Consider the following 43559-nt stretch of genomic DNA (forward strand, 5'->3'; position numbering starts at 1 on the left):
GTTCCGTGGTCCAGGAGGCCACTGCCTCCTGGCGGGAGGGTGCAGGGAGGGCAGAGCCCTCCCTGCAGACAGCCCGCGCCACCCCGGCCCGAAGGCCGCCCCTGTCATCCTCAGTCGCGGTCGGCGGCGGCGCCGAGTTCGGCGAGTTCGGCGGCGAGTTCGGCTTCCAGGCTCTCTTCCTCGGCCTGGTCGGCGGCGCGGAGGTCTTCGCCGCGGGCCTGCTTCTCGGCTTCCTCGACGGAGCGGGCGACGTTCACGCCGACCTCGATCACCACTTCCGGATGCAGGGCGACGCGCACCTGGGTCAGGCCCAGCTGCTTGATCGGCTGCTCGAGCAGGATCTGGTTGCGCTCCAGCGTCAGGCCGGAGGCCTTGCAGGCGTCGGCGATGTCGCGGCCGGAGACGGAGCCGTAGAGGCCGCCGCTTTCGCCGGCGGAGCGGATGATGACGACCTGCAGGCCGTGCACGCGTTCCGCCACGCGCTCGGCTTCGCCGCGGCGCTTCAGGTTCTGGGCTTCGAGCTGGGCGCGCTCACGCTCGAAACGCGCGAGGTTGTCCTTGTTGGCGCGGATCGCCTTGCCCTGGGGGAGCAGGAAGTTGCGCGCATAGCCGGGGCGGACCTTCACCAGCTCGCCCATCTGGCCGAGCTTTTCGACCCGCTGCATCAGGATGACTTCGATCATGGCTGCACCGTTCAGATCAGAGGTTCAGACTCGGGGGGGCGCAGCGCGCCGGGCCCGGGTTCCATTGAGAATGTCGTAGAAACCGTAGCCCGCGACGCCGAGCGCCACCGGTACGGACAGGATCAGCAGTGCGGCATAGGCGCCGCCCAGCACGAAGGCGCGGCCGCGGAGGGCCGCCGAGGCGCGATGCAGGGCCGCGAGGCCATGCAGGAAGACGGGCACCAGCAGCACCAGCAGCAGCGAGAGGGTGACGGCATCGCCGCCTTCCTCCGCCGCCAGCCAGAGGCCGCCGGCGAGTGCCGGCAGCAGCGGGTACCAGCCCGGCAGCCGCGCCTCCCGCCAGGCGGGGGTGGCGGCGATGACGCCGGCCCGCTTCAGCAGGGCGGCGGCGGCGGCGGCGTTCACCAGCAGCGCGAGCGCCACCCAGAAGCCGATCGCCGCGGCCTTGATCCGTACCAGCTCCTCGACCAGCCCCTGGTTGGCCGGCAGGCCCATGCGTTGCAGGCCAACCTCGGCCGCCTCGCGCATCGCGCCTTCCAGCCCGCCGGGCGCATCACCCAGCAGGAAGGCGGCCAGCAGCACCCCGGCGGCCGGGATCAGGCCCAGCAGCGCGAAGGGCAGGCCGAGCACGGCGGGCCGGCCGGCGGCCAGCACCAGGGCCGCGGCCGGCACCCCGAAGAGTGCCAGGTAGAGGCCGAGGCCCAGGCTGCTGCCCAGCAGCAGCAGCACCAGGCTGGCCACCGCCAGCGCCGCCAGGATCGTGAAGCCGCCGAAGCCGATGCCCGCCATGAACAATGGCAGGCTGGCCAGCCACAGGGCGAAGGCGCCGCCGGGCAGGCCGCGGAAGGCCCATAGGCCGAGCACCGCCGAGGCCAGGCCGGCAGCGGCGGCCGCGAGCAGGCGCGGATCGGCGGCGATGCCGCGACCCTTCCCCTGCTCCTCGTCCATGCTGCCCGCCATCATCCTGTCCTCGGCCGTGCCGCGTGATCAGTCGTTGATCACGTAGGGCAGCAGCGCCAGGAAGCGGGCGCGCTTGATGGCATTGGCCAGCTCGCGCTGCTTCTTGGCGGAGACCGCCGTGATGCGGCTCGGCACGATCTTGCCGCGCTCGCTGAGGAAGCGGGACAGCAGGCGCACGTCCTTGTAGTCGATCTTCGGCGCGTTCGGGCCGGAGAAGGGGCAGGACTTGCGGCGGCGGTAGAAGGGCCGGCGGGCGCCCACGGCCGGGCGGCGCTGGGCGGGGTTCAGGGCGATGTCTTCGTTGCGATCGGACATGATGGATTACTCCTCGCCGCCCATGCCGGGGCCCATATCGAGTTCATCGCGCGGACGGGCGCGGAATTCCTCACGGTCGTCACGCTCGCGGCCACCGGTGCGGCCGGAGCCGAAGCGGCCGGCCGGGCGCGGGCCGCGGAAGCCGCGGTCGCGCTCGCGGTCGTCGGAGCGGCGGGCCAGGATGGCGGAGGGGGCGTCGTCGATTGCGTCGATCCGCAGCGTCAGGCTGCGCAGCACGTCCTCGTTCAGGCCGAGCTGGCGCTCCACCTCGAGCAGGGCGGCCGGGGTCGATTCCAGGCCCAGCAGCATGTAGTGGGCCTTGCGGTTCTTCTTGATGCGGTAGGCGAGGCCGCGCAGGCCCCAGTATTCCCGCTTCTTGATCTCGCCGCCGTTCATCTCGGTGAGGGTCGCCTGCACCTGGTCGGCGATCGCCTCGACCTGGGCCTGCGTGACGTCATTGCGTGCGATCAGCACGCATTCATACAAGGGCATCCGATTCCCTCCGGCTGTCTCAGCCCCACGGCCCCGGGCACCATGCCTTGGACGCGCATAAACGGGCATAGCCGGGACCGATGCCTCGGGTCCCGGCAGGGGAGCGGGGCGTAAAGCATGGTGGGGGCGGCGCGGCAAGCAATTTCGACTCGGGCTTGACGCCGCGACCCACACCGCCCTAGGCCGCGCGACCGCCCCACGACGCATCGCACGGACCGAAAAAATGGCGCTCGCCTTCACCTTCCCCGGCCAGGGCAGCCAGGCCCCCGGCATGGGCCGCGACCTCGCCGCCGCTTTCCCCGCGGCGCGCGAGGTCTTCCAGGAAGTGGACGAGACCCTGAAGCAGAAGCTGTCCAAGCTGATGTTCGAGGGTCCGGCGGAGGAGCTGACGCTGACCGCCAATGCCCAGCCGGCGCTGATGGCCATGTCCATCGCCGTGCTGCGGGTGCTGGAGAAGGAGGGCGGCTTCGTGCTGCGCGACCGCGTGGCGCTGGTGGCCGGCCATTCGCTGGGCGAATATGCCGCGCTGGCCGCCGCCGGCACCTTCGACCTCTCCACCACCGCCCGCCTGCTGCGGCTGCGCGGCGAGGCGATGCAGAAGGCGGTGCCGGCCGGCGAGGGCGCCATGGCCGCGCTGCTGGGCGCCGAACTCGAACAGGCCCAGGCGATCTGCGCCGCCGCCGCCGAGGACCCCGCCACCGGCGCCCGCCAGGTGGTGGAGGTGGCGAATGACAATGGCGGTGGCCAGATCGTCATCTCCGGCCATGCCGCGGCGGTCGAGCGCGCCATCGAGGGCTCCAAGGCCGCCGGGGTGAAGCGGGCCATGAAGCTGCCGGTCTCCGCCCCCTTCCACTGCGCCCTGATGGCCCCCGCCGCCGATGCCATGGCCGAGGCCCTGGCCGCGGCCGAGATGCGCACGCCGCTGGTCCCGCTGGTCGCCAATGTCTCCGCCGCCAAGGCCACCGACCCGGCCGAGATCCGCGACCTGCTGGTGCGCCAGGTCACCGGCACCGTGCGCTGGCGCGAATGCATCCTGGCGATGGGCGCCATGGGCTGCGAGCAGTTCGTCGAGATCGGCTCGGGCAAGGTGCTCACCGGGCTGATGAAGCGCCTGGCGCCGGAGGCCAAGGCCAGCGCCATCGGCACCCCCGCCGAGATCGAAACCTTCTTGAAGTCGCTGTGACGCACTGGTTCGACCTCACCTCCCAGCCGAGCGCGGAGGAGGAAAAGGCGGCGCGGGACGCGCTGTGGGATGCCAATGCCGCCGCGGGGCATCCGCGCGACCGCACGGGCCTCACCCTGCTGCTGCGCGATGCCGCCGGTACCGTGGTGGGCGGGCTGGTCGGCGCCACCGGCTGGTCCTGGTGCTATATCGAGAACCTGGCGGTGCCGCCGGCGCTGCGCGGCGCCGGCTGGGGCCGCCGGCTGATGGCGGCGGCGGAGGCCGAGGCGCGGCGGCGCGGCTGCATCGGCATCCGGCTCGACACCTACAGCTTCCAGGCCCGCGGCTTCTACGAGAAGCTCGGTTTTTCCGTCATCGGCCAGATCGAGGACTGCCCGCCGGGCGCCACGCGCTTCAGCATGACCAAGCGGCTGGACCGGCCGGAGCCCGCCGCCACCCCCTGGCCGGATGCCGCCGCGCCGCGCGCCACCATCCGGCCCGGCGAGGCGAACCTGGTGCCGGTGCTGCTGGCCGGGCTCAGCGCCCATTCGGTGGCTGAGGCCGGCCCGCATGGCCATGCGCCCTTCAGCCTGGCAGTGCATGCGCCGGGCGCGGCGCAGCCGGCGGGCGGGCTCTCCGGCTACAGCTTCTTCAACTGGATGTTCATCCAGTACTTCTTCCTGCCGGAGTCGCTGCGCGGCCAGGGCCTCGGCCGGGCGCTGATGCGGCAGGCGGAGGCCGAGGCGCAGGCACGCGGCTGCACCGGCATCTGGCTCGATACCTTCAGCTTCCAGGCCCTGCCCTTCTACGAAAGCCTGGGCTACCGGCAGTTCGGCCGGCTCGACGACTTCCCGCCCGGCCATAGCCGGCACTACCTGATGAAACGCCTGCCGATGCAACGACCCAACGACGGAGACGCCTGATGTTCGACCTCACCGGCAAGGTGGCGCTGGTCACCGGCGCCACCGGCGGCATCGGCGCCGCCATCGCCACCGCGCTGCACGCGCAAGGCGCCAAGGTGGCGATCACCGGGCGGCGGGAGGCGGAGCTGGCCGCCCTGGCCGGGACGCTGGGGGAGCGCGTGCTGGTGGCCCCCGCCGACCTGGCCGACCCCGCCGCCCCGGCGGCGCTGGTGGAGAAGGTGGAGGCCGAGCTCGGCCCGCTGGACATCCTGGTGAACAATGCCGGCTTCACCCGGGACATGCTGGCCCTGCGCATGGGCGATGCCGATTGGAACGCGGTGCTGGAAGTGGACCTGACCGCCCCCTTCCGCCTGGCCCGCGCGGCGCTGCGCGGCATGATGAAGCGCCGTTCGGGGCGCATCATCTCCATCGCCAGCATCGTGGGCGTCACCGGCAATGCGGGCCAGGCGAATTACGCGGCGGCCAAGGCCGGGCTGATCGGCATGAGCAAGTCCCTCGCCCAGGAAGTGGCGACCCGCGGCGTCACGGTGAACGTGGTCGCACCCGGCTTCGTGAAGACGGCGATGACGGATGCCCTGCCGGAAGCCGCCCGCACCGCCCTGCTGACCAAGATCCCGACCCAGCGCATGGGCGCGCCGGAGGATGTGGCGGCCGCCGTCGCCTATCTCGCCAGCCCCGAGGCCGCCTGGGTCACCGGCCAGACCATCCACGTGAATGGCGGCATGGCGATGATCTGACGCCATGGCCGCATGGCGATGATCTGAGGCGACGCCTCAGGCCGCGATGCGCTCCGGCGCGCAGGCCGCGCCGCGGCCCAGCGCCGGCAGCATGAGACCCCGCCGCCAGCGCCAGCGCGGCGAGCAGCCCGGCGGCGCCAGCTCAAATCCGGCGCGGCCATGCATCACGTGATGGGCGCCGATGGCGGTGATCCGCGGCAGGCCTGCGCGCAGGATCCCGCGGATCGTCGGGCTCACCTTCGGCCGCCAGCGATGCGCAACGCCTCCGCCCGGGTCAGCCCGATGTCGCGCAGCAGATGCGCGTCGTAGCTCAGCAGATCCTCGCGCCAGGGCTGGTGCAGCGCCCGCAGCAGGGCCAGCAGCCAGGACACCGGCGAAGCAAGCAGGGGGCGCCGGCCGGTCCTGCGAGCGGGGCTGGGGGCGGCGCGGGCAGCGAGGCTGGCGGACATCGGGGCTTTCCTTCGGGCGGCGGCCAGGATGGCTCGCGGCGGTGCCGCCTTATGGCCGAAGGGCGGTTTCGCCCCCGCTTCACCCCTGCTTCGCAAGTGCAACATCGGTATCGCGGGGCGTGGCGCCACTGACACAGACGGGCCTCGCTGCAGGAAACCCGCACTTCCCGCCCCCCGACCGCTTGCGCCGCGCCGCCGCCTAGGCCAAGTGACGCTTCCATGTTAAGCCGCGCCGCCCCCGCCCCCGGGAGGGGATTCGGGCCGATCCGCGGCACGGCAGCGACCAGCAGGAGACATCGCGGGATGAGCGACACCGCCGACAAGGTGAAGAAGATCGTTGTGGAGCACCTCGGCGTCGAGGAGTCCAAGGTGACCACCGAGGCGTCGTTCATCGACGATCTGGGCGCGGACAGCCTCGACACCGTCGAGCTGGTCATGGCCTTCGAGGAGGCCTTCGGGGTCGAGATCCCCGACGACGCCGCCGAGAAGATCACGACCGTGAAGGACGCGATCGACTATATCGAGAAGCAGAAGTCCGCCTGATTTCAAGCGGTTGATGGCTAGGTAAGGGAAGCAGCGGTGTTCGGTCATCTCGTTGCGCCGCGGCGCGTCGTCGTCACGGGCATGGGTATCGCCTGCCCGCTCGGCCTGGGTGTGGAAAATGTCTGGAAGCGCATGCTGGCCGGCGAGAGCGGGCTGGCGGCGATCCAGAACTTCGACACCAGCGCCCTGCCGGCCAAGATCGCCGGCCAGGTGCCGGTCGGCACCAGGGCCGAGGGCAAGCTCGACATCAGCGAGTGGATCCCGGTCAAGGACCAGAAGAAGATGGACCGCTTCATCCAGCTCGCGCTGGTGGCGGCCACCGAGGCGGTCGAGGATAGCGGCTGGACCCCGGGCGAGGACCAGCAGGAAGCGCGTTGCCGCACCGGCGTGATGATCGGCTCCGGCATCGGCGGCCTGCCGACCATCTTCGAGGCCTCGACCCTGATCCAGCAGGGCAAGACGCGGCGGATCTCGCCCTTCTTCATCCCCTCCGCGCTGATCAACCTGGCCTCCGGCCATGTCTCCATCAAATACGGCTTCAAGGGCCCGAACCACGCCGTGGTCACGGCCTGCGCGACCGGCGTGCATGCGCTGGGCGATGCCGCGCGCCTCATCGCGCTGAACGATGCCGATGTCATGGTCGCCGGCGGCGCCGAGGCCGCGGTGGCGGAAATCGGCATGGCCGGCTTCTGCGCCTCCCGCGCCCTGTCCACCGCCTTCAACGACCAGCCCACCAAGGGCAGCCGCCCCTGGGACCGCGACCGCGACGGCTTCGTCATGGGCGAGGGCGCCGGGGTGGTGGTGCTGGAGGAGCTGGAGCACGCCAAGCGGCGGGGCGCCAAGATCTATGCCGAGGTGATCGGCTACGGCATGTCCGGCGACGCCTATCACATCACCTCCCCCACCGAGGATGGCGACGGCGCCTTCCGCGCCATGCGCGCGGCGCTGACCAGCGCGCGGATCGCGCCTGGCGATATCCAATACGTCAATGCGCATGGCACCTCGACCCCCATGGGCGACGATATCGAGCTGCAGGCGGTGGAGCGGCTCTGGGGGGATGAGGCCAAGGGCCTCGCCATGTCCTCCACCAAATCGGCCATCGGGCATCTGCTGGGCGCCGCCGGGGCGGTGGAGGGCATCTTCTCCATCCTCGCGATCCGCGACGGCGTCGCCCCGCCGACGCTGAACCTGGAGAATCCCTCGCGCGAGAGCCCGATCGACCGGGTGGCGCTGGAAGCCCAGCCGCGCCAGATCGACACGGTGCTGTCCAACAGCTTCGGCTTCGGCGGCACCAATGCCAGCATCATTTTCCGCAAGGCGGCCTGACGTTTCAGCCAGCCGCCTTGCCAGGGGCGGCCGCCGGCGCCAGTCATAGGCCATGCGCCGACTGATCGTCCTGCTCGTCCTCCTGCTGTTCCTGGCCGCCGGCGCCGGGGGGGCCTTCTGGTATGCGCGAGGGCAATGGACCGCGCCCGGCCCGCTGGCCGAGCCGGTGCAGATGGTGGTGCCCCGCGGCGGCAGCGCCGCCATCGCCGATGCGCTGGCCGAGCGCGGCGTCATCCGCCAGCCCATGGCCTTCCTGGCCGCCACCTGGCTGACCCGCACCGAAGGCCCGCTGCGCGCCGCCGAATTCCAGTTCCCCGCCCGCGCCAGCCTGCGCGAGGTGCTGGCCATCCTGCGCGACGGCCGGCCGGTGCAGCGCCGCCTGACGATCCCGGAGGGGCTGACCGCGCAGCAGATCGGCCGGCTGCTGGAGCAGGCGGAAGGCCTGACCGGCGATACCCCCAGCTTCGCCGAGGGCGAGCTGCTGCCCGAGACCTATGCCTATCAATGGGGCGACAACCGCGCCGCCGTGGTGCGCCGCGCCAAGCAGGCCATGGACCAGGCCCTGTCGGAAATCTGGGCCGCCCGCGCCCCGAACCTCCCGATCGACACGGCGCGGGAGGCGCTGATCCTCGCCAGCATCGTGGAGCGCGAGACCGGCCAGCGGGAGGAGCGGGGCCTGGTCGCCGGCGTCTTCATCAACCGCCTGCGCCGCGGCATGCCGCTGCAATCGGACCCCACCGTGGCCTATGCCGCCGCCGATGGCGGGGTGCTGGACAGGGCGCTGACACGCGCCGACCTGGACCGCGACCACCCCTTCAACACCTATCGCATCCGCGGCCTGCCCCCCGCCCCCATCGCTAGCCCGGGGCGGGAGGCGCTGCGCGCCGTGGCGCGGCCGGAGGCGACCGAGTTCCTGTATTTCGTCGCCGATGGCACCGGCGGCCACGCCTTCGCCCGCACGCTGGATGAGCACAACCGAAACGTGGCGCGCTGGCGGGAGATCGAGAGGTCCCGCGCGCCGCAGCGATGACCGCGGCGCCCCTGCTCAGCGGCCCCGCCCTGTGGTGGCGGCTGCTGGTGATCGGCGGCCTCTGGGGATCCTCCTTCCCGCTGCTGCGGCTGATCGCGGCCGAGATGTCCCCCTTCGCCCTGGCCGCCGTGCGCGGCGGCTTCGCGGCGCTGGCCGTGCTGGCCTTCCTGGCGGTGAGCGGGCAGTTGAAGGGGCCGATCCGGCGCTATGCGCTGCCGGCGCTGGTGCTCGGCACCTGCAATGGCTGGGCGCCGAACCTGCTGACCGCCTTCGCGCTGGGCCATATCCAGGCGGCGCCGGCCGCGCTGATCCATGCCGGCACGCCACTGCTGGTGGCGCTGATCGCGACCGTGGTGCTGCGGGAGGAGCGGCCGGGGCTGCGCGGCCTGGCCGGACTGCTGCTGGGCTTCGGCGGCATCGCGGTGATCCTGGGGCCGGATGCGCTGGCCGGCGGCGCGAGTTTTGCGGGCGGGCTGCTGATCCTGCTGTCGGGCGTCTTCTACGCAACCGGCACCGTCTATGCCCGCAAGGCGCGGATCGGCGGGGCGCCGCAGATCGTGCTGGGCCAGCAGGTGGTGGCGGCGCTGGTGGCGGGGGGGCTGTCCCTGCCCCTGGGCGGGGCGGAGGCCTATGCCCAGCCGGGCTGGGTCTATGGCGTGCTGGCGCTGCTCGGCATCGCCAGCTCGGCGCTGCCGCTGACCATGTTCCTGCGGCTGCTGGCGCGCGCGCGCGTCACCGATGCCTCCATGGTCGGCTATATCCAGCCGCCCTTCGCGGCGGCGGTCGGGGCGCTGCTGCTGGGGGAGGTGCCATCGCCGCTGGTGCTGGTCGGCGGCGCCATCGTGCTGGCCGGGGTCTGGCTGGCGACCTCGCGGAAATAGGCGATGCAACCGGGACGGGATTGGCGCGATAAGGCCGCTGTTCCGCCGGAGAGACGATCTTGGAAACCGAAATTCTGATTGCCCTGGTCGCGTTGATCGGGATGGAGATCGTCCTCGGCATCGACAACCTGGTCTTCATCGCCATCCTGTCGAACCGCTTGCCCGAATCGCAGCGGCAATCGGCGCGGCGCATCGGCCTGGGCCTGGCCGTCATCATGCGCCTCGGCATGCTGGCCGGCGTCGGCTGGCTGATGTCCCTGACCACGCCCTGGATCGACCTCCGCATCGTCACCTTCTCCGGCAAGGACCTGATCCTGCTGGCCGGCGGCCTGTTCCTGATCGGCAAGGCCACCATCGAGATCCACCATCGGGTCGACCCGGACTCGCAGGCCGAGACCCATGCCAAGGACCGCGTGCCGGCCAGCTACTGGTCGGTCGTCGCGCAGATCCTGGCGCTGGACCTGGTGTTCAGCGTGGACTCGATCCTGGCCGCGGTGGGGCTGACCCAGGTGATGTGGGTGATCGTGGTGGCGATCCTCGTCTCCGTCACCGTCATGCTCTTCTCGATGGATGCGCTGTCCCGCTTCATGGAGAAGAACCCGACGGTGGTGATGCTGGCGCTGGCCTTCCTGGTGATGATCGGGATGGTGCTGGTGGCGGAGGCCTTCCACGTCCATGTGCCGAAGGGTTTTGTCTATGTCGCCATGGCCTTCTCGGTGGGCGTCGAGCTGCTGAACCTGCTGGCCCGGCGGGCGGCGCAGCGGAAGCGGGCGGCGGCGGAGCCGGGCGCCTGAAGCACTACCCGATAACACTGAATCAGTATTATCGGATTTCGTGCTTTAGAAACAATGACTTCCAGAGCACGAGATCGGTCCAACTGGACGGATCGTGCTCTAGGGATCGGCGGGCTTGGCCGGCAGCTGCGACATCAGCCGGTTGCGCCAGGCCGGCGGCAGGGCGCCGGCGATCCGCGACAGGGCATAGAGCCGGCGCGGATAGGCCACCCGCACCCGGCCGGCGGCGATGCCCGAAAGCGTGCGTTCCGCCGCCTGCTCCGGCGTCATCAGCCAGGGCATGGGAAAGGGATTCCGGGCCGTCATCGGGGTTCGGACATAGCCGGGGCAGATGGCATGCAGGCGGATGCCCAGCCCTCGCTGGCTGGCATCGGTCGCTTCCGCCCAGCGCTGCACCGCCGCCTTGCTGGCGCAATAGGCGGGGGCACCCGGGGCGGCGACGAAGGCGGCGAGGCTTGCCACCACCGCCACCCGCCCGCGCAGCCCATCCATCCCGGGCGCCTGCCCGGCCATCTTCTGCAGGGCCGGCAGGGCCGTGTTGAGCACGCCGCCGAGATTGGTGGCGAAGATGCGGGCTGCCTGTTCCGGCGGCTCCACCGCATCGCCCGTGCCGCCCGAGACGCCCGCATTGGCGATCACCAGGTCGAGCCGCCCGGCCTCGCCGATCCACCCCGCCATGGCCGCCGCATCCGTCACGTCCAGCATCGCCGGATGCACGGTGGCGCCCCGGGCCCTGCAGGCTTCCGCCACCGCGTCCAGCCGCCCGGCATCGCGGCCGGACAGGTAGAGGGTGACGCCGGGTGCGGCCGAAAGCTCCGCCAAAGCGCGGCCGAGGCCGGAGGAGGCGCCGGTGATCAGCACGCCCTGCCAGGAATCGCGCGCCATGCCTTGCCCTCCCAAGCGGTCGGGTGGACAAGGCGCGCATGAGCACCCTTGCCTCCATGACCGGTTTCGCCCGCGACAGCGGGACGCTGCCGGACGGTTCCTCCTTCGTCTGGGAGTTGCGCAGCGTCAACGGCCGCGGGCTGGATGTCCGCCTCCGCCTGCCGCCGGGCCTCGACGTGCTGGAAGCTCCGCTGCGGGAGGCGGTGGCCAGGCGCCTGAAGCGCGGCAACCTTTCCGCGAATCTGACCCTGAAGCGGGAGGACCACGCCCCGCGGCTGACGCCCGACCCGGTGGCGCTGGAGGCGGCGATCCAGCTGGTGCTGGAGGTCTCGGCCCGCCTGCCCGGCGCCCCCGTGCCGACGGCCGAGGCCGTGCTGTCCCTGCCCGGCGTGCTGCGCGCCGAGGTCTCGGAACCGGATGAGGCCGCCGAGGAGGCCAAGCGCAAGGCACTCGCCGCCAGCTTCGCCGTGGCACTGGACGGCCTGGTCGCCTCCCGCGCCCGCGAAGGCGCGCAACTCGCAAAAATCCTCGAAACGCTGCTGGGGGAGATCGCGGCGCTGCGGGATGCCGCGGCGGTGGAGGCCGCCGGCCAGCCCGCCGCGCAGCGCGCCCGGCTGCTGGAAAACCTGGCGAACCTCCTGGGCGAGGGCGATGTCCGCGCCCGGGTGCCGGAGGAGCGGCTGGCACAGGAAGTCGCCATGCTCGCCCAGCGTTCCGATGTGCGGGAGGAGCTGGACCGGCTTTCGGCCCATATCACCGAGGCCCGCACGCTGCTGGCCTCCGGCAAGGCCATCGGTCGCAAGCTCGAATTCCTGACGCAGGAATTCGTGCGGGAGGCCAATACGCTGTGCAGCAAGTCCGCCAGCGTGGCGCTGACGCGCGTGGGGCTGGAGCTGAAGGCGGCGATCGAGCGGCTGCGCGAGCAGGCGGCCAACGTCGAATGATGACCACGACCACCCATGCGCCGCGACGCGGCGTCTGCCTGGTGCTGGCCTCGGCGCCTGGCGTCGGCAAGACCAGCGTCTCCCGCGCCCTGCTGGAGATGGAGCCGGAGCTTTCGCTGTCCGTCTCCGCCACCACCCGCGCGCCACGGCCCGGCGAGCTGGAAGGCGTGCACTACTTCTTCCGCACGCAAAGCCAGTTCGACGCGATGGTCGAAGCCGGCGAATTCCTGGAATACGCCAAATTCATTGGCCGGTCCTACGGCACCCCGCGGGCGGCGGTGGAGGCGAGCCTGGCCGCCGGGCGGGACGTGCTCTTCGACATCGAATGGCAGGGCCACCGCCAGCTGCGCGAACGCCTGCCTGGCGATGTGGTGGGCATCTGCCTGCTGCCGCCCAGCATGGCGGAGCTGGAGCGCCGCCTGCGCGGCCGCGCCCAGGACAGCGAGGCCGAGATCGCCCGCCGCCTGGTCGCCGCGAAGGACGAGATCGCGCATTGGTCCGACTTCGACCACGTGCTGGTGAACCGCGACTTCGACCGCACGGTGGCGGAGGTGCGCGCCATCCTGCACGCTGCCCGCAATACCCGCGCGCGCCAGCCCTGGCTGCCGGAGTTCATCGACACGCTTCTGCAGGGGTAGCGACATGGGCAGCCTGGCCGGCGTGGTGGAAGTGGTGCTGCCGGTCTTCGCCATGATCCTGCTGGGCTTCGCCGCGGCGAAGCGCAAGCTGGTGAGCGAAGAGGGTTTTCGGGCGATGACGCTCTTCGTCTTCGGCCTGGCCGCCCCCGCGCTGCTGTTTGCCGGCGGCACGCGGCCGCATGAGGGTGGCGGCGGCGCCGCGCTGGCGCTGCTCTCGGGTTCCGTCCTCATGTTCTGGCTGGCGGTGGCGGGTGGGCGCCGCCTGTTCCGGCTGAACCTCGGCGAGGCCTCGCTCTTCGCCCTGTCCTGCATCTTCGGCAACTCCGTGATGATGGGCGTGCCGATCATCGTCGCCGCCTATGGCCCGGCCGGCGTGCCGCCCATGCTCGGCATCCTGGCCTTCACCACCATGATCCTGCTGGGCCAGGCGACGGTGCTGACCGAGGTGGGCCTGCACGCCAATGCCCCCTGGCGCCGCGTGCTCGGCGCCAGCCTGAAGGGGATTCTGCGCAACCCGGTGGTGCTGGCGGTGATCGCGGCCTTCCTCTGGACGCTCTTCGGCCTGCATCTGCCCGATGTGGCGCGGCGGACGCTGGAGATGATGGGCGCGGCGGCGCCGCCGCTGGCGCTGTTCTGCCTCGGCGGCGGCCTGGCCGGCATTGCGGGCGCCGCGATGTGGCAGGAGACGGCGGCGATCGTCGTGGTGAAGCTGCTGGCGCTGCCGGCGCTGGTCTGGGGCCTGGCGCTGTGGCTGGACCTGCCGCCGATCGAGAAGGCCGTCGCCGTCACCATGGCGGCGCTGCCCACCGGCGCCAATGCCTTCATCCTGGCGCGCCGCTACGCCACCGGCACGGACCGTTCGGGTGCCGCGGTGGTGGTGACCACGGCGCTCTCCGTGCTGACGCTCTCGGCCTTGATCGGCCATTTCCGGGGGATCCTGCCATGACGCTCATCATCGAACCCGGCTGGGTCTGGGACGCGGATAACGGGCTTCGCACGGGGCACAGCGTCATCGTCCAGGACGGCGTGGTGGCGGATGTGGTCGCCGGGTCGCCGACGCTGGAGGCGGAGCGCATCGTCGCACCCGACGCTTTGCTGCTGCCGGGCTTCATCAACCTGCACAACCACGCGCTGTCGGCGCCGCTGTTCCGCGGCCTGGCGGATGAGCTCGCGCCGGGCGATCTGCCCGGCCACATCGTCTATTCCCTGCTGATGCCGCTGGGCGACGTGGCCGCCGCCGTGATGACGGAGGAAGAAATCGGTGACGCGGCGGAGATGGCGCTGCTCGAAGGCCTGCGCAGCGGCACCACCGGCCTGCTGGACGTGTACCGCGTGGCGCAATGGCCCTTCATCGAGCGTGCGAAGCGGCTGGGGCTGCGCAGCTGGTCCTGCCCCTACCTGTTCTCCGCGCCCGTCGGCATGACGCCGGACGGCAAGCCGACCTACAGCCCGACCAGCGACACGGGCTTCGACGCCATTGTGAAAATGTTCGACCGTTTCGACGAAGGCCCGCGCGGCGTCACCCGCGTGGGCTTCGGCCCGCATGGCCCGGACAGCTGCACGCCGGAACTGCTGCGCGCCATCGACGCGGCGGCGCGCGAACGCCAGACCATCGTCTCCATCCACGCCGCCCAGAACCTGATCGAGATCGAGAAGGTCACCGCCGCCCATGGCAAGGGCTCCATCGAACACCTTCGGGACATGGGCCTGCTGCGGCCCGGCGTGGTGCTGGCGCATGGGATGTTCGCGACGGATGAGGAGATGGCGATGATCGCGGAAGCGGGTGCCGCGCTGGCCTCCTGCCCCCTCGCCTTCGCCCGCTCCGGCCGCTTCGTGCCGCTGGCGCGGATGGAGGCCGCGAAGCTGCGGCTCGGCATCGGCACGGATGGCGTGACGCTCGACATGCTGCACGAACTCCGCACCGCATCCGTCTTCGCCAAGGTGCAGTCCGGCACGCCGCATGGTCTCTCGGCGCCGCGCATCCTGCGCGCTGCGACGCGCGACGCGGCGATGGCGCTGGGGCGCGAGGATCTCGGCCTGGTGGCGAAGGGCGCGCGGGCGGACCTGATCATGTTCGACCTCGCCTCCTCCCGCTACCAGCCGGTCTGGGATCCGCTGAAATCGCTGATCACCAATGGCAGCGCGTCGGACCTCACCCTCGCCATGGTCGAGGGGCGCGTGCTGCTGCGCGATGCCAAAGTCCTCACGGCGGATGCCGCCGCCGTCACCCGTCGCGGCCGCGCGGCCATCGAGCGGGTGTGGCGGGAGGCTGCGCGGCGCGGTGCGATTCCGGCATCGATCGCGGCGCGGGCGGCGATCGCATTGCACTGAGCAGCTTTGTCTCCCTAGGGTAATGGCTGCCCTGGGAGACTCTGCGCATGCCCCGCCTGACCCGCCGCGCCACTCTTCTGGCCGCGCTCGCCACGCCGTCCCTGGCGCGCGCCCAAACGCGGCGGCCGCTGCGGGTGATTGTCCCCTTCCCGCCCGGCGGCGGCGTGGACAGTCTCGGCCGGCTGCTGGCGGAGCGCCTGGTGCCGCTGCTCGACGGCCAGCAGGTGGTGGTCGAGAATCGCAGCGGCGGCGGCGGGCTGATCGGGGCCGATGCGGTGGCCAAGGGGCCGGCGGATGGCAGCATCATCGGCGTGATCGGCGCCGCCACCCTCTGCGCCGCGCCCTTCATCCAGCCCAGCATGCCCTTCGACGTGACGAAGGATTTTCGCGCCATCAGCCTGGTCTCGGACAGCGCCGTGGTGCTGGCGGTGGGCGCCGATGTGGCACAGCGGCATGGCTGGACCGACATGGCGGCGCTGCTGGCCTGGGCGCGCGCCAATCCCGGCGGCGTGCGCGTCGCCAATGCCGGCATCGGCACCGTCACCCACCTGGCGCTGTCCGCCATCAACACCGCCGCCGGGGTGGAGCTGACCAGCGTGCCCTATCGCGGCGGCGCGCAGCAGGCGATGGATGTGATCGCCGGCACGGTCGAGGCGACCGCGGACCTGCCCGCGGCGCTGCTGCCGCATCTCGCCTCCGGCCGCATGAAGGCGATGGGGGTGAGTTCCGGCACCCGCCTGGCCTTCCTGCCCGATGTGCCGGCGCTGGCCGAGACGCCGGCGCTCGCCTCCCTCGACATCAGGTCCTGGAACACCATCCTGGCCCCGGCCGCGACGCCGGAGGCCGAGGTGCAGCGGCTGTTCGCCGCGATCCGCCGCGTCGGCCAGGACCCCAGCTTCGCCGCCGCGCTGCGCCCCTTCGGCTATGATGCCGTGGTCAGCGAAAGCCCTGCGGCGATGGCGGCGCAGATCGCCCGCGAGACCCCGGTCTGGCGGCGCCTGGTGGAAATCTCCGGCGCCGCCCGGCAGTAACCCGGATCAGTCCACGCTGGCGCCGACCGCCTGGATCACCACGCGCCACTTCGCACTCTCCTCCGCCATGAACCGGGCGAAGTCGGCGCGGCCCATGGCGCGGGGAATCGCGCCGCTGGCGGACAGGCGCTGCGCCAGCGCCGGGTCCTGCACGATCTCCTGCAGTTCCGTATCCAGCTTCGCCAGGATCGGCTCCGGCACCCCCGCCGGGGTGCAGAGGCCGAACCAGCCGGTGGAGGTGATATCCACCCCCTGCTCCTGCATCGTCGGCAGGTCCGGGAAGGCATCCACCCGCCCCGCGCCGCTGACCGCCACCGGCCGCATCCGCCCCGCCTGCGCCATCTGCGTCACCGCCGAGATCGACTGGAACAGCATGTCCAGCCGCCCCTCGATCAGGTCCGAATTCATCTGCCCGCCATTCGTATAGGGCAGGTGCTGCAGCGGCACGCCGGTGATGATCTGGAACTGCGACCCCGCCAGGTGCTGCGACGACCCCGCCCCGACCGAGCCGAAATTGATCGGCCGGTTCTGCGCCTTCGCCCAGGTGATGAATTCCTGCAGCGTCCGCGCCGGGACGGCCGGCGGGATCACCACGATATTCGGCACCAGCGCGATCAGCCCGACGGCCGCAAAATCCTTCTCGGGATCGAAGGGCATGTTGCGATACAGCCACTTGTTCGCGGCATTGGCGGCGATGCTCGCCAGCCCCACCGTATAGCCATCCGGCGCCGCGCGGGCGACCTGGGTCATGCCGATATTGGTGCCGGCGCCCGGGCGGTTGTCCACCACGATGGGCTGGCCGAGCTTCGCCTGCAGCCGGTCCGCGATCAGCCGCGAGATCACATCCCCCGCGCCGCCGGCAGGCCCGGGATTGACCCAGCGGATCGGCCGGTTCGGCCAATCGCCGAGGCCCTGGGCGCGCAGGCCGACCAGGGGCGCGGCGCAAGCCCCGAGGCCGAGCAGCGCCGTACGGCGTGAAATGGGGGTCGCAGACATGTTCTTCTCCGGAAAGCGCTCCGGCGGGATGAGACGTTGCGGCAAAGCTTCGCGCAAGGGGAAGCTTGGCGAAAAATCGGGCAAGTTCCACGCCTGTGGCGGGCGGGGGTCTGGCGCCTGCCGCGCGCTGTGGCAGGCTGCACCAGCGCGGGCAGACCGGATGGCCCTCATCCGATCCGCGCGCAGGATATGGAGAGACTGATGGGTGACGTGCTCGGCTGGCGCTGCAAGTTCGGCGTGATGGGTCCCTCGACCAATACCGTCGTGCAGCCGGATTTCGACATGATGCGACCGGCCGGCGTGACCAACCACTACAGCCGCATCTTCACCCCCAATGCCGATGCCGTCTCCAACGAGACGTTTCGGGCCGGCGCCGAGCTTATCGGCAGGAACACGCTCGACGCGGTGCGCTCCGTCATGACCTGCCTGCCGGACCACCTGGTGATGGGCATGTCCGCCGTCACCTTCTTCGACGGCGCCCGCGGCGCGGACCGCTTCGTGAAGGAGGTGGAGGAGGTCTCCGGCCTGAAGATCAGCGTCGGCAGCCATGCCTGCACCGCTGCGCTGAACGCCCATGGCGGCATCAAGCGCATCGCCGTCATGTCCCCCTATTGGCCCGCCATGAATATCGAGGTGGCGCGCTATTTCGGCGACATGGGCTTCAGCGTGGTGCGGGATACCGCCTTCCGCTGCTCCTCCTGGACCGATATCGCGGCGCAGACGCCGGAACGCTGCGTGCGCGGCATCCGGGAGATCGATGGCGACGATGTGGACGCGATCGTCCAGGTCGGCACCAATCTGTCCATGGTGAAGCTGGCGGCCATGGCGGAGCTCTGGCTCGGCAAGCCGGTCATCGCCATCAACGCCGCCACCTACTGGCATGCGCTGCGGGCGCGCGGCATCACGGACAAGGTGGCCGGCTGCGGCAGCCTGCTCGAAAGGTTCTGAAACCAAGCGCACGAAGTTCCGACCTGCGGCCCGCTTGCGGGCCGAGCGCGCGAATGCGCGCCGCGGCAGGTGCGTCACGCCGCAGGCGCGCCTTCGGCACGACGAAGCCAAGGGCCGCGGGTCGGGGCACTGCCCCGACGCCCGCCCGGCGTCTGAGGGGCACGAAGGTGAAACCTTCGTGCGGCTGGTATGAGCGCCGAGGTGGGCCGCGCCCTCAGGCGCGGCCCGCCTTGCCGTCCACCTCGGCGCGTTCGAAGCGGAAATCCACGGCGCAGAATTCGCAGGTCATGGTGATGGCGCCGGATTCGGCCATGTGGTCCAGATCCTCCGGCCCGAAGGTCTCCAGCACCGCCGCCAGCCGGGCGCGGGAGCAGCGGCAGCCGTAGGACAGGGCGCGCGGGCGGTCCGCCAGCAGGCCCTCGGCATGGAACAGGCGATGCAGCAGGCGCTCGGCCGGCAGCGCATCGTCCAGCATCTCCTCGGTCTTCAGCGTGCCGACCAGGGCCTGAGCGGTGCGCCAGGCATCCTCCTGGTCCTCCTGCGTCTCCGCGCCGATGCCGCCTTCGCTGGCCACGCGCTCGATCACCAGGGCGCTGGCGCGCCAGCCGGCCAGCGTTCGGCCGCAGGCCAGGCGGACCTCGGTCTGCAACTGCTCGGAGGTGCGGAAATAGGTATCCGTCATCTCCGCGAGCGTCTCGCCCTCGATGGCCACGATGCCCTGGTAGCGCTCCATGTCGTCGCCCTGGTCGCAGGTGAAGGCGAAGTAGCCCTGGCCGAGGAGCTGGGCGGCGCTGGGCTGCGGATGCTCGGCCAGCAGCGCCTCCAGCCGCTCGGGATCGGCCTTGGCATAGCCGCGCAGCCCGCCAGAATCGGTGCAATCGGCCAGCAGCATGGCGATGGGCCCGTCGCCCTTGGCCTGCAGGCTGAAGGATCCCTTGAATTTCAGCGCGGTGGCCAGCGCCGCGGTCAGCGCCAGCGCCTCCCCCATTAGGCGCAGCACCGCGGGGTGCTGGGCATGGCGGCCCAGCAGCGCATCGGCCAGCGGGCCGAGCTTCACCACGCGGCCCCGCACCGGGCGCTGGTCCAGGTGGAAGGGCTGCACGCCGCGCGGCACCACCAGGTCGGGCACGGGCGGGCGGTCATGGTTCAGGAAGGCGGGGGTGGCGGAGGGCTGGGTCGGATCGGTCACGGGCGGAACCATGCATGGGCGCAGCCCGGATGCCACCCCCGGATCGGGGGGCCCTGGGCGATGCGCGACGAAAGCCAGATTGCCGCCGGGGCCCGGCAAGGCAACAGGCCGGGCACGCCAAGTGGCGCACCCGGCCGGGTCTATGGCCTAGATAGGGAGGCGAAAGCCCGCCGACCAGCCTTGGTCGGCAGGCCGGCTCAGAACAGGCGTTCGAGCAGCCCGCGCCGCGGCGGCTGGGCGACGGGGGTCACGCCCTCCGTCGTATCGCGGCCGAGCGCCGCATTCTCCCGCAGGCGCTGGGCCTCACGCGTCGGGTCCACGGCGACGCCGGCCTGCGCATCGCTGCGCCAGAACATCAGCCGGTCCACCAGGCCGCGCTCCGGCCGGTCCAGCCGCAGGCTCTCGGCATCCACCTGGCTGCGGATTCCGTCATCCACCGGCTGCCCGGCCTGGGCCAGCAGGGCGCGCTCGGCGCTGGAGGGGGCGGCGGCGGGGGCCGTGCCGGCACCGAGGATGGCGCTGGCCGGCGGCCGCTGGTCCTGCGGCCGCGGCGCGCCCGGCGTGGGGGTCGGCAGTTCGGTCAACCGCGGCGGCACCGAGAGCGGCGCGCGGGTGGTGACCTGGAATTCATCCGGCGGATCCCGGGTGAAGCCGAGGGAGCGGGCGGTATCGCCGCCACAGCCCGCGAGCAGCGCGAGGAGCGGCAGGCCCACCAGGAAAGCGCGGAGGGAGGGGCGGTGCTGGGTCATGGGGTGGAACCCTTAGCCTTGGGTGAAGGCCGGAACAAGGCATCGCCGATCAGCGCGACCACGCCGAGGACGATGGCGGCATCCGCCGGGTTGAACACGTACCAGTGCCAGCCCCAGGCATGCGCATCGAAGAAATCGGCCACCGCGCCGAAGCGGAAGCGGTCGATCACATTGCCCACCGCGCCGCCGACCACGGCGCCGAGCGCCAGCGCCGTCAGCCGGTTTTCGGCACGGGCCATCCAGCGCAGCAGGAAGCCGGCGATGCCGAGTGCCAGCAGGCCGAGCAGGGCCTGCGACCAGGGGCCGTCGCCGGCGAGCATGCCGAAGGTGACGCCGCGGTTCCAGACCATGGTGAGGTCGAAGCCGAAGGGGCCGAGCCGGACCAGGGGGATATGGCCGATGCTGGGCAGGTCCAGCACGAAGAGCATGTACCACTTGCTCAGCTGGTCGATGGCGAGGACGGCCAGCGCCAAGGTGAGGCCGAGGCGGATCATGGGGTGCTCGGGGCGCGAAGCCCCCACCCCGACCCTCCCCCGTGAATACGAGGGAGGGAGAAGCAGGAGCGCACACGCACTCCCTCCCCCGTGCTTACGGGGGAGGGTCGGGGTGGGGGCAAGGGCAGGGCCAGGCGCGCCATCATCCGACCACCGCCTCGCAGCGCCGGCACAGCGTCGGATGCGCCAGCGAGAGCCCGACCTCCGGCAGCACGCGCCAGCAGCGTTCGCATTTCTGGCCCTCCGCCACGGTCACGGCCGCATCCGGCGCCTCCGCGGGGACGAGGCTGGCCTGGGAGACGATCAGCACCTCCGCCCATTGCTCCGCCGTCAGCACATTGGCCGGATCGCCCTCCGGCAGGGACAGCGCGGCATTGGCCTGGAGCGAGGCGCCGATGGTGCCGGCACGGCGCAGCTCCTCGATCGCGCCGGTCACGGTGCGACGGAAGCCGCGCACCGCGGCCCAACGCTCCGCCAGCGCCTCATCCCGCCATTCGGCCGGAATCGTCGGGAAGTCGCGCAGGTGGATGCTGTCGGTCTCGCTGGGGAACCGCGCCAGCCAGCTTTCCTCGGCGGTGGCCACCAGCACCGGCGCCAGCCAGGCGGTCAGGCAGCGGTGCAGCTGGTCGATCACCGTGCGCGCGCTGCGCCGGCGCAGGCTTTCGGGCGCGTCGCAGTACAGGCTGTCCTTGCGGACGTCGAAGTAGAAAGCGGAAAGGTCGGTGGCGCAGAAGGCGTGGATCTCGGGGTAGACGCCACTCCAGTCATGGTCGCGCACGGCCTTGCGCAGCCGGGCATCCAGCTCCGACAGCCGGTGCAGCACCCAGCGCTCCAGCTCCGGCAGATCGGCATGGGGCACGATCTCGCTCTCGTCGAAGCCGTGCAGATTGCCCAGCAGCCAGCGCAGCGTATTGCGGATGCGGCGATACAGCTCGCTCTGCTGCTTCAGGATCTCCTTGCCGATGCGCTGGTCCTCGGTGACGTCGGTGTTCATCACCCAGAGCCGCAGCAGATCCGCGCCATGCTCCCGCACCACATCCTGCGGCGCCGTCACATTGCCCAGCGACTTCGACATTTTCCGCCCTTGTTCATCAAGGACGAAGCCGTGGGTGAGAATTGCCTTGAAGGGCGCGACGCCGCGGGAGCCCACCGATTCCAGCAGGGAGGAATGGAACCAGCCGCGATGCTGGTCGGAGCCTTCGAGATACAGATCGGCCGGGAAGGGCAGGCCGCGCTCCGGCGTCAGGACGAAGGCATGGGTGGAGCCGGATTCGAACCAGACATCGACGATGTCCATCACCTGCTCGTAATCCTCGGCGCGGCGGTCGGGGCCGAGGAAGCGCTGCGCGGCGCCCGGCTTGTACCAGGCATCGGCGCCCTCCTCGCGGAAGGCCTCGATCACCCGGTCCATGATCGCCTGGTCGCGCAGCGGCTCGCCCGACTGCTTCGACACGAAGACCGGGATCGGCACGCCCCAGGCGCGCTGGCGGCTGATGCACCAGTCGGGGCGCACGGCGACCATGCCGCCGATGCGGTTGCGGCCGATGTCCGGGACGAAGTGGGTGTCGGCAATCGCCTGCATGGCCTTGGCGCGAATCGCATTGGCGTCGTCCATCGCGATGAACCACTGCGGGGTGGCGCGGAAGATCACGGGCTTCTTGGAGCGCCAGCTATGCGGGTAGCTGTGCGTCAGCTTCGACTTCGCGACCAGCGTGCCCATGGCGATGCAGGCCGCGTAGACGGCGTCATGCGCCTTGAAGACGTGCTGGCCCGTGAAACCCGGCGCCTGCAGGGTGAAGGTGCCGTCGTCGCCCACCGTCTCCGGCACCGGCAGGCCGTTCGCCTTGCCGAGGTTGAAGTCGTCCTCGCCATGGCCGGGGGCGATATGGACGAAGCCCGTGCCGGCCTCCGTGGTGACGAAATCGCCCGGCAGCAGGGGCACGTCGAAATCGTAGCCGCCGGCTGCGCCCTCCCAGCCCGCCAGCGGATGCGCGGCGATGGCGCCCTCCAGCTCCGCCCCCTTCAGCAGGCGCTTGACGCTATGCGCGCCGAGGCCGGCGTCCTTCTCGAATTGCGGCAGCAGCGGCAGTGCCACCAGCAGGAATTCGCCCGGCACCAGGGCGCTGCCCTCGGCCACGCCCTCCACATGCACCAGCGCGTAGTCGATCTCCGGCCCATAGGCCACGGCGCGGTTGCCGGGGATGGTCCAGGGCGTGGTGGTCCAGATCACCACGGAGGCGCCGGCCAGGTCCGCCGCACCGGCCGACTTCACCCGGAACCGCGCCCAGAGAGTCGGGGAGACGTGGTCGTGGTATTCGATCTCCGCCTCGGCCAGCGCGGTCTTTTCCACGGGGCTCCACATCACCGGCCGCAGGCCGCGATACAGCGACCCGTTCATCAGGAACTTGCCGATCTCGCCCGCAATCGCGGCCTCGGAGGCAAAATCCATGGTCGCATAGCGCCCGGCCCAGTCGCCGAGCACGCCCAGGCGCCGGAACTCCTCGCTCTGCACGCCGAGCCAATGGGTCGCGTAGTCGCGGCATTCGGCCCGGAAGTCGAGGATCGGCACCGCATCCTTGTCGCGGCCCTTGGCGCGGTACTGTTCCTCGATCTTCCACTCGATCGGCAGGCCGTGGCAGTCCCAGCCCGGAACGTAGTCCGCATCGAAGCCGGCCATCTGGGCGGCGCGGTTGATCACATCCTTCAGGATCTTGTTCAGCGCATGGCCGATATGCAGGTTGCCGTTCGCATAGGGCGGGCCGTCATGCAGGATGAAGGTCGGCCGGCCGGCGCTCTGCGCCCGCAGCTTCTCCCGCAGGCCCATCGCCTCCCACCGCGCCAGCCAGGCGGGCTCGCGCTTCGGCAGGTCGCCGCGCATGGGGAAATCGGTCTTCGGCAGGAAGACGGTGCCGCGATAGTCGCGCGCGGTCTCGGCGGGGTCCACGGGAGGGGCGTCGGTCATGGGGTGCGGTCTCGATCTGCCCTGCAGGGGGCCGGAAGGGGCTTGCGCGGAAAACCCGGCCCTAATGGGCCGGGCGGATAATTCGGAGGCCGGAGATCCCGCGGAACATGCCGCTTATATGCGGATGCGGCCCAGTTGGGGTCAAGAAGGCGGGGGCAAGGATGCCGCCTCAGCCGCCCCAGCCCAGGGCGGCCAGCCCGGCATGCAGCCCCCAGGTGACCCCCACGCCCAGCAGGATGGCGGCCGCCATGTTGCGGCTGGCGAGCTGCACGGCCACCACCACCGCCGCCCCCACCCAGGCGGCGGGCCCGCTGGCCAGCAGCGGCGGGGTGACATAGGCGACGAAGAGGCAGCCCGGCAGGTGGCGCAGCAGCGCCTGCACGAAGGGCGGCGGCCGCACCGCGCGCAGCACGGCATAGCCCCCGGCGCGGCTGGCATAGGTCACCAGCGCCATGCCGAGGATCGCCAGCAGGACATCCAGCCTTACTTCCATCCAGGCGCCCCCCGCCCGCGCAGCTCGATCCAGGCCCCCAGCCCGGCGCCCGCGAAACTGCCCAGCAGCAGCGGCAGCGGCACCGGCAGCGCCGCCCGATGCGCCGCCAGCGCCACCAGCCCGGCCACCAGCCAGGGCAGGCCATCCACCCGCGCCCCGCGCCACAGCGGCACCAGGATGGAGAGGAAGGCGGCGAGGGAGGCGAAGAACAGCGGATGCCCGGGCGGCACCCGCAGCATCCCGCCGCCCAGATGCCCCAGCGCCACCGTCCCCACCCAGGAGATCCAGATGCCGAGGCCGATCCCCAGCAGATAGCCCGCATCCCGCCCGCCGGCCCGCTGGTCCGCCACCGCCATGGCGAAGGAATGGTCCACCAGCGTCGCCAGCGTGCCCCAGAGCTTCCAGCCGCGCAGCCGGTCCAGCCAGGGCGCCAGCGCCGCGCCCATCGGCGCCATGCGGATATTCACCACCAGGGTCGCGATGGTCGCCGCCAGGATCGGCGCCGGGTCGGTCCAGAGCTCCAGCGCCACCAGCTGCGCCGCGCCGGCGAAGACGATGGTCGACATCAGCAGGGTCTCGGCGAAGGACAGGCCCTTGGCGGCCGAGAGCACGCCGATCACCACGCCGAAAGGCAGCATGCCGACCCAGAGCGGCAGGCTGGCCAGGAAGCCGCGCCGCACGCCGACCCGGGTGAAGACGACGCGACCCTGCGGGGGGATGGCCAAGCGCCTCAGCCCCGCCGGAAGGCGAGGAGCCGGTCCTCGGCCTCCCCGGGGTCCAGGCGCAGCGCGGCTTCCGCCGTGCCGCGTGCGAAACCGGCACGGGCCAGCGTCGCCAGGGCCTTCAGCCGCGCCTCCGGCGGCGCCGCCGGATCGCCGAAGGGGCCGAGGCGCCGGCGGCGACACAGCGCGAGCGCGGCCTCCATCTCCGCCGCCTCGCCTTCCGGCAGCGCGGCCGCGGCGGTCTCGGCCGCCACGCCCTTCTGGGCCAGATGCGCGAGCGCGGCGCGGCGGGACCGGCCGCTGCGTCGCAACCGGCGGGCGCGGCTTTCGGCGAAGGCGGCATCATCCACGCTGCCGCTGGCCGCCATCTGCCGCGCCACCAGCGCCGCCGCCTGCTTCGCGGCCGCGACAAGCTGGGCGATCCCGTCCATGCCGAAGGCCTCCGCCGCGCGCGCCCAGCGGTCCACCCGGCGCTGCAGCACGCGACGCAGCCCGGCCTCGGTGGTCGCAAAGCGGGCCAGATGCGCCACGGCCGCCTCCCGCAGCCGCGCCTCGCCCGGCGGGGGGCCGGGCGGGCGGGGCGGGGCGGCGGGGTCGCGGGCCGGCCGGCGATCGGATCGGCGGGTTTCCATCCTGCCCATCCTGGCACGCCGCCCGGGCGGCTGGCGACCCGCCGCGCTGCAACCAAGGCGCCTCAGAAACAAGCGCCGCCGCCGCAACCTTTTCGCGCGGCTCCGCGTTGGGGGGGCAGGCACGGAGCGCCCCGACGCATCGGCCAAGGAAAAAGGAGAAAGCCGGATGCTGACCACCAAGACCTTCCTGTCCATGTCGACTGCCGCCGCCATCGCCATGGCCCCGGTGCTGGCCTTCGGCCAGACCGCCGCCACGCCGAACGAGGCCCGCGGCGGCGTGACCGCGCAGGCCCCGGCCGATGGCACGCCGGGCAACCCGCCCTCCACCGCGACGCAGCGCGCGCTCGATGGCGTGACCGGTAACCGCACCGATGCCGATGGCACCGGCAACAACCCGCCCGGCACCGCCGCCGGCCGCGCGCTGGACCGCGCCACGACGCCGAACACCACGGGCACCGCCGCGACCGGCAACCCCGGCGCCCGGAGCACCGCGACCGGCGCGACCACGCCGAGCCTCTCGGTGGACAGCATGAGCCTGCGCGAGAGCCGCCGGGCCAGCCAGATCATCGGCTCGAACATCTACAACGAGGAAAACAACAGCATCGGTGAGGTCGACGACCTGATCGTGCCGCAGGCCGGCGGCGCCCCGGTGGCCGTGATCTCGGTGGGCGGCTTCCTCGGCATCGGCGCCAAGCTGGTGGCCATCCCCTATGAGCGCCTGACCCATGACGCGGAGCGCAACCGGTGGGTGCTGCGCGGCGCGACCAAGGACAGCCTGCAGTCCCTGCCCGCCTTCACCTACGACAACAACAGCCGCCGCGGCTGAGCCCTCGCTTCAGGAAAGACGCCCGAAATGAAGAAGACCCTGTTCGTGATGGCGGCGCTGCTGCCGATCGTGGCCTGCTCCAACAACGCGCCGCGCGATGGCGTGGCGGGCAACCCGCCCTCCACCGCCACCCAGCGCGCCTATGACAGCGCCACCGGCAGCCCGCCGACCAGCCCGGACGGCACGGGCAACAACCCGGCCGGCACGGCGGCGGAGCGCGCACTGGACCGCGCGGCGGGCACCAATACCTCGGGCGCCTTCCCGCGCCAGTCGGATGGCCGCCCGGGCAATCCGCCCGGCACGGCGGCGGAGCGGGCCTATGACCGCGCCACCGGCTCCAACACCTCCGGCGCCTATCCGTCCAACAGCGGCGGCGTCCGCCAGTAATCTTTGGCTGACGTGACGGAGGAAGCGGCCGGGCCTGTCCCGGCCGTTTCTGCGTCTGGCGCATCCGCGCCCCGCTTCCGGCGCAAGGCGCTGGCGCGGAGGTGCTTTGACCGCCCGCCCCTTCTCGTGCAATTTCCATCGCTTCCGCGCTCGCCCAGGCGAATGGCGCCAGGCCGCGCGGCGTGACGGAGGATGGATCGCGTGATCCCCGCCCTGATGCCGACCTACAACCGTGCCGACCTCGCTTTCGAGCGGGGCGAGGGCGCCTGGCTGTGGACCGCGGATGGGCGACGATTCCTCGATTTCGGCGCCGGCATCGCCACCAGCAGCCTCGGCCATGGCCATCCGCACCTGACGAAGGTGATCGCGGAGCAGGCGGCGAAGGTCATGCACGTCTCGAACCTGTACCGCGTGCCGCAGGCCGAGCAGCTGGCCGCGCGCCATGTCGCGGCCTCCTTCGCCGACAGCGTCTTCTTCTGCAATTCGGGCGCCGAGGCGAACGAAGGCATGGTGAAGGCCGTCCGCAAATACCATGCGGAGACCGGCCACCCCGAGCGCTTCCACATGATCTGCTTCGAGGGCGCCTTCCACGGCCGCACGCTGGCGATGCTCTCGGCCACCGGCAATGCCAAGTACCTGGCCGGCTTCGGCCCGCCGGTGCAGGGCTTCGACCATGTCCCCTTCGGCAATATGAATGCCGTGCGGAATGCGATCGGGCCGCAGACCGCGGGAATCATGATCGAGCCGGTGCAGGGCGAGGGCGGCGTGCGACCCGCCGACCTGCGTTTCCTGCGCGAGCTGCGCGCCGTCTGCGACGAATTCGGCCTGCTGCTGGCCCTCGACGAGGTCCAGACCGGCATGGGCCGCACCGGGAAGCTCTGGGCGCATCAATGGGCGGGGATCGAGCCGGATGTGATGTCCGCCGCCAAGGGCATTGGCGGCGGCTTTCCGCTCGGCGCCGTGCTGGCGAAGGAGAAGGTCGCGCAATACCTGAAGCCCGGCACCCATGGCACCACCTATGGCGGCGGCCCGCTGGCCACCGCCGCCGGCAATGCTGTGCTGGACGTGGTGCTCGCCCCCGGTTTCCTGGACCAGGTGGATGGCGTGGCGCGGTCCCTTTGGCGCGGCCTGCTGGAGTTGGCCCAGAAGCACCCGACGGTGATCGAGGGGGTGCAGGGCGCGGGCCTGCTGCTCGGCCTGAAGCTGCGGCCGGAGGTCAATAACGGCGACATGCAGTCCGCCGCCGTGGTGGAAGGCCTGCTGACCGTGGCCGCCGGCATGAATGTGCTGCGCCTCGCGCCCCCGCTGATCATCACGGAGGCCGAGGTGGCGGAGGCGCTGCGCCTGCTCGACCGCACCTGCCTGCGGATGACGCCGAGCGCGGCACAGGTCGCCGCGAAATGAGCGCGGCGCTGAAAAGCGTGGCGGGAGGGGGCAACCCCTCCCCCCGGCATTTTCTCGAATTGATGGACCTCGATTCGGCGACGCTGCGCCGCATGCTCGACCTCGGCGTGCAGGCAAAGCGCGGCCAGGTCCAGGGCAAGCCGCTGGCCGGAAAATCGGTGGCGCTGATCTTCGAGAAGCCCTCGACCCGCACCCGCGTCAGCTTCGAGGTCGGTATCCGCCAGCTGGGCGGCGATGCCATCGTGCTGAGCTCGCGCGACATGCAGCTCGGCCGCGGCGAGACGCCGGCCGATACCGCCCGCGTCCTGTCGCGCTACGTCGATGCCATCATGCTGCGCACCGACAATGTGGCAAAGATCCGGGAGCTGGCGGAGCATGCCACCATCCCGGTCATCAATGGCCTCACGGATGTCTCGCATCCCTGCCAGCTGATGGCGGATATCATGACCTTCGAGGAGCATCGCGGCCCGATCGCCGGCCAGGTGGTGGCCTGGACCGGCGACGGCAACAACGTGGCCCAGAGCTTCATCCAGGCCGCCGCCCGCTTCGGCTTCACCCTGCGCCTGGCGACGCCGCCGGAACTCGCCCCGCCGGCGGACCTCATCGCCTGGGCCCGCGCCGAGGGGGCGCGGATCGAGCTGACCACGGACCCGCAGGCCGCGGTCGCCGGCGCCCGCTGCGTCGTCACCGATACCTGGGTCTCCATGTCGGACGAGACCTCGGAGCAGAAGGTCAGCCGGCACAACCTGCTGGCCCCCTATCAGGTGAACGAGGCGCTGCTGAAGCACGCGGCGGCCGATGCCATCGTCATGCACTGCCTGCCGGCGCATCGCGGCGAGGAGATCACCGAGGCGGTGATGGACGGCCCGCAGAGCGTCGTCTTCGACGAGGCGGAGAACCGCCTGCATGCCCAGAAGGGCGTGCTGCTCTGGGCGCTCGGCCAGGGCTGAGCGAGGCCCGCTTCAAGCAATCTTCACCCGCTCCCCGTAACAAGACCCCTTCCAATGGGGTCAGGTGCACGATGGGCGGGGTATGGAAGGGGCTGCGCCAGCGGCTCGGGCGCGTGGGCATCGGGGCGCGGATCGTGGCGATGGCCCTGCTGGCCTTCGTCGGCGGCCTCGTCGTGATCGAGGGCCGGGCGGTCCTCGAATTGCGGGACCGCGAGCGGGAGATCGTTGCCGAACAGCTGGAACGCAATCTGAGCCTGCTGCGCGCCATGCTCGGCGACCTCGGCCAGGGCTTCCGGCTGGAGGGCGAGACGGGCCTTTTCGTGGGCACACAGCCGCTGACCGGCCGCAATGACCTGACCGACCGGGTCAAGCTGGTCGGCGCGGGCGTTGCCACCATCTTCGCGGCCGAGACCCGCATCGCCACCAGCGTGACCACCCCCGATGGCCGCCGCGCCACGGGCACCGTGCTCGGACCGGGGCCGGCGCGGGAAGCCATCCGCCGCGGCGAGGCCTATCGCGGCGAGGCCATGATCCTCGGCCTGCCCTATCTCACCATCTATGAGCCGATCCGGGATGCCGGCGGCCGCCAGGTCGGCATCCTTTTCGTCGGGCTGGACCTGGTGGCCGCGCAGGCCCAGGCCACGGCTGCGATGCAGCATGCCGTGCTGGTCAGCCTGGTGCTGATCCTCGCCTCCGGCCTGATGCTGACGCTGGCGCTGCGGCGCATGCTGCGGCCGCTCGGCGGGCTGGCGGTGGCGCTGCGCGCGATGGGCGCCGGCCGGCTGGACACGGATGTGCCGGCCATCGCGCGCGGCGATGAATTGGGCGAGATCGCCCGCGCCGTGGCCGCGCTGCGCGATTCCACCCTCGCCGCCCAGGCCCGGCAGGCGGAGGCCGAGGCGGAGCGGCGGGAGGCCCAGCAGGCCCGCGCCAGCCAGCGCCAGGCCACCGCGGACCAGCTCGAAGCCCGCATCGGCGGCATCGCCCGGACGCTCGGCAGCGCGGCGGAGGAGCTGCTCCGCAATGCCGATGCGGTGGGCGAGGCCGGGCACCGCACCACCGCCCGCGCCGAGGAAGGCGCCGCGCGCATCGGCGAGGCCTCCACCAACGTGCAGGCTGTGGCCGCAGCCGCCGAGGAACTGGCCACCTCGGTGGCCGAGATCACCCGCCAGGTGGCGGAAAGCGCCCAGCGGGCGCAGGAGGCCGCGGCCGCGGCCCGCGCCTCGGACCAGACGGTGACCGGCCTGGCCCAGGCGGCGACGCGGATCGGCGATGTGGTGAAGCTGATCGCGGATATCGCGGCGCAGACCAACCTGCTGGCCCTGAACGCGACCATCGAGGCGGCCCGCGCCGGGGAGGCCGGCAAGGGCTTCGCCGTGGTGGCCAGCGAGGTGAAGACCCTGGCGGCGCAGACCGCCAAGGCCACGGAGGAAATCTCCAGCCAGATCGGCGCCATGCGCAGCGCGACGGAGCTGGCGGTGGACAGCGTGCGCGGCATCGCCGCGGCGGTCGGGCAGATGGAGGAGGTCTCCACCGCCATCGCCGCCGCCGTCGAGCAGCAGGGCGCCGCGACGCGGGAGATCGCCCGCAACGCCATGCAGGCCTCGGCCGGAACCGGCGCGGCGACGGCGGAGATGCAGGGCCTGTCGGAGGAAATCGGCGGCGCCGCGGCCGGCATCGCCACGCTGCGCGCCGCGGGTGCCGAGGTCGGCAGCCAGGGCGGCACGCTGCAGCGGGAGGTGGCGAGCTTCGCCGCGACCCTGCGGGCGGGCTGATCAGCTTGACCCTTCCTGCGGGCTGATCAGCTTGACCCTTCCTGCGGGCTGATCAGCCCGCGGAGGGCGTCCGCCGCGGCAGGGCCAGCAGCGCCAGCACCGCCACCAGCGGTACCACCGGCAGCAGGTAGCGCTGCTCCAGATGCACCGGCAGGTGCACGCCGAAATAGCCGCCGACCACCAGCCAGGCGCCCAGCGCCGGCCAGGCGCGCGCATCGCCACGCCAGAACAAGAGGGCCGGCGCCAGCACCGCACCAACCGCCAGCGCATACCCGAGAATCCGACTGGCGAGCAGCGCCAGCAGCAGCAGCGCCGCACCCGGCGAGCCCTGTCTCGCCGCCTGCCACAGCGCCTCCGGCCTGCCGAACCAGGGGCGCGCCTCGCCGAATTGCCGGTGCAGCTCCGCCACCGTATCCACCGGCATGAAGCCCACCCCGAACATTTTCGTGGGCAGCCGCACCAGCATGGCGCGCAGCATCTCGGCGGGATGGCGGCGCCAGGCGCGGGCATAGCGGTCGCTGGCGGTCGCCGCGATCTCGGGCGCCGTCATGCCGGCCTCGAAAAGCCGGGCATTCAGCGGGTCGATGCCCGCATAGCCCAGCCGGCCCACCGTCTCCCGCGCCGTGGTGTCGTAGAGATCCTCCCCATCGAAGACCGGCACGCCGCGCGCCAGCAGCGGCAGCACCGCCTGCACCATGACGATCTGCCGGCTGGTGGAGAGCACGGCGACGCCGGCCCGGCGCTGATGCTCCGCCAGCAGGGCGCCGGCGGCCAGGATCACGGGCAGCGACAGCAGGGCGAGGCCTGCCAGCATGCGGCGCGGGCGCGGCCCGGCGGCAATGGCCGCCGCGGGCAGATAGGCCAGCGCCAGATAGGCCGTCGCCTCCCGCAGCAGGGTCGCGAGGCCGAGCATCACGCCGGCGGCCAGGATCGGCCCCATCCCCCCTTTCCGGAAGCCCGCGCGCAAAAGCAGCAGCGCGGCGCCGCCGGCCAGGGCGGCGTGGATCGCATCCGTCATGACGGCGATCTGCGCCAGCACCGCATGGCCGGTGGCCGGCAGAAGCGCCGCCAGCAGCGCCAGCCCCGGCGCCAGGCCCAGCGCCCGCGCCGTGCGGTGGGTGAGGGCGGCCAGCAGCGCCTGGGCCAGCATCTGCACGCCCACCAGCAGGGTCGGCCAGTTCTGCGGCGCCAGGGTCTGCAGCGCGGCGAGGACCGCCGGATAGCCTGGCGTGCGGAACAGCGCGGTGGGCGCCGGCCCCTCCCGCAGCAGGGCCTCGCCCACCGGCAGGGGGCCGGCACGCAGCGCCTCGGCATAGGCCAGGTAGGTGGCGCTGTCCGGCGTCACCAGCAGGCCGAAGACGGCCAGGGCGACCAGCGCCGGCAGGGCCGAGAGCCCGGCGGCCAGGCCCGTCGCCCACCAGCCGCCCGCCGCATCCCCCGCCCTCGCCTGCATCGCCGCCGCCCGCCTGATCACGCGCCGGTTACCACCTGGGCGCGCCCGGCGTCGAGCCGGCGGAAAGGCCGAACGTCGAGCCGGCGGAACGGGACGCTTTGCCAAGCGGCCGCGCGGGCCCATGTTGTCGGCATGACATCCCTCACCCGTCGCGCCGCCCTCCAGGCCGCCGCCGCCGCCGCAGCCGTTGCCGGCACCACCCCCGAGGCCCTGGCCCAGGCCGCGCCGCCGCCCTCCGCCGCCGCCCTGGCGGAACGCCCGCTGTTCGGCGCCACGCTGCGCACCCTGCCGAACGGCCTGCGCGTCGCGCATGTGGAACAGCGCCGGGCGCCCGTGGTCGCGCATTACGCCTATGTCGCGGCCGGCGGCGGGGAGGATCCGCCGGGCCTCTCCGGCATTGCCCACTACCTGGAGCACATGCTGTTCAAGGGCAGCGCCAATGTCGCCTCCGGCGAATTCTCGCGCCGCGTGGCGCGGGAGGGCGGCAACGACAATGCCTTCACCTCCCGCGACGTCACCGGCTACTTCCAGCATGTGGAGGCCAGCCGGCTCGACCTGGTGGCGATGATGGAGGCCGACCGCTTCGCCAGCGCCCTGATCCCGGCGGCGGAGATGGAATCGGAGCGGCTGGTGATCCTGGAGGAGCGCGCCCAGCGCACCGGCTCCTCCCCCCGCGCCCTGTTCTTCGAGGAATTCGCCGCCGCCATGTGGGGCCGCCAGCACTGGCACGGCCGCCCCATCATCGGCTGGGAGGAGGAGATCCGCGCCATCAGGCACGAGGACCTGATGGCCTTCTTCCGCGCCCGCTATGCGCCCGGCAATGCCGTGCTGGTGGTGGCCGGCGCCATCGGCGGCGACAGCTTCTGGAACGAGATCACGGAACGCTGGGGCGCGGTCCCGGCCGGCCCCGCCGTGCCCCGCGACCGCGCCCCGCCGCCGCGCGAGATCCCCACGCCGCGGCTGGTGAAGAACGACCCGCGGCTGCGGGGCGAGGCGACCTTCATCCGGTCCTGGCAGGCCCCGACGCTCACCGCCGGCGAGACCCGCCACGCCGATCCGCTGGAGGTGCTGCGCCATCTGCTCGGCGGCGGCCAGGGCTCCCGCCTGCACCGCGCACTGGTGGAGGGCGGCCTCGCGCTGGCCGTCGGCGCCAGCTACGACGGCGACGCCGCGAGCTGGGGCGATTTCGACATCGCCGTGACGCCGCGCCGCGAAGTGCCGCCGGAGCGGGTGGAGCAGGCCGCCATGGCGGAGGTGAAGCGCCTGCTGGACGAGGGCGGCCCGACCGAGGCCGAGGTGGCGCGCAGCATCCGCCAGCTTTCGGCCGGCGCGCTGCTGGCGCTCGATGGGCTGGGCGCCGCGCCGCGCATGATCGGCGGCGCGCTGTCCGTCGGCCTGCCGATCGAGGCGGTGGAATTCTGGCCCCGCCGCATCCGCGCGGTGACGCGGGACCAGGTGGCCGCCGCCGCCGCCGCCGTGCTCGGCCAGGCCCCCTCGGCCAGCGGGTGGCTGCTGCCCGAAGGGGTCCAGGCGCCGGCGGAGGTGCGGCTGTGACCGAGAGCTTCCGCATCGAGATCCAGCCGGTTACGGCCCCTGGCGGGCACACCGCCTGGCTGATCGAGGATCATTCGGTCCCGGTCGTCTCCCTCGCCTGGGGCTGGGACGGCGGCGCGGCGCTGGATGCGCCGGAACATGCCGGCGCGCTGGCCCTGGGTGCCGCCCTGCTGACCGAGGGCGCGGGCGACCTCGACATGCTCGCCTTCGCCGATGCGCTGCGCGATTCCGCCATCGGCCTGAGCTTTTCCGCCCAGCGCGACGGCTTCGAAGGGTCCTTCCGCGCCCTGCTGCCGGCGCTGCCGGAGGCGGTGCGCCTGGCCAACCTGGCCATGCGCGCGCCGCGGCTGGAGGCGGAGTCCATGGCCAGGGCGCGGGCCCGGGCCATCGCCTCCGCCCGCGCGGCGCTGGAGACGCCGCGCGGCCAGGTCGGCCGCGCCTTCTGGGCCGCCGCCTATCCGAACCATCCGGCGGGGCGCCCCACCTCCGGCACGGTGGAGACGCTGACCGCGCTGCCGGAACAGGCGATCCGCGACGCGCTGGCGCGCCAACTGCGCGCAGGTGGCGTGCGGGTGGCAGCGAGCGGCGCCATCACCGCCGCCCAGCTTTCCGAAATCCTGCCGCAGCTTTTCGCCGGCCTGCCGGCCGAGGCCCCAGCCACGGCACCCCCGCTGCCCGGCTTCGCGCGGTTCGCGCCGGTGGTGGTGCCGGTGGTCTCGCCACAATCCACGCTCCAGTTCGGCCAGCCCGGCCTGCCGGTGGAGGATCCGGACTGGGAGGCCTTCCAGGTGGTGCTGCGCATCCTGGCCGGCGGCGGCTTCTCCTCCCGCCTGATGGAGGCGGTGCGGGTGCAGCGTGGCCTGACCTATGGCATCGGCGGCGGGCTCGATACGCTCTTCGGCCAGGGTGTCGTCGTCGGCTCCGCCGCCACCGACAATGCCAAGGTGGCGGAGACGCTGGCGGTGACGCGCGAGGAATGGGCGCGCATGGCGGCGGAGGGCCCGACCCAGGCGGAGCTGGAGGATGCGGTCGCCTTCCTCACCGGCAACCTGCCGCTGCAATTCACCGACACGCGCCGCATCGCCGGCACGCTGCTGGCGCTGCAACGCAATGGCCGGCCGCTGGACTGGCTGGAAGGCCGCAACGAAAGGCTCCGCGCCCTGACGCGGGAGCGGACCACGGCGGTGGCGGCACGGCTGCTGAAGCCGGAGGCGCTCTCGGTGGCGGTGGCGGGGCAGCCCGTGGGGCTGTAGCCCCTGGACGGCCATCGAAACGGGATTGCACCGGTCCGCCCCGATGGGCAGGCTCGGCGGGCTGATACGGGGCCGGCTGCCGATGACGAAGATCGCTCTCCTGCTTGCGGCGGCGTCGCTGACAGTGTCAGCCGCCTGGGCTCAGGCGCCCAGCAGCGTGGGGCAGGTGGTGGTGCGCGTCGAGCAGATCGGCGATGGGGCGGCGCCGCAGTTCTTCGGCTGCCCGCTGGCGGATCCGTCGCGGGTCCCCTTCACCTGTACCGGCACCCTGTCGCTTGCCATCGATGGGCGGCCCATTCCCTTCCGCGCCAGCCTGCTCCGGACGATCGGCGACGCGCATCTGCAGCTCGAACCGATGGCGGAGGATGCGCGCGGCCGGCTGGTGCTCGCCCCCGGCACGCGGGAGCCGCTGCACATCCCCGCCGCCGACCGGAACCGTGCCGCCCGGCAGCTCCGGCTGAGCGTCTTCGCGGAGCGGGGGCCGGTGACGGAGGGGCCTGGCGCGATCATCCACCCCCTGCTGCGGTCGGGTGACCTGCCCAGCCTGGTGCTGAAGATCGACGTGCTGTCGGGCTTCTGACGCCGCCCGTCACGCCAGCCGGGCAACCATCCCCGCACTGCGGGCGCGCGCCGCCGGCGGGCCGAGGCAGCTGGCGACGGCCTCGAATCCCGGCGCGCCCGGGCAGGGCGTGACGGTGCAGGGCGGGCTGTGATTGGCGGGGCAGAACAGGATGGTCTCGCCCGGCGCCATCGCCTCCAGCTCCAGCATGGCGCTGGAGCGTGTCATCAGGAACAGCTGCCGGTCCGGGCGGGCGATGCGGCGCAGATGCGCGGCCAGCGCCCGCTGGGTCGGCGCGTCCAGCCCCTGCTCCACCATGTCGACGACCAGCGCCGGCGCAGGCTGCGCCAGCCCGGCGAGCAGGGCGCGCAGCGCGGCCGAGTCGGTGGCGCCGTCCGCGCAGAGCTTCGCCAGCGCCGGCGCGACCGGGGCGTCGTCGCCCTCGGCCCGGTCCAGGCCGAGGAAGCGGGCGCCAGGCAAGACCTCCGCCAGCCGCCGCGCCAGCCGGGTCTTGCCGCTGCCGAGGGGTCCGGTGATCCAGGTCAGCGGGCCGGGCGCCGCCAGGGCGAAAGCCTCGCCGGCCCAGGGCCAGGGCAGGGCGAAGCGGATCGGCTCCATGACCGCGTTCTGGGCCAGCCCCTGGGCAACGCCCTGGGCAACCTCCTGGGCAACCCCCTGGGCAACCCCCTGGGCCAGCCCAGCCCGCAGCCCGCCGAGCCGGGCCAGCTGTCCGGCCAGGGCGGCGAGGCGGGCCTCCAGCACCGCCTGCTGCGCGGCGAGCGCCGCGGCCAGCGCCGCCGCATCGCCGCCCCGCAGACCGGCCAGCCCGGCGAGGCTCAGCCCCACCGCACGCAGCGCCACCACCTCCGCCGCCCGCGCCATCTCGGCCGGGCCATAGAAGCGCCAACCGGCGGCGGAGCGGCGCGGCCGCACCAGCCCGTGCCGCTCATAAAGCCGCAGCGCCTTGGCGGAAACGCCGAGCCGGCGGGCAGCCTCGGCGGCGGTCAGGGCATGATCGGACGACATCCTGGGGGGCCTCGCTGCCTGCACGCGGCGCTTATCGGGGTGGCCCCAGGGTCCGGGTCAAGCTGTCCGGGTCAAGCTGTCCGGGTCAAGCCGTCCGGGCGCAGCTCAGCCGCCCGCGCCCAGCACGCCGACCAGGGCCCGGCCCAGCTGCTCCTGCGTATAGGGCTTCACCAGGCGCAGCGGCCCCTCCCCCTCCGGCCAGGGGCCGGCATGGCCCGTGGCCAGGATCACTGGCAGGCCCGGCCTTTCCTGCGCCAGCCGCGCCGCCAGCACCGCGCCGGTCATGCCCGGCATGGCGTGGTCGGTGACCACGGCGCGCGGCGCGGCGCCCTCGGCCAGGGCGCGCAGCGCCTCCTCGGCCGATTCGGCCGTCTGCACCTCATAGCCCAGGTCGGCCAGCAGCGCCGCCGTGCTCTCCAGCACCAGCGGTTCGTCATCCACCAGCAGCACGCGGCCACTGCCGCGCGGCGCCTCCCCCTCCCGCCCCGCCGCGGGCGCGGCCGGCGCCTCCGCCGAGACCGGCAGCCAGAGGGCGGCGACGGTGCCGCGGCCCGGCGCGCTCTCGATCTGCAGCGCGCCGCCGGACTGGTGCGCCAGGCCGTGCACCATGGACAGGCCGAGCCCGGTGCCCTGCCCCGGCCCCTTGGTGGAGAAGAAGGGCTCCACCGCGCGGGCCAGGGTGGTGGCATCCATCCCCGTGCCGGTATCGGCCACCGCGACGCGCAGGTAGCGGCCGGGCGTCAGGTCCGGCACGGCCTGGCCCTGCGGCACGCCGGCCTCCACCCGCTGCGCATCCAGCAGGACGGTGATGCGGCCGCCCTCCGGCATCGCATCCCGCGCATTCACCACCAGGTTCATCAGCGCCAGTTCCAGCGCATGCGGATCCACCATCGCCGGCGGCAGGCCGGGCGGCGCCTCCACCACCAGCTCGATGCGCGGCCCGGCGGAGCGGCGCAGCAATTCGCCGAGCCCCGCCAGCAGCTCCGCGAGGTCCACCGGGCAGGGGTTCAGATCCTGCCGCCGGGCGAAGGCCAGCAGCCGCTGGGTCAGCTGCGCGCCGCGCTCCGCGCCCAGCGCCGCGGCATCCAGGTGGCGCAGCAGCTGCGGCGTCGCCGCCTCCCCCAGCCGCTTGCGGGCCAGGGACAGGTTGCCCAGGACGGTCATCAGCAGGTTGTTGAAGTCATGCGCCACGCCGCCGGTCAGGCGGCCCAGCACCTCCATCTTCTGCGCCTCCAGCAGCTGCGCCTGGGCGGCCTTGAGGCTGGAGACGTCGCGCGCCTCCGGCACCAGCAGCGAGACCAGCCCATCCTCGTCGCGCACCGGCTTCACCGAGAAGTCGATCGCCAGCGGCTGGCCGTCGATGCCGCGCATCGCCAGTTCGCGCCGCACGAAATGGCCTGCGGCGGCCTGGCGCACGGCGTCGCGCACCGCGGCGCGGATGCCGGCATCCTCGGGCCACCAGGGCGCCTCCCAGTAGCTGCGGCCGATCACCTCCGCCGCCGTCACGCCGCCCAGGCGCAGCATGGCGTCATTCGCCTCCAGCACCGTGCCATCGGGCGAGAGCAGGCCGATGAACTGGAAGGTGGCGTCGAAGATGCCGCGGAACCGGGCCTCGCCCTCCCGCAGCCGGGCATTGGCATCGGCCAGCGCGCCGGTGCGTTCCGCCACGCGGCGCTCCAGCGTGGCATTGGCCTCGGCCAGGGCCTGCGCCTTCTGCCGGCGATCGGTGACATCCAGCGCGATGCCGAGCATGCGGCGCGGCTGGCCATCCACCCCGCGGCGCACCTCCGCCCGCACCGCGATCCAGCGTTCCGGCCGCACCTGGGCCAGGCGGAACTCGGCCTCCAGCGGCACCTCGCCGCGCACCGCGGCCGTCAGCGCCGCGGCCAGGGCCAGCCGGTCCTCCGCCTGCACCCCGCGCAGCGCGGCGCGGGCGGTGATGCGGCGGCGCGACCGCAGGCCCCAGGCGGCGAAGACATCGCCGATCAGCGCCAGCCGGCCCTCGCGCAGGTCCCAGTCCCATAGCCCGATCCGCCCGGCCTGCTCGGCCAGGCGCAGCCGCGCCTCGCCCTCCTGCACCGAGGCGAGCAGTTCCTCGCGCTCCGCCAGCGCCGCGGCCAGGGCGGCGCCGCGCTCCTCGGCCGAATGCCGCGCCGCGCGTTCCCGCCGGTCCGAGCGCAGGGCGGCCAGGGCCAGCACGCCCGCCATCGCGGCCGACAGGCCGAAGATCAGCCCGTTGCGCAGCAGCCGGCGATGGAAGGGGGCCAGCACATGCGACCGCGCGATGGCGGCGGAGGCGACGACCGGCATGCCGGCCGCCTGCTGCCAGGCCAGCAGCCGGACCATGCCATTCTCATCCACCACCTCCCGCGTGCCGGAGGAGCCGCGCGGCGGGCCGGCCTCGCCATAGGTGCTGCCGACCGCCCCCAGCGGCCAGCGCATCACCATGGTGCCGTCCAGCCGGTCGATCTGCAGCAGCGAGCCGGGACCGAGATGCAGGCCCTGCGCCCCCGCGCCGAAGCGTTCCGCCGCGATCGCCGCCACCACCGCGCCGCGGAACCGGCCGCTGTCGTCGCGCAGCCGGCGGCTCCAGGCGAAGTACCAGCCGGTCACCGGCCCGCCATGCATCAGGCCGGTGACATGGCCGGGCGCCCCGGCGCGCAGCGTGGCGAACCAGGTGCGGTCCGCCTGGGACAGGCCGATCAGCCGGCGGTCGAGGCTATTGGCGAGGATCCTTCCCTCGGCATCGGTCACCCAGATGGCCTCCACCTCCGGCGTGCCGCCGGCGATCTCGCTGAGCTCCGCCCAGTTGGGGCCGCGCAGATCCTCGAGGTCCACCCGCTCCACCAGCTGCGAGACCCGCGCGGTGGTGAGTTCGGCGATGCGCAGCACATGGTTGGCCTGCTGGGCGAGGAGGGAGGCACTGCTCTGCGCATCGGCCCAGCCCTGGTCCAGCGTGGCCCGGCGATCCGCCAGGCTGGCGGCGACGAAGAGCCAGGCGGCGATCAGCGCGAAGGCGGCCAGGCTGAGCGCCAGCCAGCGCCCCACCCTTCCCCCGCCCTCCAGCCGCTGCGCCGCATCGTCCCTAGCCAAGGCGTTCCAGTCCCCCAAGCGACGCATGGCCGCGGCCCGCCATCGGCCGCGCCGCGACACCACCCTCCCGGCCAACAGCCCGCCCCCAAGGGGCGGGACGGCCGCTTCCGTGCCCAGATGGTATCATTCGCGTCGCGCAACACGGTTGCAGACTCGTTTCGCGCGACTGCCCGGCGCAAGGAAAACCTTGGCGCGCCTCGCGCGTCGGAATGCTGCCTGGGAAAGCGGGCTGCTCTGAGGCAAAAGATGCCGTATCCATGGCCCAAGCGCGGCCAGGATCCGGCCAAGGGGGAATGCAGGCGATGCAGCAAGCCGGATCTGCGGCATGGGAAGCGGTGGCGGCGCTGGGCCGCCGGCCCGGCGCGGCCGGCATCCGCCGGCTGCTGGAGGCCGACCCGCTGCGTGCCCGCCGCTTCGGCTTCCGCGCCGCCGGCCTGCTGCTGGACCTGTCGCGCACCTCGCTGACCGAGCCGGTGCTGGCGGCGCTGCTCGACCTGGCGGCGGCGCGCGGCGTGGGACGGTTCCGCGACGCCATGGCGGCCGGCGAGGCGGTGAATGTCACGGAAGGCCGCGCCGCGCTGCACATGGCGCTGCGCGCCCCGGCCGGCGGCTTCCGCACGGGCGGGGAGGATGCCTCGGCCAGCGTCCAGGCCACGCTGAACGCCATGGCCGGCTTCGTGCGCGGCGTGCATGGCGGGCAGATCCTGGGCGCCGGCGGGGACCGCTTCACCGATGTGGTGAATATCGGCATCGGCGGCTCCGACCTCGGCCCGGCCATGGTGGCGCGCGCCCTGTGGCGGCCGGGCCAGCCGATGCGGGCGCACTACCTGGCCAATGTCGATGCCCATGCCTGGGAGGCGCTGCGCCCGCAGCTGGATCCGCGGCGCACCCTGGTGCTGGTGGCCTCCAAGACCTTCACGACGCAGGAGACCATGGCCAATGCCCAGCTGGTGCGCGGCTGGCTGGCCCAGGCACTGGGCCATGCGGCGGTGCCGCAGCACCTGGCGGCGCTGTCCACCAACCTGGCCGCGACGGCGGCCTTCGGCATCCTGCCGGAGCGGGTCTTCGGCTTTTCCGAATGGGTCGGCGGGCGGTTCAGCCTGTGGTCGGCCGTCGGACTCTCCGTCGCCCTCGCCTGCGGGCTGGACGCCTTCGCGGGGCTGCTGGCCGGGGCGCGGGAGATGGACGACCATTTCCTGGCCGCCCCGCCCGGCGAGAACCTTCCCCTGCTGCTGGCGGCCACCGAGGTCTGGCATGTGAACGGCCTGGGCTACCAGGCCCGCGCCGTGCTGCCCTATGACGAGCGCCTGTCCCGCTTCGCCGCCCATCTGCAGCAGCTGGAGATGGAAAGCCTGGGCAAGCGGGTGACCAATGCCGGCCTGCCGGTGGCGCATGCGACGGGGCCCGTGGTCTTCGGCGAGCCCGGCACCAATGCCCAGCATTCCTTCCTGCAGCTGATCCACCAGGGCACCACGCCGGTGCCGGTGGATTTCGTGCTGGTGGCACGGCCGGACCATGCGCATCCGGGCAACCACCGCATCCTGCTGGCCAATGCCCTGGCCCAGGCCGAGGCCTTGGCACGCGGGCGGACGGAAGCGGAAGCGCGGGCGGAGATGGCGAAGGCGGGGCTGGATCCCGCCACGATCGACCGGCTGGCGCCGCACCGGACCTTCCCCGGCGACCGGCCCAGCACCAGCATCCTGCTGCCGGCGCTGACTCCGGCCAGCCTCGGCGCGCTCATCGCGCTCTATGAGCACAAGGTCGCCTGCCTCGGCGCCTTCTGGGACATCAACCCCTTCGACCAATGGGGCGTGGAGCTGGGCAAGCAACTGGCCGGCGGCATCCTGCCGGCGCTGGAGAATGGCGCCGCCGCGACGGATGCCGCCACGGCGGCGATGATCGGCGAGATCCGGCGGCTGCAGGAAGGCTGAGGCCGCCGCCCCGGCTCAGCGGGCGCCGCCCAGGTCGCGCAGCATGTCGTAGCCGACATTCAGCCCGCCCATGCGCAGCGTCACCACCCCCGCATCGCGCACCGCGCCGGTGACCTGGCCGGTGACGCTGAAGCTGAGCGGCACGGCGGCGCCATTGCTGTCGCGGCCGCTGACCGTCACGCGATAGGTGCCATCCGGCTTCTGGGTGCCATTGGTGGTCTTGCCGTCCCAGTTCCACTGGCTGGCATTGGCGCCCAGCGTCACGTCGCTGGCCCGCACCAGGATATTGTTGGCGTCCCGCACCTCGATCCGCGCGGTGCGGGCGGTGCCGGCGGCGGGCAGGTTCACCTGCGCCTGGCCGGATTGCAGCGGCAGGCGGTCCGTCTCCACCGCCACCCGCCGGCCGACCAGCGCCGCCGCCTCCCCCAGCTGGCTCGACTGCTGCAGCGCCAGCAGCTGCTGCAGCGTGTTGTTGGTGTTGATCTGCTGCTCGACGGTGGAGAACTGCACCAGCTGCTGGGTCAGCTGGTCCGCATCCATGGGCGAGGTCGGGTCCTGGTTCTGCAGCTGCGTGGTCAGCAGCTTCAGGAAGGTGTCGAGGTCGCCCGCAAGCCGGGTGCCGCTGCTGCGGTTGCCGCCGGCATTGCTGGCGGCGAGGGCGGAGGTGACGGAACCGCTCATGATCGATGTTCCTTCAGACGGCGAGGTCGATGAGGCCGGGATGCACCGGGCCGCGGCGGGTGGGGGGCAGGCGGGTGGCGGCATCGGGCACCGCCTGCCGCGCCGATTCGCCGCGCGGGCTGCCGCGGCTGCCCTGTTCCGACTGGCCCTGCTGCGCAGCCGCCTGGCCCTGGCCCGGCTGGCCCTGCCCCTGGCCCGGGCTGCCCTGGCTGAGGCTGAAGCTGAGGCTGGGGGCGCGATCGCCGAAGCCGGCCTCGCACAGGGCACGCTCCAGATCCCGCGCATCGCGCTGGAGCAGGGCCAGCGTCTCGGGCCGCTCGGCGGAGACGCGGATGGCGGCCTCGCCCCGGCTGCGGTCGATCGCGACCTCGACCCGGCCGAGTTCCACGGGATCGAGCGTCAGGGTCAGGCTCGCATCCGGGCCGAGCGCCAGCGCCACGGCAAAGGGGGCGACCTGGCGCGAGGGCCAGGCGACGGGCACCGGGTTGGGGCCGCGCCCGGGCTGCGGGCTGCGCAGGGGCGGCGCCGTGAGGCCGGGGGCCAGGATGGTGGCGCTGGCGGTGGCGGGCTGGGTGGCCTCGGCCCGCGGCGCCAAGGGCTCCATGGCCGCGGGCTGGAGCTCGGGCGCGGCCGGGATCGGGGCCGGTGCGGATTGGGTGGCGGGCTCGGCCGGCGCCAGGGCCTCACCCTCCGCCACGGGGGCTTCGGCGGCGGCCAGCTCCGGCAGTTCCGCCGGCGGGGCTTCGCGGCCCGGCCGCGGCGTGGCTGGGGCGGGATCGACGGCGGGGCCGGGTGGCGTCGGGGTTTCGACCTTCGCCATCGGGGCCGCCAGCGGGGTCGCCAGCGGGGCCGCGGCCTCCGGCCGGGCGGGAGCCAGGCTGGCCTCCGCGGGCGCGGCCACGGCCGCCTGCCCGCCCGCATCGGTGGCGAGGCCGGGCAGCGGAGCGGGGGTGGTGGCGCCGGGGGATGCGGCGGGCGGCTGCGATGCGGTGGCAGCGGCCGTCGCGCCCGCCGGCCCGCCGAGGACGGGCTCGACCGGGGTGGCGCCCGGCGGGGCGGCGGCGAGCGGCTCGGCCGGGGTCTCGCCCGGCGTCGCGCCGGCGAAGGGCGCGGCGGGGGACGGGCCTGAGGGGCCGCGGCGCAGGCCGGGCGCCGGGGCTGGCGCCGCGGCCGCCTGCTGGGCGGTGGCGGCCAGGTTGGGCGGCGGTTCCGCGGGGGACGAGGCGGCGGCAGGCACGGCGGCTGGCATGGCCGGGGTGGCCTCGGGCGCGGCCGGCAGGCGGGCGACGGGGGCTGCGGCCGGGCCAGGCGTGGGTGGGGCAGCAGCCGGCGCGGCGGCGGGCACGGCGCCGGCCGGG

Annotated in this window: 43 protein-coding genes; 23 read left to right on the forward strand and 20 right to left on the reverse strand. The window is 72.9% G+C overall.

Features of this window, described 5'->3' with window-relative positions:
- Positions 1 to 110 precede the first annotated feature (110 nt).
- The 4 genes from rplI to rpsF are packed head-to-tail and all read right to left on the reverse strand — an operon-like array spanning position 111 to position 2450.
- Positions 111 to 683, reverse strand: a complete 573-nt coding sequence (rplI, locus tag ACTIF1_RS23330) for a 50S ribosomal protein L9 (RefSeq protein ID WP_439598853.1) — start codon at positions 681 to 683, stop codon at positions 111 to 113.
- A 24-nt stretch (positions 684 to 707) separates the two neighbouring features.
- A complete protein-coding gene (locus tag ACTIF1_RS23335) occupies positions 708 to 1643 on the reverse strand; it encodes a DUF2232 domain-containing protein (protein ID WP_439598854.1) in 936 nt (311 codons plus the stop codon).
- Between the two features lie 27 nt (positions 1644 to 1670).
- Positions 1671 to 1958, reverse strand: coding sequence for a 30S ribosomal protein S18 (rpsR, locus tag ACTIF1_RS23340; protein ID WP_216833701.1), 288 nt, complete (start codon positions 1956 to 1958; stop codon positions 1671 to 1673).
- A 6-nt stretch (positions 1959 to 1964) separates the two neighbouring features.
- Positions 1965 to 2450 carry a 30S ribosomal protein S6 gene (gene rpsF / locus ACTIF1_RS23345; RefSeq protein ID WP_216833702.1) on the reverse strand — a complete coding sequence of 162 codons (486 nt, stop codon included), beginning with the start codon at positions 2448 to 2450 and terminating at the stop codon, positions 1965 to 1967.
- A 223-nt stretch (positions 2451 to 2673) separates the two neighbouring features.
- On the opposite strand from rpsF, the gene fabD reads away from it, so the two are divergent.
- The 3 genes from fabD to fabG are packed head-to-tail and all read left to right on the forward strand — an operon-like array spanning position 2674 to position 5272.
- The gene (gene fabD / locus ACTIF1_RS23350) at positions 2674 to 3633 is read left to right on the forward strand and encodes an ACP S-malonyltransferase (RefSeq protein ID WP_439598855.1); all 960 of its coding nucleotides are present in this window, start codon (positions 2674 to 2676) and stop codon (positions 3631 to 3633) included.
- Complete coding sequence (locus tag ACTIF1_RS23355; protein WP_439598856.1) at positions 3630 to 4535, forward strand: GNAT family N-acetyltransferase; 906 nt, start codon at positions 3630 to 3632, stop codon at positions 4533 to 4535. The genes fabD and ACTIF1_RS23355 overlap by 4 nt, the downstream gene beginning before the upstream one ends.
- Positions 4535 to 5272 (forward strand): 3-oxoacyl-[acyl-carrier-protein] reductase, encoded by a 738-nt coding sequence (gene fabG, locus ACTIF1_RS23360; protein WP_439598857.1) that lies wholly within the window; start codon positions 4535 to 4537, stop codon positions 5270 to 5272. Before ACTIF1_RS23355 ends, fabG begins: the two co-directional genes overlap by 1 nt.
- A gap of 36 nt (positions 5273 to 5308) precedes the next feature.
- Here fabG and ACTIF1_RS23365 read toward each other — a convergent pair whose 3' ends face one another.
- Both ACTIF1_RS23365 and ACTIF1_RS23370 read right to left on the reverse strand, forming a co-directional pair.
- Positions 5309 to 5509, reverse strand: a complete 201-nt coding sequence (locus tag ACTIF1_RS23365) for a hypothetical protein (protein WP_439598858.1) — start codon at positions 5507 to 5509, stop codon at positions 5309 to 5311.
- The gene (locus ACTIF1_RS23370) at positions 5506 to 5721 is read right to left on the reverse strand and encodes a hypothetical protein (RefSeq protein ID WP_439598859.1); all 216 of its coding nucleotides are present in this window, start codon (positions 5719 to 5721) and stop codon (positions 5506 to 5508) included. The genes ACTIF1_RS23365 and ACTIF1_RS23370 overlap by 4 nt, the downstream gene beginning before the upstream one ends.
- Before the next feature lie 303 nt (positions 5722 to 6024).
- Between ACTIF1_RS23370 and ACTIF1_RS23375 the strand changes: the two genes are divergently transcribed.
- Genes ACTIF1_RS23375 through ACTIF1_RS23395 form a run of 5 tightly spaced genes read left to right on the forward strand, consistent with a single transcriptional unit; the run spans position 6025 to position 10295 of the window.
- Complete coding sequence (locus tag ACTIF1_RS23375; protein ID WP_092963667.1) at positions 6025 to 6264, forward strand: acyl carrier protein; 240 nt, start codon at positions 6025 to 6027, stop codon at positions 6262 to 6264.
- A 36-nt stretch (positions 6265 to 6300) separates the two neighbouring features.
- A complete protein-coding gene (gene fabF, locus ACTIF1_RS23380) occupies positions 6301 to 7590 on the forward strand; it encodes a beta-ketoacyl-ACP synthase II (protein WP_439598860.1) in 1290 nt (429 codons plus the stop codon).
- A gap of 52 nt (positions 7591 to 7642) precedes the next feature.
- Positions 7643 to 8620, forward strand: a complete 978-nt coding sequence (gene mltG / locus ACTIF1_RS23385) for an endolytic transglycosylase MltG (RefSeq protein WP_439598861.1) — start codon at positions 7643 to 7645, stop codon at positions 8618 to 8620.
- Positions 8617 to 9501, forward strand: coding sequence for a DMT family transporter (locus ACTIF1_RS23390; protein WP_439598862.1), 885 nt, complete (start codon positions 8617 to 8619; stop codon positions 9499 to 9501). Before mltG ends, ACTIF1_RS23390 begins: the two co-directional genes overlap by 4 nt.
- A 59-nt stretch (positions 9502 to 9560) precedes the next feature.
- The gene (locus ACTIF1_RS23395; protein WP_439598863.1) at positions 9561 to 10295 is read left to right on the forward strand and encodes a TerC family protein; all 735 of its coding nucleotides are present in this window, start codon (positions 9561 to 9563) and stop codon (positions 10293 to 10295) included.
- A gap of 99 nt (positions 10296 to 10394) precedes the next feature.
- Here ACTIF1_RS23395 and ACTIF1_RS23400 read toward each other — a convergent pair whose 3' ends face one another.
- Positions 10395 to 11180, reverse strand: coding sequence for an SDR family NAD(P)-dependent oxidoreductase (locus tag ACTIF1_RS23400; protein WP_439598864.1), 786 nt, complete (start codon positions 11178 to 11180; stop codon positions 10395 to 10397).
- 38 nt (positions 11181 to 11218) lie between these two features.
- On the opposite strand from ACTIF1_RS23400, the gene ACTIF1_RS23405 reads away from it, so the two are divergent.
- Genes ACTIF1_RS23405 through ACTIF1_RS23425 form a run of 5 tightly spaced genes read left to right on the forward strand, consistent with a single transcriptional unit; the run spans position 11219 to position 16124 of the window.
- The gene (locus ACTIF1_RS23405) at positions 11219 to 12124 is read left to right on the forward strand and encodes a YicC/YloC family endoribonuclease (protein WP_439598865.1); all 906 of its coding nucleotides are present in this window, start codon (positions 11219 to 11221) and stop codon (positions 12122 to 12124) included.
- Positions 12121 to 12762, forward strand: a complete 642-nt coding sequence (gene gmk, locus ACTIF1_RS23410; RefSeq protein ID WP_439598866.1) for a guanylate kinase — start codon at positions 12121 to 12123, stop codon at positions 12760 to 12762. The genes ACTIF1_RS23405 and gmk overlap by 4 nt, the downstream gene beginning before the upstream one ends.
- 4 nt (positions 12763 to 12766) lie before the next feature.
- The gene (locus tag ACTIF1_RS23415) at positions 12767 to 13708 is read left to right on the forward strand and encodes an AEC family transporter (protein WP_439598867.1); all 942 of its coding nucleotides are present in this window, start codon (positions 12767 to 12769) and stop codon (positions 13706 to 13708) included.
- On the forward strand, positions 13705 to 15093 hold the full coding sequence (locus ACTIF1_RS23420) for an amidohydrolase family protein (protein WP_439598868.1): 1389 nt from the start codon (positions 13705 to 13707) through the stop codon (positions 15091 to 15093). The genes ACTIF1_RS23415 and ACTIF1_RS23420 overlap by 4 nt, the downstream gene beginning before the upstream one ends.
- A 47-nt stretch (positions 15094 to 15140) precedes the next feature.
- Positions 15141 to 16124, forward strand: a complete 984-nt coding sequence (locus ACTIF1_RS23425) for a Bug family tripartite tricarboxylate transporter substrate binding protein (protein WP_439598869.1) — start codon at positions 15141 to 15143, stop codon at positions 16122 to 16124.
- A gap of 6 nt (positions 16125 to 16130) precedes the next feature.
- Here the strand turns inward: ACTIF1_RS23425 and ACTIF1_RS23430 are convergent, their stop codons facing one another.
- The gene (locus ACTIF1_RS23430; RefSeq protein WP_439598870.1) at positions 16131 to 17120 is read right to left on the reverse strand and encodes a Bug family tripartite tricarboxylate transporter substrate binding protein; all 990 of its coding nucleotides are present in this window, start codon (positions 17118 to 17120) and stop codon (positions 16131 to 16133) included.
- A 201-nt stretch (positions 17121 to 17321) separates the two neighbouring features.
- Here ACTIF1_RS23430 and ACTIF1_RS23435 point away from each other — a divergent pair, with 201 nt between their 5' ends.
- Positions 17322 to 18068 carry a maleate cis-trans isomerase family protein gene (locus ACTIF1_RS23435; RefSeq protein WP_439598871.1) on the forward strand — a complete coding sequence of 249 codons (747 nt, stop codon included), beginning with the start codon at positions 17322 to 17324 and terminating at the stop codon, positions 18066 to 18068.
- A gap of 214 nt (positions 18069 to 18282) precedes the next feature.
- On the opposite strand, the gene ACTIF1_RS23440 is transcribed toward ACTIF1_RS23435, so the two are convergent.
- From ACTIF1_RS23440 to ACTIF1_RS23470, 7 genes are all read right to left on the reverse strand, one after another.
- Complete coding sequence (locus ACTIF1_RS23440) at positions 18283 to 19269, reverse strand: Hsp33 family molecular chaperone HslO (RefSeq protein ID WP_439598872.1); 987 nt, start codon at positions 19267 to 19269, stop codon at positions 18283 to 18285.
- A 185-nt stretch (positions 19270 to 19454) separates the two neighbouring features.
- A complete protein-coding gene (locus ACTIF1_RS23445; protein ID WP_439598873.1) occupies positions 19455 to 20006 on the reverse strand; it encodes a DUF3035 domain-containing protein in 552 nt (183 codons plus the stop codon).
- Positions 20003 to 20500, reverse strand: coding sequence for a signal peptidase II (gene lspA, locus ACTIF1_RS23450; RefSeq protein WP_439598874.1), 498 nt, complete (start codon positions 20498 to 20500; stop codon positions 20003 to 20005). Before lspA ends, ACTIF1_RS23445 begins: the two co-directional genes overlap by 4 nt.
- Before the next feature lie 142 nt (positions 20501 to 20642).
- Complete coding sequence (gene ileS / locus ACTIF1_RS23455; protein WP_439598875.1) at positions 20643 to 23462, reverse strand: isoleucine--tRNA ligase; 2820 nt, start codon at positions 23460 to 23462, stop codon at positions 20643 to 20645.
- 169 nt (positions 23463 to 23631) lie between these two features.
- Positions 23632 to 23955 carry an AzlD family protein gene (locus ACTIF1_RS23460; protein ID WP_439598876.1) on the reverse strand — a complete coding sequence of 108 codons (324 nt, stop codon included), beginning with the start codon at positions 23953 to 23955 and terminating at the stop codon, positions 23632 to 23634.
- Positions 23946 to 24680: an AzlC family ABC transporter permease gene (locus ACTIF1_RS23465; RefSeq protein ID WP_439598877.1), complete on the reverse strand. Its 735-nt coding sequence runs from the start codon at positions 24678 to 24680 to the stop codon at positions 23946 to 23948. Before ACTIF1_RS23465 ends, ACTIF1_RS23460 begins: the two co-directional genes overlap by 10 nt.
- Before the next feature lie 5 nt (positions 24681 to 24685).
- Complete coding sequence (locus tag ACTIF1_RS23470) at positions 24686 to 25309, reverse strand: RecX family transcriptional regulator (RefSeq protein ID WP_439598878.1); 624 nt, start codon at positions 25307 to 25309, stop codon at positions 24686 to 24688.
- Positions 25310 to 25475: 166 nt separating this feature from the next.
- Between ACTIF1_RS23470 and ACTIF1_RS23475 the strand changes: the two genes are divergently transcribed.
- From ACTIF1_RS23475 to ACTIF1_RS23495, 5 genes are all read left to right on the forward strand, one after another.
- Positions 25476 to 26135, forward strand: coding sequence for a PRC-barrel domain-containing protein (locus tag ACTIF1_RS23475; RefSeq protein ID WP_439598879.1), 660 nt, complete (start codon positions 25476 to 25478; stop codon positions 26133 to 26135).
- A gap of 27 nt (positions 26136 to 26162) precedes the next feature.
- Entirely contained in the window at positions 26163 to 26522 is a 360-nt protein-coding gene (locus tag ACTIF1_RS23480) for a hypothetical protein (protein ID WP_439598880.1), read from the forward strand.
- Positions 26523 to 26723: 201 nt separating this feature from the next.
- Positions 26724 to 27926, forward strand: a complete 1203-nt coding sequence (locus ACTIF1_RS23485; protein ID WP_439598881.1) for an aspartate aminotransferase family protein — start codon at positions 26724 to 26726, stop codon at positions 27924 to 27926.
- Positions 27923 to 28876: an ornithine carbamoyltransferase gene (gene argF, locus ACTIF1_RS23490; RefSeq protein ID WP_439598882.1), complete on the forward strand. Its 954-nt coding sequence runs from the start codon at positions 27923 to 27925 to the stop codon at positions 28874 to 28876. Before ACTIF1_RS23485 ends, argF begins: the two co-directional genes overlap by 4 nt.
- Positions 28877 to 28947: 71 nt before the next feature.
- A complete protein-coding gene (locus tag ACTIF1_RS23495) occupies positions 28948 to 30651 on the forward strand; it encodes a methyl-accepting chemotaxis protein (protein WP_439598883.1) in 1704 nt (567 codons plus the stop codon).
- 52 nt (positions 30652 to 30703) lie between these two features.
- Here ACTIF1_RS23495 and ACTIF1_RS23500 read toward each other — a convergent pair whose 3' ends face one another.
- Positions 30704 to 32125 carry a hypothetical protein gene (locus ACTIF1_RS23500; protein ID WP_439598884.1) on the reverse strand — a complete coding sequence of 474 codons (1422 nt, stop codon included), beginning with the start codon at positions 32123 to 32125 and terminating at the stop codon, positions 30704 to 30706.
- A 111-nt stretch (positions 32126 to 32236) separates the two neighbouring features.
- Between ACTIF1_RS23500 and ACTIF1_RS23505 the strand changes: the two genes are divergently transcribed.
- The 3 genes from ACTIF1_RS23505 to ACTIF1_RS23515 all read left to right on the forward strand — a co-directional run bounded on the left by ACTIF1_RS23505 (position 32237) and on the right by ACTIF1_RS23515 (position 35491).
- Positions 32237 to 33658 (forward strand): M16 family metallopeptidase, encoded by a 1422-nt coding sequence (locus ACTIF1_RS23505; protein ID WP_439598885.1) that lies wholly within the window; start codon positions 32237 to 32239, stop codon positions 33656 to 33658.
- A complete protein-coding gene (locus ACTIF1_RS23510; RefSeq protein WP_439598886.1) occupies positions 33655 to 34911 on the forward strand; it encodes a M16 family metallopeptidase in 1257 nt (418 codons plus the stop codon). Before ACTIF1_RS23505 ends, ACTIF1_RS23510 begins: the two co-directional genes overlap by 4 nt.
- A gap of 82 nt (positions 34912 to 34993) precedes the next feature.
- Positions 34994 to 35491 (forward strand): hypothetical protein, encoded by a 498-nt coding sequence (locus ACTIF1_RS23515; RefSeq protein WP_439598887.1) that lies wholly within the window; start codon positions 34994 to 34996, stop codon positions 35489 to 35491.
- A 9-nt stretch (positions 35492 to 35500) separates the two neighbouring features.
- Here the strand turns inward: ACTIF1_RS23515 and ACTIF1_RS23520 are convergent, their stop codons facing one another.
- The gene (locus tag ACTIF1_RS23520) at positions 35501 to 36496 is read right to left on the reverse strand and encodes a MerR family transcriptional regulator (protein WP_439598888.1); all 996 of its coding nucleotides are present in this window, start codon (positions 36494 to 36496) and stop codon (positions 35501 to 35503) included.
- Between the two features lie 105 nt (positions 36497 to 36601).
- The gene (locus tag ACTIF1_RS23525; protein WP_439598889.1) at positions 36602 to 39616 is read right to left on the reverse strand and encodes a PAS domain-containing protein; all 3015 of its coding nucleotides are present in this window, start codon (positions 39614 to 39616) and stop codon (positions 36602 to 36604) included.
- Between the two features lie 275 nt (positions 39617 to 39891).
- On the opposite strand from ACTIF1_RS23525, the gene pgi reads away from it, so the two are divergent.
- The gene (pgi, locus tag ACTIF1_RS23530) at positions 39892 to 41520 is read left to right on the forward strand and encodes a glucose-6-phosphate isomerase (RefSeq protein WP_439598890.1); all 1629 of its coding nucleotides are present in this window, start codon (positions 39892 to 39894) and stop codon (positions 41518 to 41520) included.
- Between the two features lie 15 nt (positions 41521 to 41535).
- Here pgi and ACTIF1_RS23535 read toward each other — a convergent pair whose 3' ends face one another.
- Positions 41536 to 42201 carry a flagellar hook assembly protein FlgD gene (locus tag ACTIF1_RS23535; RefSeq protein WP_439598891.1) on the reverse strand — a complete coding sequence of 222 codons (666 nt, stop codon included), beginning with the start codon at positions 42199 to 42201 and terminating at the stop codon, positions 41536 to 41538.
- A gap of 13 nt (positions 42202 to 42214) precedes the next feature.
- A partial coding sequence (locus ACTIF1_RS23540) for a flagellar hook-length control protein FliK (protein WP_439598892.1) occupies positions 42215 to 43559 on the reverse strand: 1345 nt, incomplete at its 5' end.

The sequence above is a fragment of the Falsiroseomonas sp. genome (assembly GCF_051860665.1).
In the GTDB taxonomy this organism is placed as follows: domain Bacteria; phylum Pseudomonadota; class Alphaproteobacteria; order Acetobacterales; family Acetobacteraceae; genus Falsiroseomonas.

Bases quoted from the DNA above. Each gene is read 5' to 3' on its own strand.
- rplI (WP_439598853.1), bottom strand. From the start codon at position 683: ATGATCGAAGTCATCCTGATGCAGCGGGTCGAAAAGCTCGGCCAGATG.
- ACTIF1_RS23335 (WP_439598854.1), bottom strand. From the start codon at position 1,643: ATGGCGGGCAGCATGGACGAGGAGCAGGGGAAGGGTCGCGGCATCGCC.
- rpsR (WP_216833701.1), bottom strand. From the start codon at position 1,958: ATGTCCGATCGCAACGAAGACATCGCCCTGAACCCCGCCCAGCGCCGC.
- rpsF (WP_216833702.1), bottom strand. From the start codon at position 2,450: ATGCCCTTGTATGAATGCGTGCTGATCGCACGCAATGACGTCACGCAG.
- fabD (WP_439598855.1), top strand. From the start codon at position 2,674: ATGGCGCTCGCCTTCACCTTCCCCGGCCAGGGCAGCCAGGCCCCCGGC.
- fabG (WP_439598857.1), top strand. From the start codon at position 4,535: ATGTTCGACCTCACCGGCAAGGTGGCGCTGGTCACCGGCGCCACCGGC.
- ACTIF1_RS23370 (WP_439598859.1), bottom strand. From the start codon at position 5,721: ATGTCCGCCAGCCTCGCTGCCCGCGCCGCCCCCAGCCCCGCTCGCAGG.
- ACTIF1_RS23375 (WP_092963667.1), top strand. From the start codon at position 6,025: ATGAGCGACACCGCCGACAAGGTGAAGAAGATCGTTGTGGAGCACCTC.
- mltG (WP_439598861.1), top strand. From the start codon at position 7,643: ATGCGCCGACTGATCGTCCTGCTCGTCCTCCTGCTGTTCCTGGCCGCC.
- ACTIF1_RS23390 (WP_439598862.1), top strand. From the start codon at position 8,617: ATGACCGCGGCGCCCCTGCTCAGCGGCCCCGCCCTGTGGTGGCGGCTG.
- ACTIF1_RS23400 (WP_439598864.1), bottom strand. From the start codon at position 11,180: ATGGCGCGCGATTCCTGGCAGGGCGTGCTGATCACCGGCGCCTCCTCC.
- ACTIF1_RS23405 (WP_439598865.1), top strand. From the start codon at position 11,219: ATGAGCACCCTTGCCTCCATGACCGGTTTCGCCCGCGACAGCGGGACG.
- gmk (WP_439598866.1), top strand. From the start codon at position 12,121: ATGATGACCACGACCACCCATGCGCCGCGACGCGGCGTCTGCCTGGTG.
- ACTIF1_RS23415 (WP_439598867.1), top strand. From the start codon at position 12,767: ATGGGCAGCCTGGCCGGCGTGGTGGAAGTGGTGCTGCCGGTCTTCGCC.
- ACTIF1_RS23420 (WP_439598868.1), top strand. From the start codon at position 13,705: ATGACGCTCATCATCGAACCCGGCTGGGTCTGGGACGCGGATAACGGG.
- ACTIF1_RS23425 (WP_439598869.1), top strand. From the start codon at position 15,141: ATGCCCCGCCTGACCCGCCGCGCCACTCTTCTGGCCGCGCTCGCCACG.
- ACTIF1_RS23430 (WP_439598870.1), bottom strand. From the start codon at position 17,120: ATGTCTGCGACCCCCATTTCACGCCGTACGGCGCTGCTCGGCCTCGGG.
- ACTIF1_RS23435 (WP_439598871.1), top strand. From the start codon at position 17,322: ATGGGTGACGTGCTCGGCTGGCGCTGCAAGTTCGGCGTGATGGGTCCC.
- ACTIF1_RS23440 (WP_439598872.1), bottom strand. From the start codon at position 19,269: ATGGTTCCGCCCGTGACCGATCCGACCCAGCCCTCCGCCACCCCCGCC.
- ACTIF1_RS23445 (WP_439598873.1), bottom strand. From the start codon at position 20,006: ATGACCCAGCACCGCCCCTCCCTCCGCGCTTTCCTGGTGGGCCTGCCG.
- lspA (WP_439598874.1), bottom strand. From the start codon at position 20,500: ATGATCCGCCTCGGCCTCACCTTGGCGCTGGCCGTCCTCGCCATCGAC.
- ileS (WP_439598875.1), bottom strand. From the start codon at position 23,462: ATGACCGACGCCCCTCCCGTGGACCCCGCCGAGACCGCGCGCGACTAT.
- ACTIF1_RS23460 (WP_439598876.1), bottom strand. From the start codon at position 23,955: ATGGAAGTAAGGCTGGATGTCCTGCTGGCGATCCTCGGCATGGCGCTG.
- ACTIF1_RS23470 (WP_439598878.1), bottom strand. From the start codon at position 25,309: ATGGAAACCCGCCGATCCGATCGCCGGCCGGCCCGCGACCCCGCCGCC.
- ACTIF1_RS23475 (WP_439598879.1), top strand. From the start codon at position 25,476: ATGCTGACCACCAAGACCTTCCTGTCCATGTCGACTGCCGCCGCCATC.
- ACTIF1_RS23480 (WP_439598880.1), top strand. From the start codon at position 26,163: ATGAAGAAGACCCTGTTCGTGATGGCGGCGCTGCTGCCGATCGTGGCC.
- argF (WP_439598882.1), top strand. From the start codon at position 27,923: ATGAGCGCGGCGCTGAAAAGCGTGGCGGGAGGGGGCAACCCCTCCCCC.
- ACTIF1_RS23495 (WP_439598883.1), top strand. From the start codon at position 28,948: ATGGGCGGGGTATGGAAGGGGCTGCGCCAGCGGCTCGGGCGCGTGGGC.
- ACTIF1_RS23505 (WP_439598885.1), top strand. From the start codon at position 32,237: ATGACATCCCTCACCCGTCGCGCCGCCCTCCAGGCCGCCGCCGCCGCC.
- ACTIF1_RS23515 (WP_439598887.1), top strand. From the start codon at position 34,994: ATGACGAAGATCGCTCTCCTGCTTGCGGCGGCGTCGCTGACAGTGTCA.
- ACTIF1_RS23520 (WP_439598888.1), bottom strand. From the start codon at position 36,496: ATGTCGTCCGATCATGCCCTGACCGCCGCCGAGGCTGCCCGCCGGCTC.
- ACTIF1_RS23525 (WP_439598889.1), bottom strand. From the start codon at position 39,616: ATGCGTCGCTTGGGGGACTGGAACGCCTTGGCTAGGGACGATGCGGCG.
- pgi (WP_439598890.1), top strand. From the start codon at position 39,892: ATGCAGCAAGCCGGATCTGCGGCATGGGAAGCGGTGGCGGCGCTGGGC.
- ACTIF1_RS23535 (WP_439598891.1), bottom strand. From the start codon at position 42,201: ATGAGCGGTTCCGTCACCTCCGCCCTCGCCGCCAGCAATGCCGGCGGC.